The sequence below is a fragment of the Collimonas sp. OK307 genome (genome assembly GCF_900113705.1).
In the GTDB taxonomy this organism is placed as follows: Bacteria; Pseudomonadota; Gammaproteobacteria; order Burkholderiales; family Burkholderiaceae_D; genus Collimonas.
Map to the genome: position 1 here is coordinate 168,143 of NZ_FOQI01000008.1, position 57,671 is coordinate 225,813.

Sequence of the window (57,671 nt, forward strand, 5' to 3'; positions counted from 1 at the left end):
TGCCTTTGGCCAACGGCCCGCTTAACATCAGCGGCGGCGCTTCCTCATGCATGGAATGCAGGTCCAGCAGAAAATCGACGCTGTCGATAATCGGCCGCAATGCGCGCGCCCGGCGCAGTTCCTGCGAGTCGTCGCTGCTATCCAGTCGCGCCTCGGACCAGACGCGGTTCATGTCTTCATCAATGAAGCGGCTTGCATCCGGGTTGCTGCTATCGAAACGGCGATAGGCATCTACATTTGCGAAACCGAGCGTGAGACGGCCTTTAACCGGCCGCACGCCCGATCGCAGGAACCTGTCCACGGTGATGGCGCCGCTGACTTCGTTGCCGTGGGTTAGCGCCAGGATCATGGCATGCGGGCCGGCTACACCGCTGTCGAAAGTATGGATGTAATCGACACCCGTGTTACCGGTTTGCCATTCCGTGATATCGGGGAAAGTCACCTCGATCGGATATTCCTGCAACTTTGCACGAATCTGTTCCAGGGTTTTCATTAACGTTGCTCCTGTTCGAAAAGCTAAATAGATTTAATGAATTGAAAGGGAGGAGTTTCAGACCGGACCGCGGCGCGCCATCCGGCGGCCGAGCACCAGCACTGCCACAATACTGATCAAAGCCGTTGCCATCACATAAAAACTAGGCGCCAGCTTGCTTCCGCTGAAGGCGATCATCCAGGTCACGATCAACGGCGCAAAGCCGCCAAACAAGGTGACCGAAAAGTTATAGCTGAGGGCGAGTCCGGTGCCGCGGGTGCTGGTCGGGAAGATGTCCGACAACATCGCAGGGATCGGTCCGAGGCATGCCGCAATCAGCAGGCCGACCAGGCCCTGGACCAGCATCAAGGTGCCGACCGACGGCCAGGTTATCAATAACAGGAACAAGGGATAGGAAGTACAAGCTATCGTCAGCATCGCAATCGACAGCACACGGAAACGGCCGTAGCGATCCGATAGCGCACCAAATGCCGGCGCGCTGACCATCAGGACAAGCCCGGTCACCATCGCACTGAGAAATGAAGAGGTCGCCGGGATATGCAATTGTTTCAGTGCATAGGTCGGCATGTACAATTTGTGTACGTAGTTGAACGCGGTCGCGCCCGAAACCACGCCTATGCCCAGCAGCAGGTTGATACGGTCACGCACCAGCACAACTTTCAACGGCGACTTCTCAGGCTTGACTGCAGCAATTTTCTTGAACTCCGGGGTCTCGTCGATCTGGCTGCGTATATACATACCAACCGGTCCGATCAGCAAACCGATGCCGAACGCGATCCGCCAGCCCCAGTCATTGACTTGACTATCTGTCAGCGTGTAGCTTAGAAGCGCACTGACGCCGGCGGCAAATACGGTTGCCAGACCCTGTGTCGATAACTGCCAGCTGGCAAAGAAACCCCTTCGTTTGGCATCGGCATGTTCGACCATGAATGCGGTCGCTGCGCCGAATTCGCCGCCGGTGGAAAAGCCTTGCAGCATGCGGGCCACGATCACGATCAGCGGCGATGCAATACCGATTTGTGCATAGGTCGGTGCAAAGACAATCATTGCCGTGCCGATCATCATGATGAAGATTGAGGCTGTCAGCGATGCTTTGCGTCCGGCCCGGTCGGCATACGAGCCAAGGATGATAGCGCCGAGCGGACGCATGATGAATGAAATCCCGAAGGTGCCTACGCTCAGCAGCAAGGAAGTGGTTTCGTTCGCCGCCGGGAAGAACGTCTTGCCGATCACAATCGCGAAATAGCCGTAGATCAGCAAATCGTAAAATTCGAGTGCGTTGCCGATGCTGGCGGCGCAAATTTCTTTCCAGGGATTACGCGGTTTGCTGATCGGCAAGCTGCGTGCTCCCGATGTTCGTGGTTGTGATGACATGCGATAGCTCCAGAATTATAGTTATTGCGCTTCGTCGGTTGCAAAAATTGCACGACGGAGCGCTATTTTGATTTTCAAAACTGGCTGGAGAGGAGGCTGTCACTGCTCTGCGAGCAACACCTGCAGTGTGTTTCGTGTCGGACCCTGTCCATAATTTTTGAAAATTTGTGGAAGTATAGGGAGCCCATCGCAACGCCAATTGCCGTTTCGGCACAGGTTTGTGCTTTTTATTTTGATTGCGGTATTTTGCTTGCGGTCATTGTTGCAGCATCGGGCGCCAGGCACCGTTTGCTATTGGTCATCGATGACATCTGCAGAAACACCTTCCCAGATCGCGTTGACCAGCGCATTGGTGTTGCCCCGCATGCGATAGAGCGAAATATCGAAACTGACGCGCATGTCGGCATCGCCAACCAACAACAAGTTGCCCTGCTTCAAATCTTCCTGCACCAACCGTTGCGGCAGCCAGGCCAGGCCGGTGCCACGCTTGGCCATTTCCAGAATCGATTCGTAGGAATCGGCCTGGTAGACTATGCGTAGCGATAATTTTTGCGGCAAGCTGGCCAGGTGCTTGGCAAGTACGCCGCGTAGCGTTAGCGACTGGGAAAATGCCAGCCAGGGAATAGGTGTCGTCGTGTCGACGGCCGGCAACCGGAATTTAGGAAATCCCTTGGCATCCGACGCACTGACCGGCAATAGCACCTCGCGCGCCAGCGTGACGGATTCGTAACGTTGGGGATCGATCAACAAGCGCGTGGTCGGGCTGGAATAGATCACCAGCAAATCGACGTCGCCGCTCGACAAGCGCAAGATGACCTCTTGCGCGCCGCCGGTGCTGACTGAGACCGGGAAGGGGCCGAAGCGGTGGTTGATCGCTTCGTACCAACCCGGGAAGAAGGTTCGCGCCAGGGTACGGCCGGTGGCGACGCGCAGCACTTCGTCGGGATGCTGGGTTGTATCTTGCAATTGTGCCCGGACTGCATGCAAGACATCGATCGTATGCGTTGCGGCATCGAGAAACAGCAAGCCGGCCGGTGTCAGGGATAGTGGTTGGGTGCGCGCGACCAGTTCCGCGCCAACCCATTGTTCCAGTGCGTGGATGCGACGGCCGAAAGCCGGATGGGTAACAAAGCGGTTTTCCGCAGCGCGGGAAAAACTGCGGGTCCGAGCTAACTCGACAAAATCTTCAAGCCAGGTCAATTGCATGTTTACCCTGCCGATTTAATTGATGTAAGTAGTTGTGGGCGCATTGTGACACTTGCCGGGCCATTCGCGCTATCGAAGCGCGGCAGAGAAATTATCTGAACATCAACATTTACATGAGTTTATATATGAGTTTATATAACTAAGCTTATGCAACAAAATTAGTTGACCAGATTATCTGTATTGAATATAGTGACAGTATGAAGTCCAGTCGATTTGCCGTGGCGGCACACATTTTAGTCAGCGTTGAATACGCTACCAGGGGTGGGGAAGTGTATTTCCCGTCCACCGCCATTGCTGCCAGCGTCAATACTAATCCGGTTTTTGTGCGAGAGCTGTTGCGTAAGTTGAGCAAGGCCGGCCTGGTGGTGACCAAGGAGGGAAAGGGCGGCGGTGTGCAGCTGGCGCGGCCGGCTTCGGCAATCAACCTGGCCGAGATCTATCAGGCAGTGGAGGAGGGGCCGGTGCTGAAGCACAATACCCGCACGAAAGACCTTTGCTGTCCGGTTAGCTGCGGCATGGATATGGTGCTGGATCCGGTAGTATCCGAAGTAGAGGACGCCATGCTGGAGATTTTGAAGGGCCGGAAACTGTGCGAACTGGTCAACAAGATTGCAGACAAGACTAAAGTCATGGCTCAGGCTGGAATGTAGTGGTTTTTTTATAGTTAACTGTATGAATATTAAATACAGTTAATCGGGTAGAGGGATCGGTTTTGATCCCGTTTTTATATTTTAAACTGTAGTTAAAAATAATACAGTTTAATCAGGGCCAGACAACAAACAGGAGTTTCACATGGAAAAAAATCTAGCGGCGATCAGCGCGCAAAACGACAGCCGTCTCGATCTGCCTCTGCCGGATCAGCGCATCCATACCGACGGCACGCCATCGCCGTTGCGGTCCTGGTTGTCGGTGGTGGCGGTGGCGATAGGCGCTTTCGCTTTTGTGACGACAGAATTCCTGCCGGTCGGCCTGCTGCCGCAAATTGCCCGCGACCTTGGTGTCTCGCCCGGCACGGCGGGTTTGATGGTGACCACGCCCGGGGTTATCGCAGCGATATCGGCCCCCGCCCTGATGTTGGGAGCAGGGCGCATCAACCGCCGTTTGATCTTGCTGGCTTTGTCGGTCTTGCTGCTGGCTTCCAATCTGGTGTCGGCGATGGCTCCCGGCTTCGGCACGATGTTGCTGGGCCGGGCGCTGCTGGGCGCGGCACTTGGCGGTTTCTGGACGCTGGCGCTGGCGACTTCGGCGCGGCTGGTGCAGGAGCAGCACGCGGCCAAGGCAACCGCGATGATACTGACCGGGGTTACCTTCGCCACGGTAATAGGCGTGCCGCTTGGTACTTTTATCAGCACCATGGCTTCCTGGCGCGCATCGTTTATTGCCACCGGCGTGCTAGCCGCCGTGGCGCTGGCTGCACAAGCATTGCTGTTGCCTTCGTTGCCGTCGAAAGCAGCGATACGCTTGAGCGATCTGCGCGCTTTGTTGAGCCGTGCCAATACCCGTAAAAGCTTGCTGATGGTGGCGCTGGTGTTTGGCGCTCACTTTTCGGCCTACACCTATGTCACGCCGTTCCTGGTGCAAAGCGCCGGATTCAGCCTGCCTGCGATTACTTCGGTATTGCTGGGTTTCGGTTTTGTCGGTTTCGTGTCGAATTTTGTGATCTCGACTACCGTCAGCCGCAATTTGCAGCTTTCCTTGTTTGCCGTGGTGGCGATACTGATGGTGTCCTTGCTGGCGCTACCGTCGTTGCATGCGTCCCAAGCCGGGGTAGTGGTGATGATATTGGCGTGGGGTGTAGCGTTCGGCGCTATTCCATTGTGCCTTAGCATCTGGCTGCAATTGTCTTCACCGGATCTGCCGGAAGCCGGTTCTGCATTGTTCGTCAGCATTGTGCAGGTAGCGATCGCCGTGGGCTCATCCACCGGTGGCGTGGTGGTCGATTCGCTCGGCATCCCGTCGACCTTGTGGCTGGGCGGCGCCCTGGCGCTGGCCGGTCTGGCGGTGATCTCCAGTTTCGGCTTCAATAACAAGAAGCTGGGCGAGATATTGAGTCAATAACTTGCTGTTCGTAGGGTAGGCACAAAGGCGTGCCCACCCTACAACACAGGCGAAAAAAAACGCTGCCGATTATCGGCAGCGTTTTTTGTAAGCGGAAGGGTAAGCACCCCCGGTATTAACCGCGCTTCTTGAACTCGTTGGTACGTGTGTCGATTTCGATCAAGTCGTCGGAGCTGACAAACAACGGCACCATGACGATGTGTTGATTTGCTTCGATCGCGTTTTCGATCTTGGCTTCTTTCAGGACATTGCCCGAAGTGTTACCTTTAACCGCTGGCTCCGAGTAAACAACCTGGCGCACGATAGTGGTTGGCAGTTCGACCGAAATTGCTTTGCCGTCGTAAAACACAGCTTCGCATTCCATGCCGTCTTTCAAGTAGTGCAATGCATCGCCCAGGTTTTCTTCTTCGATTTCATACTGTTCGTAGTCTGCGTCCATGAACACGAACAACGGATCGGCGAAATACGAATAGGTAACAGGCTTCTTGTCGAGCACAACTACGTCAAACTTGTCGTCGCCACGGAAAACGTTTTCCTGTGGGCTGTTTGTCAGAAGATTCTTCATCTTCCACTTGTAGGTGAAGCCCGTGCGGCTCGAACCGTTGACATCAGAGCGCAAAACGATCATTGGCTTACTGTCAACCATAATGATATTGCCGACACGAATTTCTTTTGCTGGTTTCATAGCGAATATAGGTAAAAAAGTAGGTTACATAAAAATCATCTGTAGCCCACTGGCAAAAAGCGCCGCAAGCCCACGTATGATTGAATTTTTAAATGCGTCAAAAATTAGCCGTATATTTTAACCTATTTTTGAACGTCTCTTACTGAACTGTTTCGGCAAACTTCAGCAAATTGCTGGTCAAGTCGCCATTTCCCCCCATTTGACGTTGCCAATCTGTAGACATGATGGCAATTTTTTGCATGTCGGCTTCAAATAGCGCCCATAGTGAAGTCCAGTTCACCGTTTTTTTTGTGGCTTCATTCCAGCTCAAGGAGAATTCGCGCAGGTTCTCTGTCGTGGCCGTGTAGCGGCCCAGGAATGCATTCAATTTAACGTGATGCAAGTCTTCGTCTTGCGGGTATATATGCCAGATAAAAGGCTTGTCGGCCCATTGAGCACGGACGAAGGAATCTTCGCCTCGTACAAAATTGAGGTCGCATGCCCACAATAGCCTGTCGTAGTCGGGTTGGGGAACGAAAGGCAGTACTCGCACAGTCAGTGCGCCGTGGCTGGCGGTTGCTCCGGCGTGCGCAGTTCGCCCCAGGAATTTTTCGATGGCGTCGACGGCAACGCCTTCCGGCACCAGGCAGGTAATTGCTTTTCCATTGCTTTGCCAAGCATCGAATAGCGCAGAAACCGGCGCTTGTGGATAACAAAACAGGGAGACCTTCAGGGAAGCCATCTCTGCCGGTGTGACGCCGAACTGGCTGAGAAAAGCCGCCATCGCAGCGGCGTCTTGTTGAAATGCCTGACGCTGTTGCTCTAGCCCGGATTCACGCAGCAGGCCGCCGGTTTTCCCGGTGAAGCCGGGAAAGAAGAAATATTTTGTCAAAGATCGCGACTGGGGCGACGGCAGCGCATGGCAACCTTCAACCCATTCTTCGGCGCTAAGGCCTTCCAGATTCAGCCACACCGGATGCGGTGCGCGCTCGGCCATCGCCGCGATATAAGCAGGCGGTATGTCGCAAGCAAAAAACTCGATCACGATGTCGGCGACGTCGGCGGCCGTGAATACGCCGTCTACGCCGTCTTGGTCGCGCCAATGGCGTACCGTCACGGTGCCAATCTGTTGTACGTCGCGATCAACCGCGACATCCGGACAAATTCGGTGGAAGCTACGCAAATCGTCCACCCACAAAGTCACGGCGATGCCATGTTCCTGTTCCAGTTGACGTGCCAGGCGCCAGCAGATGCCTATGTCGCCAAAGTTGTCGACGACCTTGCAAAACAATGCCAGTGATGTTTGTGTTTTGTGATGATTCAAGATTCAAATTCCAACAGTAATGATTTTTTTATGGTGCAACGGTTTTGCATTCGGCCCTGTAATGTAATAATGCCGTCCCCGTATGATACTGGACCTTGAACGATGACTAATGAGCGCGACCTGATTGCCAATCTGACGCTGGCGGTAATCGATCTGGCCGGAGCTGTGGCGCAAATAGCGGAAACCATGCCCCAGCACACCATGGCGCAGGTCAATGATTCGCTGAATGTGGCGGTTACCAAGCTGGAGCAGGTGGTCATCGCCATCGGCGCCGGTGATGGCGAAGATGGCAATGGGGACGGGATAGTGGCGGAAGTTGAATCCGCAAGTGAAGCGCAAAGCGCCTAAACGGCCTGGTCGAATTTGGCGTGTTCTAGCAAGTGGCGCGTTATCACCCGGTGAAAAGGCATGATCGTCGCCAGATAGGTTCTTCCCAAAAGATTATTGGTCTTGACCACCGTGGTGACTGTCACCTCCGTAGCGGTTTCACCGTCTGGAGCAACCGTTATGCTGACCCTGAAATCCAGATGCTTATCGTCGAATCCCAGCACCACTTCCTGCGGCGATTGCGCGACGACAGGAAAGCCGCCAACTGTGCGCTGCGCGCCACGCGGATCATCTACCCCCATTTCAACGGTTTTCAATTGAAACAGCCTGACCACCCGGTTGCGCGTCGCCATCAATTGCTTGATCCAGCCGGGTGGATTTTTGATGATGGCGTCGGTAGCCCGTCGCGCGTCCAGGCCGGCAATGTCGGCCCGGACCTGATACGCGTCGACAAAATCATGGCCGGGCAATAACGCGTGGCAGCTGGCGCCCGGCATCACGGCAATCGCTGCGGTGTTCATTTCTTGCTGGCCCTGGCTTCATGCTCGGCCGCGGCGCTTTCAAAGCGCTCGCGGGTGGTTTCTTCATCGCGGCTGCCGAAAGCGTAATTCGCCTCCAGCCACATGACGTTGATGATGCCGAAAGCCAGGGCCAGGCCGACTCCCAATATCCATGCGAAATACCACATAATTTTCTCCTGTTCTGCGAATGCGCAGGTTAGTAAGCAGTGTGCTCGTTGTCTTCAATGTGCTTCAAGGTGACCTTGCCGCGCATGACCCGGTACACCCAGGTGGTGTACAGCATGATGATCGGCAGCATGATGACCACTACCCAGAACATGATGCCCAGCGTCTTGTGGCTCGATACCGCATCCCAGATAGTGAGGCTGCTGTTGGGGTCGAGCGAGGAGGGCATGATGAACGGGAACAGGGAGGCGCCCGCAGTCAGGATGATGCCGGTCACGCTGAAGCCGCTGGACAGGAATGCTGCCATTGCCTTGTCAGCGACGCTGAATACCACGCACAGCAATGCCCCGGCGACGGCAATGACCGGCAAGGCCCAGGTGGCGGGCCAGTGCGCGTAGTTGTCGAACCAGGCGCCGTTGACGGTAGCGACGGTTTTGACGATCGGCATGAAAGCGCTGTTCGGGTCCGGCATGCCGGTGATGCGGTAACCGTTGATGCCGAACGCAACCCAGAAGCCGCCAGCCACGAACAGCAGTATCGTCACCAGGCCCGCGACTTTAGCCACGCTGCGGGCGCGTTGGGCGATCAGCGCATCGGTCTTGACTTGCAGGTAAGCGGCGCCATGCATCAGCAACATGGCAACGCTGAGCAAACCGGCCAGCAGCCCGAACGGATTCAACAGTTGGAAAAAGTTGCCGGTATATTCAACCCGCATGGTGTCGTCATAATGAAACGGCACACCGAGGAACAGGTTGCCGAACGCCACGCCGAAAATCAGCGGCGGCACGAAACCGCCGGCGAACAGGCCCCAGTCCCAGGCATTGCGCCAGCGGGTATCGGCCACCTTGCTGCGGTAATCGAAGCCGACCGGGCGGAAGAACAGTGAGAACAGCAGCAGCATCAGCGCCACATAAAAGCCCGAAAACGCGGCGCCATACACTAGCGGCCACGCGGCAAAAATCGCGCCGCCGGCAGTGATGAACCAGGTTTGATTGCCTTCCCAGGTGCTGCCTATCGAATTGATGATGACGCGGCGCTCACCGTCGGTCTTGCCGATGAAAGGCAGCAGCATGCCGACCCCGAAATCGAAGCCGTCTGTCAGTGCGAATCCGATCAGCAGCACGCCGACGAAGCCCCACCAGATTATTTTTAATGTTTCGTAGTCAAAGATCATGGTGTTCTCCTTATGCCTTGGCTGTGCTGTCGTGGCTGATGCCCGTACTTGGCTGATCCGCTTGCTCCCAGTGATACTTGCCGGTATGCAGGCTGCTTGGGCCGCGCCGGGCGTACTTCACCATCAATATCATTTCAATCACGAACAGGAAGGTGTAGAAGCCGAGGAATCCGGCCAGGCTGAAATACAAGCTGCCTGGCTGCAACGTTGATGCCGATAAATGGGTCGGCAGCACGCCCGAGATGGTCCATGGCTGACGGCCATATTCAGCCAGCACCCAGCCCAGCTCGATCGCTACCCATGGCAACGGAATGCTGTACACGGCAAGGCGCAGCAGCCAGCGTTGCTTCGCCAGTTGCTTGCGGATCAGGAAGTAGAACGAGCAAGAGAATATGAACAGGAACAGGATCCCCAGCCCGACCATCAGCCGGAACGACCAGAACATCGGCGCTATTTTCGGGAAGGTGTCATTGACCGCCATCGCAATTTGTTCGGGCGTGGCGTCGACCACCTTCGGCGTGTATTTCTTCAGCAGCAGCCCGTAGCCGAGATCGTGTTTCAGCTTGTCGAAATCGGCAATCGCTTCCGGCGATTTGTCGCCGCCTTTGAGGCGGGTCAGGGCGGCATACGCCAGCATGCCGTTGCGAATACGCACTTCATGCTCTTTTTTCAGGTCGTGGATGCCGGTGATCTGCTTGTCCACCGAGCGGGTGCCGATCAAGCCCAGCACGTAGGGAATCTTGAACGCGTAATCGGTGCGTTGTTCCTTCTCGTTCGGCCAGCCGAACACGGTGATGCCGGCCGGCGCTGCCTCGGTATGCCATTCGGCTTCCATCGCTGCCATCTTGACCTTGTTGACTTCGCCTGCGGTATAACCGGATTCGTCGCCGAGCACGATGACCGACAAGGTCGACGCCAGGCCGAAGCCGGCGGCAATCGCAAATGACCGCAAGGCAAATGCGGTGTCGCGACCTTTCAACAGGTAGTAGGCGGAGATGCCGAGCACGAACATCGAGGCGGCGACGTAGCCGGCTGACAAAGTGTGGACGAACTTGACCTGGGCCACCGGATTGAAGATGACATCGACGATGCTGGTCAGCTCCATGCGCATGGTTTCATAGTTGAACTCGGCGCCGACCGGATTGTTCATCCAGCCGTTGGCGATCAGGATCCACAGCGCAGACAGGCTGGAGCCGAGCGCCACCAGGAACGTAATCAGCAAATGCTGGACCCGCGACAAGCGATCCCAGCCAAAGAAGAACAGGCCGACGAAAGTCGATTCGAGGAAGAACGCCATCATCCCCTCGATCGCCAGCGGCGTGCCAAAGATATCGCCGACATAGTGCGAGTAGTAAGACCAGTTGGTGCCGAACTGGAATTCCAGCGTGATGCCAGTGGCGATCCCCATCGCGAAGTTAATCCCGAACAATTTGCCCCAGAAGCGGGTCATGTCTTTGTAGATCGGGCTGCCGGTCATCACATAGACCGACTCCATGATCACCAGGATCCATGCCAGTCCGAGCGTGAGCGGTACAAACAGGAAGTGGAACATCGCGGTCGCGGCGAACTGCAGGCGAGATAAGGCGACGACTTCATCAATAGGAATCATTGGCGGGTCTCCGAAGAGGAAGGGTGGAAGGAGCTAGAAGGGGTGGAAAGCGATGCGGCTGGCGGCTGGCTCAGGAAATGTTGCTCGACCAGTTCGGTCGGCATACGCATTTTCTTGGTTTGCGGTTCAGAGAAGAAGGCTTTCCACAGCAGCGTCAACAGGGCGATCTTGACGATCAGGATCAGCGTGATCTCGACCGCCAGCGGCAAGCGCGTGAATCTTTTTTTTGCGGAGAAAGACTGCATGCGTCTAATCCTTTAACTGGACCGTCAGTTGCACGTCAGGGTGATCGCCATGGGTTTTGCTGCTGCTCGATGTGCCACGGAATTTGTCGCGCACGTCCAGCAATTTCTTGACCTTGGATCCCATCTTCATCAGAGATGCCAGGGTTTCCGGAGACAAGCGTTGCACATCGTCGAACCAGGAACTGGATAATTCGATCAGATTGTACATCTCGCGCATCCGTTGTTGTGCTTGTTTATCAATATCGTTGGCGGGATTCTCCAGCAAAGCATCCCGCAGCATCGACAAAGTCGGCTCAATCTCACGCCGGCGGCGCTCTTCCAGCAGGGTCTTGAAAATATCCCAGATATCCTTTGGCGGTTCGAAGTATTCACGGCGGTCGCCCGGCTGGTGCAATAGCTTGACCAGTCGCCAGGATTGCAATTCTTTCAAGCCCATGCTGACGTTCGAGCGCGAAAAAGTCAGGTAATCGGCAATCTGGTCGGCGTTCAAGGGCTGGCCAAGCACATACAGCAAGGCATAGATCTGGCCGACCGTGCGATTGATGCCCCAGCGGCTACCCATTTCGCCGAAGTGCGAGATGAAGCGCTGGGTTAGCGGTGTGAGAGGAGTGAGCGGGGTGCTTGCGCCCGGGGAATTGGTGGCTTGGGTAGTTGGCATGATGTTTTGAATTTTCAGTAATTACTGAAATATAAGTTAAAACAGGAATGTGTGCAAGGTTGTTGCTTTATGATTACTCATTTGCGCGGATTGATGGTGATGCTACAAGGAAGTGGCAACTTAGCTGCAACTAAGTCGATGTTGCATCGCACGATAGGGCATTGAGCCGTTATAATTTCAGGTTAAGAGGTTTTGTAGCGATTTTTTTAATTATTGACGAGAGCACACCATGAGTCTGAATCAAGTATCGGCCGGGCGCGATTTGCCAAACGATTTCAACGTCATCATCGAAATCCCGATGAATGCCGATCCGATCAAGTACGAAGTCGACAAGGAGTCCGGCGCGATTTTTGTTGATCGCTTCATGGGTACTGCAATGCATTACCCTTGCAACTACGGCTATATCCCGCAAACCCTGTCGGAAGACGGCGATCCGGTCGACGTGCTGGTGATCACTCCGTTCCCGCTGTTCCCAGGCGTGGTTGTACGTTGCCGCCCGGTCGGTGTGTTGAAGATGTCGGACGAAGCCGGCCAGGACGCCAAGTTGCTGGCGGTGCCGGTCGACAAGGTGCTGAGCATCTATACCCACTGGCAGAAACCGGAAGACATGAATGAACTGCGCTTGAAGCAGATCCAGCATTTCTTCGAGCACTACAAGGATCTGGAAAAGGGCAAATGGGTCAAGATCGACGGTTGGTTCGGTCCGGATGAAGCGCGCAAGGAAATCCTGGCGGGTGTTGAGGCTTACAAAAAATCCATCGCGTAATTAGTACCGTTGGACAGGTTTGTCAAAAAGCGCACTTCGGTGCGTTTTTTATTGCCTGCTCGTTTTTACTAGCAACATCAACCGCCCACCAAACAAATTCAAAGCAAGCCCACCCAACACCAGCAACCCCGCAACGATTTTCCACCACTCCAGCGATTCACCCAGCACGATGGCGGCGCTCAGCATGCCTACCAGTGGCACCAGCAACGAGAACGGCGCCACCGTGGCCGCCGGGTATTTGCGCATCAGGATGGTCCAGATGCCATAGCCGACGATGGTGTTGGGGTAGGACTGATAAAACACGGCAGCCACCGAAACCCAGCCAAAGTGCGTAAACGCGTTGTGCCAGGCGGCAGGGCCTTCAAACACGGCTGAGGCCAACAGCAACGGCGGCGATGCAATCAACGAACCCCAGGCCATCAGCGCCAGTGGATTGACTTTGCCGATTCTCTTGGTGACGATATTGGCGCTGGCCCAGCTGAGACCGGCGCCGATGACCAGCAGGAAGCCGATCACAGTGGCTTTCGCTTCCAGATGAGCGGCGACCAGCACAATCCCGGCCAGCGCCACCAGCGCGCCAAGTAATTGCGTCACCAGTGGCCGTTCACCAAGCAGCAGCACCGCCAGGCCGATAGTGAAAAACGCTTGCAGCTGAATCACCAGCGAAGCCAGGCCGGCGCCGATACCCATCTGCATGCCCGAGAACAGCAAGGAAAACTGTAGTGCGAACTGGAATAGGCCGAAACCGATCAGGTAACGCCAGGGAATCGCCGGCCTTTTGATGAAAAACACCAGCGGCAGTGCGGCAAACACGAAACGCAGCGCCGAAAACAGCAGTGGTGGCAAACCTGCCAGGCCAATCTTGATCACGACAAAATTCAACCCCCAGATCGTGACGGTCAGCAAGGCTAGCAAGATATGGGTGGGTTGCATGGCGGTTCTTTGTGTGAGGTCGGGCCGGATGCGTGGCCGACAATGGTATTTGTATAGGTCTGATACAGCAAGTGCCAATGCCGCTGCTATCGATAGATGTTTAAATAAGCAACTTATAGGATGACGTATGACTTGGTGGGCTGATCCCCAGTACAATTGAACGGGGCTAGCAATTTAGCATCCGCGCCAGGCGTGCAGTGCGAGCATTGCCATGGAAAGTCGATATTGCTTTGTTTTTTTAGGAATATTTCCAAACAGATCTTGCGGGTCGATATTTTTACTTGTACGATGACAGACATCAAATAAGATTAAATGCAGTAGGAAATTTCCGCTTTTCTCAATCTTTCATCAACGACCATCATGTTCACACCACAAGACCTGAAACAAATCCTCTCTTCCGGCTTGCTTTCTTTCCCGATTACCGACTTTGACGCTGACGGCAATTTTGTCTCCAGGCCCTACGCAGATCGTCTGGAATGGCTGGCGCCGTATGGTGCGACCGCGCTATTTGTTGCCGGTGGAACAGGCGAATTTTTCTCCCTGACGCCAGAGGATTACACGAAAGTTGTAAAGGTCGCAGTTGAAACCTGTCGCGGCAAGGTGCCTATCCTGGCCGGAGCAGGCGGCCCGACCCGTACTGCAATTGCTTACGCGCAAGAGGCGGAAAAGCTAGGTGCCCATGGCGTGTTGCTAATGCCGCATTATCTGACCGAAGCCAGCCAGGATGGCCTGGTAGCGCATATCGAAGCAGTCTGCAAATCCGTCAAATTCGGTGTGGTTGTGTACAACCGCAACGTATGCCGCCTGGATGCCGATTCGCTGCTGAAACTGGCTGACCGTTGTCCGAACCTGATCGGTTTTAAAGACGGTATCGGTGAAATCGAATTGATGGTCACGATCCGGCGCAAGCTGGGCGACCGCTTTACTTACCTGGGCGGTTTGCCTACTGCGGAAGTGTATGCCTCCGCCTATAAAGCACTGGGCGTGCCGGTATATTCTTCGGCAGTGTTCAATTTCATCCCGAAAACGGCAATTGATTTCTACGAAGCGGTGCGCACCGATGATTTCGCGACGACTAACCGCCTCATCGACGATTTCTTCTTACCTTACCTGGCGATCAGAAACCGGAAGCAAGGTTATGCCGTCAGTATCGTGAAAGCCGGCGCAACCTTGGTCGGCCACACTGCGGGCCCGGTGCGGACGCCATTGACGGATATGACGCCGCAAGAATGCGAACGGCTTGATGTGTTGATCAAATCCCTTGGTCCGCAGTAGGTCTCTTTAATACATATCGAATAGGCGCACAAGTTCAGCGCCAGGATTAATACTAAGTTTTGGAACTGGAGACAACCATGTCGAACACAAACAATCCTTTACCTGCCAATGACACGCCGCGTATCGTGTCCTTGCAGGTGATACCCGTCGCAGGCCGGGACAGTATGCTGCTTAACCTGAGCGGCGCTCACGGCCCTTACTTCACGCGCAATATCGTCATCCTGACCGACAGTTCCGGCGAGACGGGCGTTGGCGAAGTTCCTGGCGGCGAGAAAATCAGGCAGGCACTGGAAGATGCAAGACAGCTGGTTGTCGGCCAGTCTATCGGCGATTACAACAATATCCTTAACCAGGCACGCCAGGCTTTTCAGGGCAGAGATGCCGGCGGTCGCGGCTTGCAGACTTTCGACTTGCGTATTGCGGTACACGCGGTCACGGCGCTGGAAGCAGCGCTGCTTGACCTGTTGGGCAAGTTCTTGAAGGTACCTGTAGCAGCCCTGCTGGGCGAGGGGCAACAGCGCGATGCAGTAGAAATGCTCGGCTACCTGTTCTATATCGGCGATCGCAAAAACACGGACTTGCCGTATGCCTCAGCCGACGACGAACCTGATGACTGGCTACGCCTGCGTCATGAGGCCGCTATGACGACCGAGGCCATTGTCGAGTTGGCGCGCGCCGCCCATGACCGATACGGTTTCAACGACTTCAAGCTGAAAGGCGGCGTGTTGCGCGGTGAAGATGAAATGGAAGCCGTGACCGCTCTGTCGGAGGAGTTCGCTGAAGCCCGCATTACGCTGGATCCGAATGGCGGCTGGCTGCTTAAAGATGCAATCCGCCTGTGCCGTGACAAGCGCGACGTGCTGGCCTATGCGGAAGATCCATGTGGAGCGGAAAACGGCTATTCCGGGCGCGAAGTAATGGCGGAGTTCCGCCGCGCCACCGGCCTGCTGACTGCGACAAACATGATCGCCACCGACTGGCGTGAGATGCGCCATGCGATTCAGTTGCAGTCGGTCGACATACCCTTGGCCGATCCGCATTTCTGGACCATGCAAGGTTCTGTGCGCGTAGCGCAAATGTGCAATGAATGGGATCTCACTTGGGGCTCTCATTCGAATAACCACTTCGATATTTCCCTGGCGATGTTCACCCATGTCGCTGCTGCAGCACCTGGAAAAATTACCGCGATTGACACCCACTGGATCTGGCAGGACGGCCAGCGGCTGACAAAAGAGCCGTTGAAGATAGAAGGTGGATTGGTTCAGGTGCCTAAAAAACCTGGCTTGGGAATCGAGGTCGACATGGCTGAAATCGAGGCGGCTCATCAACTCTATCGCAACATGGGACTAGGTGCGCGAGACGATGCGATAGCAATGCAATATCTCATCCCTGGATGGAAATTCAATAACAAAATGCCTTGCCTGGTCCGCTAAAAAAATAACAGGTCTGGCAAATAAAATTCAAGGAGACAGCAGCATGGGTACACTTCTAACAACGGGCGCTGAAGGTGGCGCCGCAACTAACAGCAATGCCCAAAGCATATTGGACGTTGCGATCAGTAAAGTGAAATGGCGGATATTGCCTTTATTCGTCGTCATGTTCATCGCAAACTACATCGATCGCGTCAATATCGGCTTCGTCCGTTCCCATCTGCAAACCGACCTCGGCATAGGCGCCGCGGCATTCGGACTTGGAGCCGGCCTGTTTTTTGTGGCCTACGCGGTATTTGAAGTGCCTTCGAATATCTTGCAGCAGCGTTTTGGGGCCAAGGCCTGGCTGACCCGCATCATGTTCACATGGGGAGTCGTGGCTACGGGCATGGCATTCATTACCGGTGAAACATCGTTCTATGTAATGCGCCTGTTGTTGGGAGTAGCCGAAGCCGGCTTCTTTCCAGGTGTCGTGTATTACTTTACCCAGTGGCTGCCGAATAGCGAACGCGGCAAAGCAATGGCGATTTTCCTCAGCGGATCTGCACTCGCATCCGTGATTTCCGGTCCTCTCTCAGGCGCGCTGCTGCAGATCGAAGGCGGTGGATTCCACGGCTGGCAATGGATGTTTATTATCGAAGGTCTCGCATCGATCGTCTTGTGTGTTGTCGTCTGGTTCCGGCTGGATTCCCATCCACGTGACGCGAAATGGCTGACCGACGCCGAGCGCAACGCTTTAGCGGAGGTTATCGACGCCGAACAAAAAGAGCGCGAAGCCAACCGGCCAAAACATGTGAGTTCATTTACATTGCTGAAAGATAGCCGCATCGCGCTTTTCTGTTTCATCTATTTCGCGATCCAGCTGACTATCTACGGCGCCACGTTCTGGCTCCCAAGCATCATCAAGAAAATGGGCCATTTCAGCGAATTCCAGGTTGGCTTGTTCAACTCCATACCTTGGCTGATCTCTATCGTTGCAATGTATATTTTCGCCTCTCTGGCGACGCGCTTCAAGCATCAGCAAATGTGGGTGGCCATAGCGCTTGTTGTCGCAGCCTGCGGGATGTTCATGTCTACCACCAGCGGCCCGGTCTTTGCATTTGTGGCGATCTGCTTTGCCGCGATAGGATTCAAGGCAGCCTCCTCACTTTTTTGGCCTATTCCCCAAGGCTACCTGGATGCCCGGATCGCGGCTGGCGTTATCGCACTGATTAATTCAATCGGGAATTTAGGCGGCTTCTTTGCACCTGCAACCTTTGGCTACCTGGAGCAAAAAACCGGGTCGATCCAGGGCGGGCTGTATGGTCTGGCCATCGCGTCGATAGTTGCAGCGGCGTTGGTCTTCTGGACTAAAAAATCGGCAACGGTAAAGTTGCCAGGTCGATCCTGATCTTCGAGGATGCCGGCAGGTTGCATGACTGCCGGCTGTCTGACAGGGGCATCTAATGGCAACTGCTTGCTAAAGCGGCGTCGATCGGAACGGATTGCGATCGTTCAATTCGTCCATATAACTATCGATGCCGTCAGCCTCGCGCGCCAGGAAATTGGCTACCGCGTCGGCGAAGGCCGGACGTGCCAGCCAGTGCGCCGACCAGGTTTTTTGCGGTAAAAAGCCGCGCGCCATCTTGTGTTCGCCTTGGGCGCCACCTTCAAAGCAGGCGATTTTCTGTTCGATACAGAATTCCAGGGGCTGGTAGTAGGCGGTCTCAAAGTGCAGGCACGGGACGAATTCCAGTGCGCCCCAATAACGGCCGTATAAAGTTTGATCGGTATAGATCAACAACGACGATGCAATCGGCCGCCCGTTGCGTTCGGCCACGATCAGCAGGATGTTGTGCGGCATGCTGGCGCCGATCCTGAGGAAAAAATCCAGGTTCAGGTAGGGTGTGGAGCGATGCTCCGCATAGGTTTGCGCATAGCAGCGGTTGAAAAATATCCAATCAGCCTCAGTCGCATCTTGCCCGCGCACCCGGCGCAGGCGCACCCCGGCATCGGCTACCTTGCGCCGTTCGGCGACGATATTCTTGCGCTTCTTGCGTTCCAGCGTATCGAGAAATTCGGTGAAATTACGATAACCAGGGTTCAGCCAATGAAACTGGACGCCGCTGCGCAGCAGGAAACCTGCTTGCTGCAGGGCCTCGGCTTGCGCGGCCGGCGGATACAGGATGTGGGTGGAGGAAGTCTGCGTATCTTTGCGTAATGACTTCAACACATCGATCAGCGCCGCCCGCGCCTGGTCGTCACGCGCCAGCAGGCGGCCGCCGGTGACGGGTGTAAACGGAATCGCCGACAGCAGTTTCGGATAATATTCCAGGCCATTGCGCTCATAGGCGTCGGCCCAGGCCCAGTCGAACACGTACTCACCGTACGAGTGAAATTTCACATACAAAGGCAGGGCGGCAATCAGGCGCGGCTGGCCGTCAACTTCATCCCACAGTGTCACGTATTGCGGTTGCCAGCCTGATTTTTCCGAGGCGCTGCCGCTTTCGTGCAAGGCATGCAGAAAAGCAAATGAGAGGAAGGGATTAGCATCGGCCTGAAAACCTAGCAGTTCGTCCCATGCTGTCTGGCCGACCTCGCTCAGGGATGAAATGATGCGCGTGGTGGGCTTGCTCGTGGTCTGGGTTGTTGTCCGGGTTGTAGTCTTGATAATCAAGGAGTTGGCGAGCCGTCAATGGGGGATAAAGTGTGGAGTTTAGCATCGCTGCCAACGCTCTGCCGCCCGCTCTCAAGGGTAAGGCATTAGCATGCGATAATTAGCCTATCAAGCAGAGCGCAGGAAGAATGATGACAACCAATAAGTTTCTGAACCTTTACTCCCATGATTTTGCGCGTGTCGCGGTCGCCATCCCGAATTGCCGGATAGCGGACCCGGCTTTTAACGCCGCCGAAACTATCGCGCTCGCCAGACAGGCAGAGCAGCAGGGCGCTGTGCTGGTGGCGTTTCCGGAGCTGGGTTTGTCTGCCTACACCTGCGACGACCTGTTTCACCAACGTGCTTTGCTGGATGCCTGTGAAGCTGCCTTGGCCACAATAGTGGAGGCTTCGGCCACGCTGGCGCCGGCCATGATCGTCGGCTTGCCTTTACGCGTCGAGCATCAACTGTTCAATTGCGCCGTGGTGATTGCCGGCGGCCGGATCCAGGGCATCGTACCCAAGAGCTATCTGCCAAACTACGGCGAGTTTTATGAGATGCGCCAATTCAGCCCCGCTGAAAATACCGCAACCCGCCAAATCCGATTGTTTGGCGCCAGCATTCCATTCGGTACCGGCTTGCTGTTCGAGGTGAGCAACCTGCCGCTCCTGAGATTCCATGTCGAGATTTGCGAAGACGTTTGGGTGCCTATTCCACCCTCATCGTTTGCGGCGCTGGCCGGCGCCAGTGTCCTGGTCAATCTTTCCGCCTCGAATGTGGTGGTGGGGAAAGCCGGTTATCGCCATCAACTGGTGGCACAACAATCCGCGCGCTGCCTGTCGGCGTATTTGTATACCTCGGCCGGCAAGGGCGAGTCGTCGACTGACCTGGCCTGGGACGGGCAGGGTCTGATTTACGAGAACGGCGAACTGCTGGCAGAATCCGAGCGATTCCTGGACAATTCGCATGTCATCTTTGCCGATGTCGATCTCGAACGGTTGTCGCGCGAACGGATGCGTCAGACCACTTTCGGGCAGTCGGTCCGGCGTCATGCCGATGAGGTGGCCAAATTCGAGGTGCTGCGCTTCGAACTGGCGCTACCTTTGGACACGGCCCTGCCGTTGGCGCGCAAGGTCGAGCGTTTCCCCTATGTCCCGGCCGATACCAAGCGCCGCGATGAACGTTGCACCGAGGTCTACAACATCCAGGTCCAAGCGTTGGTGCAGCGCCTGTCGGCCAGCAAGATATCCAAAGTGGTGATCGGCGTTTCCGGCGGACTGGATTCAACCCATGCGTTGCTGGTCTGCGCTAAGGCGATGGACCGCCTGAACCTGCCGCGTTCGAATATCCTGGCTTACACCATGCCTGGTTTTGCCACCAGCGACCGCACCTTGCTGCAGGCCAGGCAGCTGATGCAGCTGGTTGGCTGCACGGCGGCGGAAATCGACATTCGCCCGAGCTGCCTGCAAATGTTGAAAGATCTGGGCCATCCTTATGCTGCGGGCCAGGACCAGTTCGACATCACTTTCGAAAACGTTCAGGCCGGCGAGCGCACCAATCATCTGTTCCGGCTGGCGAACTTCAATCACGCGATTGTCATCGGTACCGGCGACCTGAGCGAGCTGGCCCTGGGCTGGTGTACTTACGGCGTCGGCGATCACATGTCGCATTACAACGTCAACGCCAGCGTGCCGAAGACCTTGATCAGCCATCTGGTGCGCTGGGTGGCCGAGACTGGCGCCATCGGCGGCCAGGGTTCCGATGTGCTGCTGAATGTGCTGAGTACCGAGATCAGTCCGGAACTGGTGCCAGGCAAGGCTAGCGGAAAGCCAGAGCAGATTACGGAAGACGTCATCGGCCCGTATGAGTTGCAGGACTTTAACTTGTACTACATCCTGCGCTACGGCTTTGCGCCGTCGAAAGTCGCTTTCCTGGCGCTTTCAGCCTGGCAAGACAAGACTAAAGGCAGCTGGCCCCATAATGAGAAGATAGTACGGAACCAGTACGATCTGGCGGCGATCAAGCGCAACCTGGCGATCTTCCTCGACCGCTTTTTCAGGACCAGCCAGTTCAAGCGTTCCTGCGTGCCAAACGCGCCTAAAGTCGGAAGCGGCGGCTCGTTATCGCCACGCGGCGATTGGCGTGCGCCTAGCGATTCTGACGCGACCGTGTGGCTGAACGATCTGGCGAATATTCCCGACTGATCGTTTCCCTGCCCAAAAATAGGGAGAAAGCGGGTTGTTATCGCCGTTGTTGTAGATTTTGTCGCAGATATTGATTTACGGTTATAGACAAACCGAGTTTTTCCTATACTCTTACAGGTTGAGCTTTAACCATGCTGTGCCGTCATTTTAGGCACAGCGCTGCAAAGATTTATGTTTAATGCCTAAAGGAGTTGTCATGAAGCAAATTACCGCCGTTATCAAACCCTTCAAGCTGGACGAGGTGCGTGAAGCCCTTGCCGAAGTTGGCGTCACCGGCCTGACCGTGACTGAAGTAAAAGGCTTCGGCCGTCAGAAAGGCCATACCGAGCTGTACCGCGGCGCCGAATACGTGGTCGATTTCCTGCCAAAAGTGAAAGTCGAACTGGTGATCGACGATGCCCTGACTGAACGTGCAGTCGACGCCATCATCAAGGCGGCGCGCACCGGCAAGATCGGCGACGGCAAGATTTTCGTGCGTAATATCGAACAAGTGATCCGTATCCGTACCGGCGAAACCGGTCCTGACGCAGTCTGATGCAGTTTTTGTAGCGCGCTGACGTTACTGCCTTCCCTTCCGCAATTCTCTATCTTGGCCGCGGTCCTTCGATGTAATGGATGACTGACCGCGGCGCCAGGTTCACCCCGACCGGTTTTCGGGTATCTCCGACCTATCCGTATCGATGCTTATAAACGTTGCTTATAAAGAGCCGTAAAGCATTTTCCGCATAATCTCGGACGTTTTTCTTATTGGACGCAGCTTGCCCCCGCACGCTATCGTTTCTTCCTTCGCAATGGATTGCAATCACGAGTTGCAATCTGGCGCGCCACAGAAGAGGTGATTCATGTCGTCTATCGCGACAGCAGCAATTGAGGCAAGCCCGGTCGACCTGTTACCCCGGGTCGTTCCGGCGCATCGCATCGGCAGCGACCAGGAAGCATTGGATGTAGCACGTGCACTAGCGGCCGAATTCCGTACCGGCGCCAGTGAACGTGACCGCGACCGGCGTTTGCCGTGGGCGGAAATTGAAAAATTCTCAGCCAGCGGCCTGGGGGGCATCAGCGTTCCAAAAGCATTTGGCGGTGCCGAGGTTTCCTACCGCACGCTGGCCGAAGTATTCCGTGTATTGTGTTCAGCCGATCCGGCCTTGGGGCAAATCCCGCAAAACCATTTCGGCATTCTCGGTGTGGTTGCGCAGAGCGCCGACGCTGCGCAAAAAGCCCGCATCTACGTCGATGTCCTGGCCGGTCAGCGGATTGGCAACGCCGGGCCGGAACGCGGCACCAGGAATATATTGGAGATGAAAGCGCGTTTGCTGGAAACACCCGGCGGCTATCGCCTGAGCGGCAAGAAATTCTATTCGACCGGTGCCTTGTTTGCCCATTGGGTGCCGGTAAAAGCGCTGGATGAACAAGGCCGCGTGGTGTTGGTGTTCGTCAAGCGCGGCACGCCCGGCCTGACTATCGTCGACGACTGGTCGGGGTTTGGCCAACGCACCACTGCCAGCGGCACGGTGTTGCTGGATAACCTGCCAGTGGCCATTGAAAATGTGCTGCCGCTGCATAAGCAGGCCGGGCAGGCCGGCATCCAGGGGCCGGTTTCGCAATTGATACAGGCTGCGATCGACGCCGGCATCGCTGAAGCTGCGATCGATGATGCGATCAATTTCGTCCGTACCCGTTCGCGCCCCTGGGCCGATAGCGGCGTCGAACGTGCCAGCGACGATCCCTATATCATCCGCGATATCGGCGATCTGAAGATCCGGCTGCACGCGGCTAACGCGTTGCTGGCCAAGGCTGCCGGCGTACTCGACCAGATCGCCACGGTCGCAATCGATGCCGAAGCATCCGCCCGCGCCTCGATTGCGGTTGCTAAAGCCAAAGTCCTGACCACTGAAATTGCTCTGCACGCCAGTGAAAAACTATTTGAACTGGCCGGTTCTGCCGCGACCCTGGCGGAACATAATCTTGATCGCCACTGGCGCAATGCGCGCACCCACACCTTGCACGATCCGGTGCGCTGGAAGCTGCATGCCATCGGTAATTATCTGCTGAACGGTATCGCACCGGCGCGCCACTCCTGGAACTGACATCATGACTACCCAAATTAATGCCGCCGAAGGCCCGGTGGTGCGTATCCTCGACGACATCCAGGCGTTGGCCGCGGCGCGGGCGCTGGCGGCGGCATTTACCAAAGAAGCCAGCCAGCGTGACCGTGAACGGCGACTGCCGCTGAACGAACTTGAACAATTTTCCCGCTCCGGCTTGTGGGGAATCTCCGTGCCGCGCGCATATGGCGGCGCCGGCGTATCGTATGGCACCTTGGCTGAAGTGATCGCCACCATTGCCGCAGCTGACGGCTCGCTGGGGCAGATCCCGCAGAACCACTTTTACGCGGTCGAGATTCTGCGGGTGAACGGCAGCGATGCGCAAAAGCGTTTTTACTTTGAACGGATCCTGGCCGGCGAACGGTTCGGCAACGCCCTGGCAGAGCTTGGCACGCGTACCTCACAGGAGCGGCGTACCCGCCTGAGCAAGGATGGCGAGGGATTCCGTATCAATGGCCGCAAATTCTATGCGACCGGCGCGCTATACGCACATCGGATTCCGGTGTCGGTGATCGATGACGACGGCGTGCAGCAATTGGCCATCGTCAAGCGTGACGCGGCCGGGGTGGAGGTGATCGACGACTGGTCCGGTTTTGGTCAGCGTACTACCGGCAGCGGTTCGGTAGTGCTGGACAATGTGCGGGTCGAGGCGGATGAAGTGCTGCCGTTCCAGAGCGCCTTCGAGCGTCCCACCACATTGGGGCCGGTGGCGCAATTGCTGCACGCTGCAATCGACGTCGGCATCGCCCGCGCCGCACTGCACGATGCGGCTGTATTCGTGCGTACCCGTTCGCGCGCCTGGATCGATAGCAAGGTGGAACGTGCCATCGACGATCCCCTGACGGTGCGTGAATTTGGCGATCTGGCGGTGCGTCTGGCTGGCGCCGAAGCGCTGCTTGAAGTAGCGGGGGAAACGGTGGGCCGCGCCGCATCGGCGCCAACTGTCGAAAGCGTCGCCGCCGCCTCGATCGCGGTGGCCGAAGCCCGCGTCCTGACTACGGAAGTATCGCTGGCGGCCGGTAGCAAACTGTTTGAACTGGCCGGTACACAAGCCACTTTGTCCGAGCATAATCTGGACCGGCACTGGCGTAATGCCCGCACCCACACGCTGCACGATCCGGTGCGCTGGAAATACCACGCGGTCGGTAACTACTACCTAAACCACAAAAATCCACCGCGGCACGGTGCGATCTGACAATGGCGAAGAAGCAAATCCGCCTCAACGCTTTTGACATGAATTGCGTCGGGCATATCAACCATGGCCTGTGGACGCATCCGCGCGATCGTTCCACCGAATACACCAGCATTGAATACTGGACGGAGCAAGCCAAACTGCTGGAGCGAGGCAAGTTCGACGGCTTGTTCCTGGCAGATATCGTCGGCGTCTACGATGTCTATCAAGGTTCAGCCGACCTGACTTTACGCGAATCGATCCAGCTGCCTGTCAACGATCCGTTGTTGCTGGTGTCGGCGATGGCCGCAGTTACGCAGCATCTGGGTTTCGGCGTCACCGTCAATCTTACTTATGAAGCGCCGTATCTGTTCGCGCGCCGCATGTCGACCCTGGATCACCTGACGCGCGGCAGGATCGGCTGGAATATCGTCACAGGTTATCTGGACAGCGCGGCGCGCGCCATGGGTTTGAGCGAGCAACCGGAACACGATGCGCGATACGAGCGCGCCGAAGAATTCATGCAGGTGCTGTACAAGTTGTGGGAAGGCAGCTGGGAGGAGGGCGCTGTGCTGCGCGACCGCCAACGCAGGATCTTCGCCGATCCTGCCAAGGTGCATCGCATAAATCATCGCGGTCCGCATTATCAGGTCGACGGCTACCACCTGAGCGAGCCATCGCCGCAACGCACGCCGGTGCTGTATCAGGCCGGTGCTTCAGACCGCGGCCAGCAATTCGCGGCTGCCCATGCCGAGTGCGTATTCATTTCCAGCCAGAAGCCAGAGGCAGCGCGCAAGCTGGTCGCCGACTTGCGCGACCAGGCGCAACTGGCCGGCCGCCATCGGCATGACCTGAAAATTTTCATGGGCATCTCGGTCGTCGTGGCGCCGACCGCCGCCGAAGCTCGCGAGAAATATGCCGAATACTGCCGCTATGCCAACCCGGAAGCCGGCCTGGCGCACTTTGCCAGCGGCACCGGATTTGATTTCTCCACCTATGGCATCGACGAACCTATCAAGCCGGCCAGCAGTAATGCCATCCAGTCCTCCGCCAAGGCGGTGACGGCAGCCGATGCCGGCTGGACCGTGCGCAAGCTGCTGGATCAACTGGCGCTGGGCGGGCGTTACGTAACCATAGTCGGTTCGCCGCAGCAAGTGGCGGACCAGCTGGAAGCGTGGGTCAGGGACACCGATATCGACGGTTTCAACCTGGCGCGGACAGTGGCGCCGGAAAGCTTTGAGGATTTTATCAACCTGGTGATCCCTGAATTGCAGGCGCGCGGTTCTTACAAGCTGGAATATGAAGAGGGTACCTTGCGCGAGAAATTGTTCGACGGCGGGCAACCGAACTTGCCTGGCAGGCATCCGGCCGCGGGTTATCGGCGGGTCGGCCAACCATAGTTTAGCGCCGCCGGCGGCGCTGATACATATCCATCAGCGGCGTCGAGGAAATGCCATGCATCACGATCGACATCGCTACCACCGTCAACACCATGGAACTGATGGTCGGCGCCAACGCCGTCGATCGATAACCGGCGGGCGCCAGCCATCGATATTGCAACGCAAACACCAGGTAATACAGCGAACCGATGCCCTTGATGCCAAACCACGCCATCAGGCGCCGCTGCAGAGGCGAGACTCTGGCGCCTGTCAATGCGAACGCAACCGAGAGTGGCCGAATCACGAAAAACAGCAGTAATGCAAGCAATGCTCCCGCCGCGGAAAAGCCGATATGCGATAACAGGATGCCGGTCAGGGTCACCATCACGAATTCGGCAAACTGTTCCAGCTGCTGATTAAACCCGAGTACGGTTTCTGTCATATATGCCGATGCTTTGGCCGGATGGGTCGCCACTTTTTCTTTGTGGCTGGCAGAAGCGATATGCACTACGGTCCGCTGCTGGTCCGGATCCACCTCTTGCAGACCGCTATTGGTTGACTCGATGCGACGTATCGCCAGTCCGGCCGCAAACACTGCCAGAAAACCAATGCCATGGATCGCCTCCGTGACACCGTAGGCTAGCGCGATCAAGCCGATGCCGAGGAACTCTTCCATGCCCAGCGCCAGGCGAAAACGCAGCCGCAAACCAACCACCAGGCGTCCCACCAGCCAGCCGATGAGCCAGCCGCCGACTAGTCCGGCCGCTATGCCCCAGGCCACATGCAGTATCGCGTAAGTATTGATATAGGCGGTTGCCGACGGCACGCCGAGCAAGGACAGGCCGAGCATCACAAAGGGAAAGGCGGTACCGTCGTTCAAGCCACCTTCGCCAGTCAGGCTATAGCGAATCCGATCGCGGTCGGTGACATCTTTTATCTGCACGTCGGATGCCAGTACCGGATCGGTAGGCGCCAGGATCCCACCCAGCAGAATCGCTGCGCCCAGCGGCAAGTTGAACATGTACATGCCAGCCAGCGTCACCAGCGGAATCGTGACGAGCATCGCCAGCACGCCCAACCGTAGCGGCAGGCGCCAGATGGGGTCGCGAAACGGCAGGCGCAACTTCAGGCCGACCGTGAACAACGATAGCAGTAATGCCATCTTGGCCAGCGTCGTCAGTAGTTCTGCATGCTGGACGAGCGAGACATTGATCAAGCCGCTCACCGCCGGCCCCAGGATATAGCCGACGGGCAGATAGAACATGGCGGGACTGATCGGCAGGCGATCCAGCAACGACGCCATCAAGCACATGGAAAGCAGCAGGGCGCCGACGATCAGATACCAGATGGTTGATTGGTCGATGGCAATACCTCCCCGCACGAAATGATGGAGAAAGGTCAGGTGGCGTGCATTTTTACCCACGCAACATAACTATCCACAGTGTCGCATGGCGCAAGCCGCGACGTCAGTGCGTTATCGAACCTAGTGTTTGAATGATAAGCAATTAACAAAAAATCGGAGTGTTGCAACTTAATGCTTTTTTTTGCGAGATGTAGATATTTAATTGCAATATGAAAACATTTTAAATAAAATTGCAAAAAAGAAAATTTCCAAAAGAAAACATTTCGTAAAACCGCAGATCGTAGTTCGTATGGCAGCTATAGGCATCTATAACTGCGCTGTTGTCGACAAACAGTAGGCATAAGTATCAGGCACAGGGTAGAGATCGCATCGGAAGTGTAGAAAATTCCGAAAAATTGTTTTGCAGCTTGTTTAGAAAGTTGAGAGGGTCTCATGGGTTTTTTACGCCGCATTGAAAAGCGTAAATCGCTTTTCGCTGGAATTCTGTTTGTAGCGTGCAGTTCCTTATGGAGCGGAACGGTATTTTCCCAAGTCACCGGCGTCAACAAGTCGTTCAACCCGGTGCAGATACAAGACCGGGCGCCGTTCAATGTCAGTCACCTGAGCATCGTGATTGCCAACCAGACCCCGGGCCAGACTCTCACCAACTTCAATCTGACTGACAACCTGCCCCCGGGCGTTACCGTTGCCGCAAATCCGAATATACAGAATGCCTGCGGTGCGACGCTGTCGGCAACGCCAGGTGCAACGTTAGTTACCGTGGCGGGCGGCCAGGCGCAATTCGGCGATATCTGTACTTTCCAGGTGGACGTGGTGGCAAGCACCGCCGGCATTTATACCAATACCATTCCTGCCGGCGTGGCTCTGGCCGATGGCCAGACAGTGCCGCAAGCAGCCAGCGCGTCACTTACCGTGATCCGGCGCGATACCGGTTTGCCGCAGGTAAGTGCCAAGGCCTTTTCGCCAAACAGTATCTTGTCGGGCCAAACGTCGACGATGACGATCACGCTCAATAACACCAACATCCTGCCTCTGACCAACACCAATCTGAACGATACCTTCCCTGCCGGGATGACGATTGCCAATGCAGGCGCCACAACGACTTGCGGCGGCACATTGAATGCCGCACCCGGTGATGGGCAGTTTTCATTGGTCGGGGGCACCATCCCGGCGGGTGGTACTTGCACCGTCACGATGCAGGTGGTGGGCGATATCGGCATCGCAACCGGCACAGTTAATCTGTCAAACACTATCAAGGCCGGCGATCTGACTTCCCTCAACGGCCAGGTCACGCCGCCGCTCGCCAATGCCGGCGCTACTACTGGCACGTTGGCAGTGACTGCGCGCCCGGCGGACCGTTTGACGAAATCCTTTTCTGTCGCCAGCGCCTTTGTCGGCCAGGCCTTTTCCATGACCTGGACCATCTATAACGACACAGGAACCGCATGGACCGGTCTTGGCGTTACCGACACATTGCCGGCGGGTCTCGCGCTCTACACAAACCCGACCGCATTATCGACAACCTGTGCCGGCGGCGCAGTTACTTCGCAGCCGGGTAATAATGTCAGGCTGGCCGGCGGCTCGTTGCCCGCCGGTCAAAGCTGTACCGTTACCGCCAAGGTCGTCGGCACAACAGCGGGAGCGCCGGTCAACACGATTCCCGCCAATGCGATACAAACGACGCAAGGCATAAGCAATCCCTTGCCCGCCAGCGCAACTGTAACGTTGAACCCGACATCACCGGGACAAAATCCAACGCTGCAAGTAGGGAAAAGTTTTACGCAACTCATCACCGAGGCAGCGCTGGATCCGGCAGGAGCGTTAGCGGGGGGGCATGCACCTGGCACGGTGACGGGCGGATTGATCGACATGAGCGTGACGCTCACTAAAGTCATTCCTGCAGGGGGCGTGAATATTGACCTGCAACCCCTGACTTTTGCGGACAACTGGGCCGGGACAGCGCCTAATCTGCGTGTCTTTTCCACCGTTAGCAATAGCTGCGGCGGTACCCTTGTCGCCACGGCCGGATCACAGGCCATGACGCTGACCAATGGCGTTGTGCCACAAGCATCGACCAATTGCGTGGTCAGGTTGCGCTTAAAAGCAGATACGGCGCTCTTGCCGCCAACCCAGGGCACACCGCAAAGCAACACGGTGAATGCATGTACCGGCGCCGGTCCATGTTCCCCAGGTAGCCCGAGCGCCATCGCGAATGCGTTGATTGTCGGTAGCCCGCCGCTGTTCCCGGCGAAATCGTTTAACCCAACCACGTTGCCGCTAAACGGCACAACCAAAGCCACCATTACCATTCAGAACCCGGCCTCGACCACGCGCTTTAACCTGAAAACGGTGGATACCTTGCCCGCCGGACTGATGTTCGCGACGCCGCTTGCTGCGGCAGTCAGCTGTACAAGTAATCCCGGTGTGACCCCAACCTTTCAGACTTCCGGTAAAACACTGACATTCCTGGTTTCGCAGCTGAGTGGTTTCAATAATTCTGCAGCGCCCCCGTCATGTACCATCACCTTCAATGTGGCTGCGGACACTTCCAGCCCGCTTGCGGTGCCAGGTGCAACGGCTACCAACAGCATTCTGGCCAATGCCGTGACCGCCACCGATTCTTCCGGCACGCCCGATCCAAGCGCCACCAATATCAAGCCTGCCGACGCAAATGTCCAGTTTGTTGCCACCGTACAGGCGCCGCAAGTCTCCAAGGGATTCAATCCGATTGTGATTTTCCAGGAAAACGGTAACGGCAAGATAGACAGCAATATTCAGGGGACCGGAGTTGGTGAGCTCACTACCTTGACCTTGCAAATCATCAACCCTAATTCCCCGGGCGGGCCTAATTTGACCGGCGTAAACATGTCGGATACGTTGCCGGCTGGTTTGGTATTTGCATTCGTTCCCAATGTGACGAGAAGCAGTTGCGGTGCGCCCACCATCACTGCGCCGGCGGGAGGACAAACCATCTCGATCACCAACGCCACGGTGCCGGCGGGGACGAGTTGCGTTGTTACCGTGGATGTCATCGGCAATGCGAAGGGTAACCTGATCAACACGGTTCCTGCCAATGCGGTGCAGACAGCGCAAGGTGTAACCAATGCATCGCCGGCGAGTGCAACATTGACTGTGCTGGGTACTACGCCGATCTCGTCACTGTTCAAGGATGTCACCCAAACCGGCAGCGCCACATCGATACAAGGCGTAGCGATTGTTCCCGGGGAATTGCTGACTTATAACCTGAAACTGTCCAATCCCGGTTATCTGCCGCTGACGCTGGCAACGGACGTCAGGCAAGTGTCGGACGTCATCCCGGCCGGAACCACATTCGTCTCGGCCGGCGGGGCGGTGCCGGGTGTCCTCAGTGCCGGCAAAGTCACCTGGGACCTGACTTCTTCGCCGACGGTGCTGGCGCGTTCCCAGTTCATCACATTGACATTGAATGTGAGAGTCAACACGCCTGCGACGGCTTCAATCATCAACGTCGCAACGACGCCAACCCAGTCCAGCTGCGGACCGTATGACGGCGCGGCGTGTACTTTCACGCCACCTGTGCCGAACTGCCAGATACCGGCTGACCCGCTTAAGCCGACGCCGGCAGAATTGGCTAACCCTGCGTTCTGCCATCCGGTGGTCAACCCGATCGCCAAGCCTAGTCTGCAGGTGTTCAAATCCCATAGCGGTAATTTCACTGCCGGCGCAATTGGCAGCTACACGCTTACAGTCAGCAATATCGGTGGTACGCCTACCACCGGCGCAATCCATCTTAGTGATCTGCTACCGGCAGGCATGAGCCTGGCGGCAGGTTCCGTTGCCAGCAGCAGCGGCACTATCACTAATATCGTCAGCAATGGCCAGGCGCTGGCTTTTGATTTCACACCGACCACGCCAATAGCTGCGGCCGGCAGCGTGACAGTGACCTTCAACGTGAATGTCGCGGCTACCGCAACTGGAACATTGACGAATTACGCCGGCATTACCGGCGGTGGCGATCCGGCCGCACCGGTCACCCCGGGTGCGGCTTGTAATGACAGCACGCATTGCAGCAGCGATCCAACCGTAATTAATCCTGTTCCCTTCCTCAAGTTGAGCAAAGCGCATAGCGGCAGCTTTGCGGCCGGTTCCACCGGCAACTACACGCTGACAATCACCAATACAGGTGGCACTCCCACTACTGGCGCACTCAGTATCAGCGATCGGCTGCCGACCGGAATTAGCCTGGTTAACGGTTCCGTCACCAGTGGTGGCGGCAGTGTCAGTAACGTCGCCATCAACGGCCAGACTGTCACTTTCAACCTGACGCCAACTGCACCGATACCTGCCGCCGGCAGTATCACCGTGACCTATGCAGTGAATGTGGCGGCGGCCTCCAGTGGCACGTTGATTAACTACGCCGCAGTGTCCGGCGGCGGCGATCCGACCCCGCCGCCCACACCCGGTGCATCATGCAGCGACACGAATCATTGCGCCAACGATTCAACTGCAATTACCCCTTTGCCACTACTCAAAATAGTCAAGACCCACACAGGCAGCCTGACTAACGGCTCCAGCACCACTTATAACCTTGCGATCAGCAATATCGGCGGCGCACCTACCGCCGGTGCTATCAAGATCAGCGATCTGTTGCCAACCGGAGTGACGGTGATTGCCGGCGCAGTCACCAGTAGCGGCGGCGGTATCAGCAACGTTGCGATTAGCGGGCAGAACATGAGCTTTAGCCTGACGCCAACAGCGCCGCTGGCGCCCGGCGCCAGCATTACCGTGAGCTACCTGGCAAATATCGCTGCGACAGCGAAGGGGAACCTGATAAATTACGTTAGCGTCGCGGGCGGCGGCGACCCGACCCCGCCAACAACGCCTGGCGTCTCATGCAACGACGCCAATCATTGCGGCAACGATGCCGCAGCGATCACCGTCGCACCAGATCTCAAACTGCAAAAAACGCACAGCGGCAATTTTACCGCGGGCTCTAGCGGCAGCTATACCGTTACCATCAGTAACAACGGCCAGAATCCGACTAGCGGTGCGATCCACGTCGCCGATCTGCTGCCTGCAGGCATGAGCCTGGTGAGCGGCTCTGTTGCCAGCGGCAATGGCAGCATCGGCAATATAGTCAGCAGTGGGCAAGGCGTGACTTTCGATCTCACGCCAGCCACGCCGCTTGCCGCCGGCGCCAGCATCGCCGTCACTTACAGCGTAAATATCGCCGCAACAATAAGCGGAACCTTGACCAACTACGCCAGCGTAAGCGGTGGCGGCGATCCGACGCCGGCTATCCCGCCGGGCGCATCCTGCGCTGACGCCACGCATTGCAGCAATGACCAGACGACGATTATCGCCGTACCTGCGCTGTCGATAGTCAAGGCGCATACCGGTAGTTTCACGGCAGGGTCAAGTGCCAGCTACACCCTTACCATCAGCAATACCAAGGGTGGCCCAACCACCAGTGCGATTCATGTCAATGATCTGCTGCCAAACGGCATGACACTGATCACCGGCTCGCTCGCCAGCAGCGCAGGCAGCATCAGCAATGTGGTGAGCAACGCTCAGAACGTGACCTTCGACTTCACGCCGGCTACACCTATCGTGGCGGGCGCCAGTGTCATGCTGACTTATGGTGTCGATGTAGCGCCAACTGCCAGCGGGACGCTGACAAATTACGTATCGGTAGCGGGCGGCGGCGATCCTGCTTCGCTATTAATGCCTGGCGCCGCATGTAATGATTCGATTCGTTGCAGCAGCGATGCCACGCAGATCGCTAATGCGAGTCTGCTGGTATTAACCAAAGCCGCCAGTGTGCAAGAAGCGGAACTGGGCGACATGGTGACGTACACCGTCACCGTCACCAATACGGGTGCCGCAGCGGTGGTGCAACCGAATATCATCGACCGGCTGCCACCTGGTTTCCGGTTGATTAACAACAGCACGCATGTCAGCGGTGCGACGCTGGTACGGCAGGACGGCGCGCCCGGGCCGGTCCTGACAACGGTTCTGGATATCATTAACCCGCACAGCAGCGTGACGATGACATATCGCGTACGGCTGGGTGTCGGCTCGATGAATGGCGACGGCATCAATCGTGTCACCGCGACGTGCCCGCGCAACAGCAACGTCAACTGCGGCAATGAGGCCAGAGCCAAGGTGCGCGTCACCGGCGGCGTATTTACCAATGATGCCTGTTTCGCCGGCATGATTTTTGTCGACTGTAATGGCAACCAGATCAAGGACAAGGAAGAACTGGGGATTCCCGGCGTGCGCCTGTATGTGGAAGACGGCACGTTCCTGGTCAGCGATGTGGAAGGCAAGTACAGTTTTTGCGGCCTGCCGCCCAAGACTCATGTGTTGAAAGTCGACCAGACTACGCTGCCGCGCGGCAGCCGGCTGGTAGTCAGCAGCAACCGCAATGTGGGGGATGCCGGCAGTCTGTTCCTGGATCTGAAAAACGGTGAATTACAGCGTGCCGACTTCATTGAAGGTTCCTGCTCCAATCCGGTGCTGGAGCAAGTCAAGGCACGCCGCACCCAAGGCGAAATCAGTGCGCCTCAGATCGATAAAAAACGCGGCCCTGGATTCAAATTCGAAGGCAAGGCGCCGGATTATCCGCAACAAGGTACCGACAGCGCCAACCAGACTATCGTCAAGCCACGCATCAAGGATGCCGCGAGCATGCCGCCGGTGCCGGACACCAACAGTGAACGCGACACACCGCTGCAGGATTTGGAAATGAACCAAGGAGCCAGCCATGCGCAATAAACTGGCAACGGCTGCGGCCCGCAAGACATTCGGCCATACCGGCCGCAACACCACACTGGCTCTGACATTGATGAGCATCTGGCCGGCCTGGGGACAGGATGCGGGAGGCGCGCGCCATGATTTTGGCCCGCCTGCCGCACAATTCAACACGGACAGCGGGTTTTATCAAAACGGTTTGACGCTGCCGGCGCTGAATGGCGGCAACAGTAATCTGACCACCGGGCCGCAGGTGTATCCGGATCAGATTGAAGGTGCTCGCTATGGCCAGAATCGCCAGGTCGGCATGATCCGGGTAGAAGTCGATCAGGACAGTTTGCCGGCGGATGGACAGACCCCGGCACATCTCAGCATCAGCGTGCTCGATTACAAGGGCCAGCCGGTCAAAGGCGAAACCGTGATTACGGTGGCAGCATCCGGCGGCCGCATCCAGCTGCCAGGCGCCGCTACTGACGAGTTCGGCCCGGGCCGCAAGGACCGCGACCGGATTACTCCCGGGACCCAGGTCAAGGTAGTGGACGGCAAGGCCGATGTGCTGTTGCTGGCGCCGTATCAACCACAAGATGTGACGGTGCGGATTACCGCCGGCCGCGCCCAGGCGCAGGGCGTCATCAGTTTTGTGCCAGAGTTGCGCGAGATGCTGGCGGTTGGCCTGGTGGAAGGGATTATTCATTTTGACGGCAAGTCGCCATTCCAGCTCTCCGGCGCACAGCGTGGCGACGGTTTCGAGCAAGAGATCAACAGCTGGGCCCGCAGCAGCGGCAATGGCAAGCTGTATGGCGCAGTTCGTTCAGCGTTTTTCCTGAAAGGAAAAATCAAGGGCGACGCACTGCTGACGATGGCCTACGATTCCGACAAGGATACCTCGGCCAGGCTGTTCCGCGATGTCCGGCCGGATGCTTACTACCCGGTCTATGGCGATGCCTCGATCAAGGGTTTCGATGCGCAGTCGGTGTCCAAGCTGTATGTCCGGATCGACAAGGATAAATCGTATCTGCTGTATGGCGACTTCAACACCGGCGACGGTTTCAGCCAGCAAACCGGCGGCGGCAGCGTAGCCAATCTGCGCAAGCGCGACCTCGGCAATTACAGCCGCAGTATCAACGGCGCCCGTGGCCATTACGATAAAGACGGCATCCTGGTCAATGCCTTCGTCACCAAAGATACGCTGGTACAGCTGGTGCAGGAATTCGCGGCCCAGGGTACCTCGGGACCGTTCGCAGTATCCAAGGCGAACGCCGTGGTGGGCTCGGAAAAGGTCGAAATCGTTACCCGCGACCGCTACCAGCCGGCGGTGATCCTCACCGTGCAATCGCTGCAGCGTTATTCGGACTATACGTTCGAGCCGTTTTCCGGCCGCATCCTGCTCAACCAGCCGGTGCCCTCGGTGGACGCCAACGGCAATCCCAATTCGTTGCGGATTACCTATGAAGTCGATGCCGGCGGCGAGACCTTCTGGGTCTATGGCCTGGATGGCCAGTTCAAGCTTGGCAAGATGCTGGAAGTTGGCGGCAGCTACGTCAAAGACAAGAATCCGTACACCCCTTACACCTTGATGAGCGGTAACGCCACCGTCAAGCTGGGCGAAAATACCGCGATCGTGGCCGAGTATGCACGCAGCAAGAGCGTGCTGGGCAGCGATGTCGGGTCCAGCCTGTTGGGCAATCCATTCAGCCTGCAACCGACTGCCGGCCAGCCCGGCGCGGCCGCCGGCGGTCTGTTGCAAGACGTTACCGGCAACGCCTGGCGGGTCGAAGCCTTGCACCAGACGGAAGACTTGCAGGCGCGTGCCTACTACGGCCGCAGCGACCCTTATTTCAACAACCCTTCGGCTTCGCTGGCGCAAGGACGAGAAGAAGGCGCGCTCAAGGTCACCAAGAAAATCGACGAGCGCTGGAGTGTCTATGCCGAAGGCACGCATAGCAAGGACCGCGTGGCCGATGCCCAGCGCGATGCCGGCGCCGCCGGTGTAAAGTATGCCGTGACGCCTAAACTGGACGTCGATCTCGGCCTGACTCATACGCGTGAGGATGCAGGCAGCTACATCAATACGCCAATCGGCTTCGGCAGTGGTTTGCTGGTTAGTCCGCAATCGACTTTCGGTTCCGGCTACAGCGTGCTGAATCCTAATACCGGCTATGGCCTCAACGGCGGCAATTTCGGCCTGGCCGGCGTCAGTTACGAAAGCACCGGCCTGCGTTTGCGCGGTACTTACAAAATGACGGAAAAGGTCGATCTCACCGGTGAATATGAAAACGGCATCGCCGGTAACAACTATCATCGCGCCTCGCTGGGTACCGCCTATCATTTCTCCGAGGCGGGACGCTTGTATGCGAAATACGAATGGCTGACCGGGCTGTCATCACCGCAAGCGACCGACGGCGTCTATAACAGCAACGCTTTTGTATTCGGCATCGATAACGAATACATGAAAAACCAGAGCGTGTTTTCCGAATACCGCATGCGCGATGCAATCGACGGCAACCAGCTGCAATGGGCTAACGGCCTGCGCAACGCCTGGAACATCAGCGATACGCTCAAGGTATCCACCTCGGCCGAATACCTGAACGCCATGCGCGGCCAGACCCAAAGCGCGTACGCCTTGACCGGCGGCGTCGAATGGCGGCCTACCGAGCTGTGGCTGCTGGGCGGCAGGCTGGAATGGCGGCGCACGCAGGATCTGACCTACACCATGGTCAATACCGCGAATACCCAAGTGGCGCCGACTACCTCCTTCCTGGCCGGTAACGATACCTATCTGTCGACCTTGACTGCGGCGCGCAAGATCAGCCGCGACTGGACTTTCCTCGGCCGCAATTATTTCCTCTACACCGATAACCGCGGCCACACCGGCAACCTGTGGGAAAACCGCTTGCAGACCGGTATCGCCTTCCGCGATACCGACACCAATCGCCTGAATGTGCTGGGGCGTTACGAATACTGGCTACAGCGTGACAAGAGCGGCTTGAACCAGTATGTGCCACAGAACACTACCGACCTCGGCGGCATCGACAGCAGCGATCCGAGCGCCAGCCAGGGCTTCGATAAACACATCATTTCGATGCATGCCGACTATCATCCGAGCCGGCCATGGTGGATCGATGGCCGCGCCGCGGCAGAATGGCGGCGCGATTATTTCGACGGCACCAACAGCACCTACCAAGCCTATCTGCTGAGTGGTCGGGTGACTTACGACATCAGCAAGCGCTGGGATATCAGCGCCCTGAGCTCGGTGCTGTATAGCCCGCAGGGCAGCAGCAAGCAGTATGCGCAGGGCTTCGAGGCGGGTTACCAGCTGCAGGATAATTTGTGGCTGTCTGCCGGCTTCAACTGGCGCGGTTTCAGCGCCACCGACCTGACCGGGTCCGACTACACCAATCGCGGCGTTTACATACGGATTCGCTTCAAGTTTGACGAGGACCTTTTCGGCGGCAGCAAATCCTCCGTCAATCCAGCCCTGAGCAGAGATAAATCATGAAGACAATAGTGCAAGAAAATAGCGCGAATAGCGCGAATACCAGCCCGAACCAGAAAGGGAAGACCATGAAGTTGTCGAATATTTCAATTCCATGCCGTTCTGCCGGGGCTGCTTTGATCATGTTGGCGCTGGGCGCTTGCGCGCAGCCGAACGTTCCCGCAGACGGCAAGCTGGCTGCGCAGCAAGACCGCATCGGCGACGCTGTGATTCATCGCGACTACGGTGTATATCGCGAGACGCAGCAACGTATCAAGGCACTCAACGACGGCGGCCGGCGGGTTGCGGATTATCAGCTATCCAAGGCCCAATGCTGGCTGGACGTCTCCTTTCATGAATACAGCCGCAATGACCGCGGCGGTTTTCCGCAAGCAGCCTTGAGCGAAAGCCAGCGAATTATCGGCGCGCTCGAAAGCGGCAAGGATGCCGGCTGGGAGACGCCGCTGGTGAACCATGCGGAGAAACTGCGTCCTGACTTGTGGGCGCGTTATGACGCACTGAAACAATCGCCAGGATTTTCCTGCGCCGCGCAGCAGACCGCGTGCGGCGAAGTCGAGCTGGTCCATGCCGGCAATGAGATCCATGACGCTGGCTGGCGTCATGCCAAACCTTATGTCCAGATTGCCGAAGACTTGACTGGTGGCGCCGAAAAATCGGCAGCAGGCTGCATGCCGCCAGTGAAACCGGTTGCAACAGTAGAGAAAATCACCTTGTCGGCAGATGCCTTGTTCCGTTTTGATAAATCGGGCGATAAGGATTTGCTGCCGAAGGGACGGGCAGAACTGGATGCGCTGGCGCAGAAACTGGCGGCCGGCCAGGTCACAGTGCAGTCTATGACAGTCACCGGCTACACGGACAGGCTTGGCAGCGCAGCCTACAATCTGCGCTTGAGCCAGGCACGCGCCAACACGGTCAAGCAATATCTGCAAACGCACGGAGTGACGGCGCCGATTGCAGCTGAAGGGCGGGGTTTACAGGATCAGGTCGAGGCCTGTACCGGCGTCAAGCCGCAGACAGCGTTGATTGCGTGCTTGCAGCCGAACCGGCGGGTGGAAGTGTCGATCAGCGGAGTAAAATGATTCAGGGTACAAAACACTGAATCTAGCCATTGACTCGGGGGCATCGCAATGGATCACGTTAATTTGACCGAATTGACCGAAGTCATGCTGCAGAAAGAGAATTGCAACGGTGTCGTGACGTTACGCATGAACCGGCCATTGCAGTTCAATGCCTTGTCCGAGGTGTTGCTCGATGCCTTGCAGCATGAGCTGGATCTGATTGCCGGCGATCCCGGCGTTCGTTGCGTGGTCCTGGCTGGCGCTGGCAAGGCGTTCTGCGCCGGCCATGATTTGCGCGAAATGCGCAGCCATCCTGACCTGGCCTACTACAAAACCTTGTTTATCCGCTGCAGCCGGTTAATGCAGAGTATCCAGGCGCTGCCGGTTCCGGTGATTGCACGGGTGCATGGCATCGCCACTGCCGCAGGCTGCCAACTGGTTGCCAGCTGCGATTTGGCGATTGCCTCGGACACTGCGCGGTTTGCCGTCTCCGGAATCAACGTCGGCTTGTTTTGTGCTACGCCGGCGGTCGCCTTGTCCCGCAATATTTCATCGAAACGCGCCTTCGACATGTTGATCACAGGACGCTTCATCGACGCTGAAACAGCCAAGGAATGGGGCCTGATCAATGACGCGGTTGCGGAAGACCAGCTTGACGCGGCGATAGCCGGTAAAGTGGCTGAAATCATGGCAAAAAGCCCGGCCGCGGTGCGTCACGGAAAATCGATGTTCTACCGGCAGCAGCAGATGACCGTGAGCGATGCCTACGATTACGCCAGCGACGTCATGGCCCGCAACATGATGGAGCACGATGCGGGTGAGGGGATCGATGCCTTTCTGGAGAAGCGCCAGCCGGTATGGGCGTTTTGACGATAGCGCCGCCACAGGTTTTTCCACGAAGATCAACTGCGCACTTTGTCGGAACGACGGCTAAAACGCTGTTCGATAACCGTTGTTCCCCAATGTGACCCTGCTGCTTCGTCTGTCAGTTTGAAGCCCGACGATTCGTACAGGTGACGCGCTGCGTCGAGGCCCTTGAAGGTCCACAGGTATGTCTCGTCGAACCGTTCATCGACAAAATCCATCGCCAGCGAGAGCAGGCGGCGTCCGACGCCGGATCCGCGCAATGCATCGTCCACGATGAACCAGCGCAGGTGAGCGATGCCGGTGGTCTGGTCGCCATCGATCGCGATCGAACCTAATGTCTTGCCGTTTTCCACATAGAGCCAGAGCGCCTTGCTCCTGGAAGGCAAGGCCAGGGTGAATTCGGCCAGTTCCGTGGCCACTCTTCTTTCGAAGAAGACGCCGAAACCCGATGCTTGCGAATAGTAGCGTGCATGCAAGCTTGCAATATCGCCTATGCATCCGGGTTGATAGCCTTGCAGGATCTGCTGGTCTGGCGATCCCTCTGGTTGCAGCGCTTTGCCGGCGTTGTTCTGGGTCAGTGCATCCGTGTACAAAGCGAAGGACCGAACCAAGGTCTGCTGTTCGGTGGAAGTCAGCTGTCGCAGTGCGTTGGATACCTGGTCCGTTGCAAATCGATCGATTTTTTCGCGTAGTTTTTGACCCGCTTCGGTCAGGTAGAGCCTGAAAGAACGTCCGTCTTCGTCCGTGCTCTCGCGGGTTACCAGGCCGAGCGCTTCAAGTTTGGCCACCTGCCTGCTAGTATTCGACTTGTCCAGCCGCAGTACGATAGCCAGGTTCCTCGCCTGGATACCCGGCACAAGGCCGATTTCGATGATTGCATGCACCGCCGATGGTGCGAGATCGCTATCTGCCAAAGACGGCCGCATGAAACCGAGTTCGCGCACCAGCTTCCGAGAGAATTCGCGTAATTCGAGAATCGTATGTTCTCTAGGTTTGACCGGGAAATTGAAATAGCCCATGCCGCCCTCAATATGATTACTAATAAGAGATTGCGTATCGCAACTAATAATATCAATATACTTGCGAATCGCAACCAGATCAAGGCGGAATTCAAATCTGTTCAGGTGTTTAAGTTGGGTACGCTCAGACTTTATTAATCAGGGGCGTTGATTATGTTTTCGATATCGTTTTATGTTTTTCGCAAAAATGATTAGCCAGCTGGAAAGAAGGGACCAGTTCCGATAGCTGTAGATCGAAGCGCTGATCCAGTTTCCGGGCGCGATTGAGCGCCGCTGGCCGAAATATGCCTGGATCATTTCCTTTGACGAAAAAGGCGACATAGTTGTGGCTGTCATCGGTCCGGCACCACCATATACGCCAATCCGTATCTAGCGTCGCGTGGACAATGGCAGGAGCCAGGGAAGTTGGATGGTCCCATAAATTGGATACCAGGACGCCTTGCGGAGCGAGGCTGCGCAGGCAGGCGGCATAGAAATCGCTGGTGCTCAATTCAGGGGCCGCGCCATCGGCAGAAAAACCATCCAGCATGATGACATCAGCGATATTTTCCTGCCGGGCTTGCATATATGCCGCGGCGTCTGCGTGGATGATTTGCAGGCGCAGGTCATCGGCTGGAATCATGAATTCGTCGCGCAGCGCAATGACTTCGGCGTTCAGCTCCAGCACGGTGATGCGGGTTGACGGTAAGTATCGATAACAATATTTGACCAGCGATCCACCGCCCAACCCGACCATCAAGATGTGTTTTGGCTCCGACTGAAATAACAGGAAGCCCATCATCGCCCGCGTATAACTCAGCAACAGCTTGTCCGGCGCAGAAATCGACATTGCGCTTTGTATGTATTTTTCGTCGAAATGCAGCGTGCGCATATCGTCGTTGTCGAAGACGAAGGGCTTTCCTCCACTTTGATGGAGCAGCAATTCGAAGAGATTGGGATTAGGGTTAGTCATGTGGTGTCGCAACCTGGCATCCTGCTGCTTAGTCTCCGCGCAGTTGTTCAGCGGAGCGGCGTAGCGCTGCGATCAATTTATCATTTCTGCGCTGCCGCAATATGTCTTGTGCGGTCATGCGCAGCATTAGCGCATGGCGAGGCTCCAGATCTTTCAGTTTGTTCATGACGGCTTGATCCGGCATGTCCAGCAGTTGCCCTTTGCATGCAAATACAATCATGTTGTTGGATTCCAGGGCGTCGACTGCTATCGCTGCGCCGTCGAAGCTGCGTTGGATGCGGTCGAGGTAGTGCGTCATGTCTACGCTGCTGCCCAGCAAGTTGACAACCATGATGCCTTCCGGCGCCAGCGCCTGATAACAATCGTCGTAGAAGGCCTGGCTGCATAACTGGGGCGGTTGTCCCGTGTGGTCGAATCCATCCACCAGCAGGATATCGTAATCGCCATCGGCATGCCGTACCAGGTCGCGTCCATCCTGGCAACGAATCTGCAATCGATGGTCATTTTCAGGAATGTGGAAATGATCTTTTAACGCGATTACTTCAGGGCTGTTCTCGGCGACTACGATCGACGCTTGCGGCAGATTGCGATAACAATATTTGACGAGAGAGCCGCCGCCCAACCCGATCATGGCGATCGTCCCGGGGCTTTGCTTGAATAGCAGAAACCCCATCATCGTCACCGTGTAGCCTAGCAAAAGTACATCAGGTTCCGTCACATACATCTCGCTTTGCACTGCGGTGTTGTCGAATTGCAGGGAGACAGAGTGCGCGTTTTTATAGATGTAAGGTTTGCCGTTACCGGAAAACGCTGAAAGTTCGCGGATGTTATTTAAAAGCATGGTTGTATCTTCAACGTCATCGGGTAAAAGCAGGGGTTTCAAACCAGTACGTGGCGGACTTGCTCGAAATAGCGGTAGACCCGTTCTTCAATAACGGGAGCGATCATTACCTCGGGCCGCTTGCCATTCGGGCAAGCCAGCCTGGGCGTCGTTCCGAACAGCCGGCAAATCAGCGGGCGCTCCTCGTATACCTGGCAGCCATCAGGCCCCAGATGCGGGCAGCCTAATGCGGCAAGCGCAGCTTCCTGCTCTTGTTGGTTCTTGCGCGGTAGTCTTGCCATTTCGACGGTGGACGCCAACACAGGGCCGCAGCAGTCGTGACAACCTGGAACGCAGGCAAATGCAGGGATGCGTTCCCTGAAGAATTTGATTGTCTGGACGTGTTTGTCCAGTTCGTTCAATTTATCCAGTTTATCCATTGGCTACTCATTACTCATTACTCGCTATTCGCATTTGCAGAATTTCAGGCATCGCATTTATGATAATTTGATTGTCATACTATGATTACATATGATCATAGCATACGCATATGGTGTAAATTGGAGCCGGGTAATCCATACACGATTAAACATGATTCGCGGTGATCTGTGATTAATATCCTGGAAGCGCGCAAGGCAGGCCTCTTTGCACGTGACAAACTGCTGCCCAATGTGATTGCCGGCGCGATCGTCGGCGTGGTGGCGCTGCCATTGTCGATGGCTTTTGCGATTGCGTCAGGCGCCCGGCCCGAACAAGGGCTGTACACGGCAATCGTCGCCGGTTTCCTGGTCTCGATGTTTGGCGGCAGCCGAACCCAGATCGCCGGACCTACCGGTGCCTTTATCGTCATCCTGGCCGGCATTACGGCCAAATACGGCATCTCCGGTCTACAGATAGCGACCCTGATGGCTGGCGCGATATTGTTGTTCATGGGTATCGCAAAAATGGGTAGCGTCATTAAATTTATCCCGGCGCCGGTAATCGTCGGCTTTACCACGGGTATCGCCGTGATCATCTGGGTCGGGCAATGGAAGGATTTTTTCGGTCTGCCTGCGATTCCTGCCGGGCATTTCCATGAAAAACTATGGCATCTCATTGAAGCCTTGCCGCAATTGCATCCGGCAACGACTGCCATTGCGTTGCTCAGCTTAGGCTTGGCAACTTGCTCGTCCAGGCTCGGCCGTTTGAAACGCATTCCCGGACCGTTGCTGGCATTGGTCGGGGCCACCGTGTTGCAGTCGATTTTCCATTTCAACGGCGTAGCCACCATTGGCACCGCTTTCGGCGAGATCCCGCAACATTTGCCGTCGCTCTCCATGCCGGCTATTAGCATGTCGCAGATCGTCGAATTGACAGGCCCGGCGTTTACGATTGCCATGCTGGGCGCGATCGAGTCGCTCTTGTCGGCGGTGGTGGCCGACGGCATGGTCGGCAGCAAACATGATTCGAATCAGGAGTTGATCGGCCAGGGGCTGGCCAATCTGGTGACGCCGCTGTTCGGCGGCTTTGCCGCAACCGGAGCCATAGCGCGGACGGCAACTAGCATCCGTAATGGCGGCAGCAGCCCGTTAGCCGGCATTATCCACGCCATCATGCTGGTCCTGGTAATTGTATTCCTGGCGCCGCTGGCGACGAATGTTCCGCTGGCGGCGTTTGCTGCGATCCTGTTCGTGGTTGCTTACAACATGAGCGAATGGCGGCATTTCGCCAAAATGCTGCGTCGTGCCCCGCGCGCCGATGTCATCATTTTGCTGGTGACCTTTTTGTTGACAGTGCTGACGGATTTGGTAGTAGCAGTCAATATAGGTGTCATCCTGGCGATCATGCAGTTCATGCGCAGGATGGCGTCAGCGGTCGAGGTGCAGCATTTTTCCGAGCTTGAATTGAAAGCAGAACTGGCTCAGCAAGGCTGGACAACATTGCCACCCGGCGTGCTGGTCTACGCGATCGAAGGGCCGGTTTTCTTCGGCGCCGTCGAGAATTTTGAACGGGTGCTGATTCATACCCACACTGATCCCCGGATACTGATACTGCGTTTGCGTTGGGTGCCGTTCGTGGATATGACGGGGCTGTTAACCTTGGAAGAAGTGGTGCTGAACATGCAGAAGCGCGGGGTTCGGATGATATTGTGCGAGGCTAATCTCAAAGTGAAAACAAAGCTGGCGCGGGCCGGGCTGCTGGAGTTGATCGGCGCCGCCAATTATCACGAGGATTTTGCATTGGCCTTAAGCCGCAGCCGAGAGTTGACGGAGCACGATATTCACGCTCGGCACATACCAGCAAAAATAGGCGTCTATGCGGAAAATCTGATCAAAACCAGCAAAGACTTTTTTTTGGGCGGGAAAGACTGATCTGGCAAATGGATGTTTCGCCTGCCGACAGCAAGGTTATTTTTTGCCCGGCTTGGGCGTCTTGATGACGGCTTTCGTCGCGTAGTCTACGTCATGCCTCTCAAGGTACTCGCGGATCATCTGGCGGATCACCTGGGATGGCGTCAAGTCTTGCGCAAGACATAGCTCATCGAACGCTTTCTTCTTGACCGGATCGATCAGGATTGTAAGTCGCGCAGTTTTTGATTCCATGGGATGAATAAGTATTAATGATAATTTGATTATCATTATACACAGCTCGCCTGGCACATCCGAGCGATCCGATTGCCTATTTCATAGACCCAAAAAGGAGTTGATGGCTTATTGTTGCAAACTGCAAAATTTGCAGTAATATACTGTATATACATACAGTAATTGGCGGCATGATGTCAGAATTCCAAAAGAAACCTTTACCCCAGGTGATCCAGTTTCAGGCGCCAGGCGCAGCGCGCAAAGGCCGTGGCGCGACCAACAACATGCAAGGTCGCTATGAAGTCGCCCAGCGCGAGGATTTTGATGATGGCTGGACCGTCGAGGACGGGCAGCTTGAGCCGGCAGCGGTGCGGACTGTTGTCACCGAGGAACAAGCAAAGAGCGTCCTTAGCCGTAATGCATCGCCGGATTTGCCATTCAATGTGTCACTGAACCCATATCGCGGATGTGAACATGGGTGCATTTACTGCTTCGCCCGGCCATCCCATAGCTACCTGGGTTTGTCGCCCGGACTGGATTTCGAGAGCCGGATTTTTGCCAAGGTCAACGCGCCTGAAGTATTACTCAGGGAGCTGGCCAAACCTTCCTATATCCCGGAATCGATTGCGCTGGGCATCAATACCGACGCCTATCAGCCATGCGAGCGTGAATTGAAACTGACCCGGCGCATCTTGCAAGTGCTGCACGATTGCGAACATCCGCTCGCCTTGATTACCAAGTCATCCCTGATAGAGCGCGATATCGACCTGCTGGCCGGCATGGCGGCTAAACGGCAAGCGGTGGTGGCCGTCACCATCACCACGCTTGATCCAGCCATCGCTCGTACCCTGGAGCCGCGTGCCGCCGCGCCGGCGCGGCGTTTGCGCACCATCCGTACGCTGGCCGAGGCGGGTATTCCGGTCAGCGTCAGCATTGCCCCGATGATTCCGTTTATCACCGAACCTGATCTGGAACGGGTGATAGAGGCAGCGGCCGAAGCCGGTGCGGTGCGCGCAAGTTACATCGTGTTGCGCTTGCCGTGGGAGGTGAATCCGTTGTTCAAGAACTGGCTGGATGCGCATTTTCCTGAGCGCGCCAATCGCGTGATGAATCGCATCCGCGAGATGCGTGGCGGCGCCGATTACGATGCCGATTTTGCTACCCGCATGCGCGGCGAGGGTGTATGGGCGGATCTGTTGCGGCAGCGCTTTGAAAAGGCCTTGATCCGGTTCGGCATGGCGCAGCGCGGATCGTTTGCGACGCTGGATGCAAGCCGCTTCCGGCGGCCGTATGTGCCACCGGAAAAAGACCTGCTGTCAGGTCAGTTGGGTTTGTTTTAACGAGAGGCGGCAGAAGGGCGTCATGAGGCGGGCTGGCCCTTGAGCAGCACCAGCAAGGCGCCGGAACCGCCTTCCGCGGCAGTGGCCTGGCAGAAGGCCAGTACTTCTTCCTTCTGCACCAGCCAGTTGCGGACTTTGGATTTCAACACCGGTTCCTTGTTGACCGAGCCGAGTCCCTTGCCGTGGATGATGCGGACGCAGCGCCAGCCGCGCTTGGCAGCCAGGCGCAGGAATTCGGCCAGGGCTTCGCGTGCTTCTTCGCGCCGCAAGCCGTGCAGGTCGAGCTGTTGCTGGATGGTCCAGTGGCCGCGCCGCAGCTTGCGCATGACATCGGGGCCGATGCCATTGCGGGCAAAGCTGAGCGATTCGTCGCTGTGCAGCAGGGTTTCGATGGTGAAATCGTCCGACAGCGACTCTTGCAGCGCTGCTTGTTCGTCCGCCAGATGCTGGCGCGCGATCGGCAGCGGGCGCGGCACGCTGGGAGTGAATTTGGGTGGTACGGTCAGTGGCTTGACGTTGCCTATGCTGCTGCGAAAGATATCGGCGTCGCGTAGTGCTTCCTGTTCGCGGCGCAGGCGTTCGGCGGCAGCGGCCTGACGTGCTTCGTCCTGCGCCTTGAGTTCCTTGCGCATCGACTTGAGAGCGTTGAAGTCCTTGATCGGGCCGGCCATGATGTGTGGTTCTACGAGTTTTGCAGGACTGCTAACCGGAGTCGGAATCGTGGAATCGAAAGAATAAAAATCCCGATCCCGGTTAACAGTGTAACGCTTTAGTCTTCCAGGAAGCGCTGTGCATCCAGCGCCGCCATACAGCCGGTGCCGGCGCTGGTGATGGCTTGGCGATAGATGTGGTCCTGGACGTCGCCGGCGGCAAACACGCCTGGCACGCTGGTGGCGGTGGCCATGCCTTCGAGACCGGTTTTGGTCTTGATGTAGCCATTGTGCATTACCAGCTGGCCGTCGAAAATCTCGGTGTTCGGTTTGTGGCCGATGGCGATGAAGACGCCGTGCAGCGTGATCGGCGTGATGCTGCCGTCGGCGGTCGACTTGATGTTGATGCCGGTGACGCCGCTGGCGTCGCCGGTGACTTCATCCAGCGTGTGGTTGTACTTGATGACGATCTTGCCCTCGGCCACTTTAGCATTGAGGCGGTCGACCAGGATCGGCTCGGCGCGGAACTTGTCGCGGCGATGGATCAGGGTGACCTTGCTGGCGATGTTGGACAGGTACAGCGCTTCTTCGACCGCGGTATTGCCGCCGCCGACCACGGCGACTTCCTGGCCGCGGTAGAAGAATCCGTCGCAGGTGGCGCAGGCGGACACGCCTTTGCCCATGAAGGCTTCTTCCGACGGCAAGCCGAGGTATTGTGCCGAGGCGCCGGTGGCGATGATCAGGGCGTCGCAGGTGTACTCACCGGAGTCGCCGATCAGGCGAAATGGTTTTTCCGATAATTTGGTGGTGTGGATATGATCAAAAATGATTTCTGTCTTGAATTCTTCTGCGTGTTTGAGCAGGCGTTGCATGAGTTCCGGACCTTGCACGCCGTGCGGATCGCCGGGCCAGTTCTCGACGTCGGTAGTGGTCATCAGTTGTCCGCCTTGCTCGACGCCGGTAATCAGCACCGGGTTCAGGTTGGCGCGGGCGGCGTAGACAGCGGCGCTGTAGCCGGCAGGTCCGGAGCCGAGAATCAAGACATGGGCGTGCTTGGCGGGTTTGGTAGTGGTCATGTGTGCCCTCAGGTAACAGATATCAGGTAACTGATCATGACAGCGGATTTATCGCGGGTAGCGGATAAATATTGTCAAGATCATCAAATTGGGTGCAAAAACTCGGTAAGATTATAGTCTACACGTGTGCGGTGCATCAAAATTCCATGCCCGCCGATCCTGCTCTTTTGTCTATGTTTCAATTGGAAACATCAAACACTGGTTATATATATAGGTATTGGGTGCATAATTTCAACTTACGGTTACATGCTGAGCAGCAATCTGTAACCATCGAGCAGTAATTGTCGAGCAGTAACTGTCAAGATATAACAACGTAGCAACAACGTAGCAACACTCACCGGATTTATGACTAGAACAAGCCAAGCCTATACCCGCAACACCAAACCGCAGGAAGCGCAGCCGCTGCCGAGCCGTCTGGTCCGGCTTTTGTATGAAGCGCGCTGGATCGCTTATGCAGTCGTCACAGCCTATCTGATCATCATTTTCGCCAGTTACTCGAAATCCGATCCCGGCTGGTCGCACGCCAATGTGGTGCCGCATCTGCACAATTGGGGCGGCCGTGTCGGCGCCTGGCTGTCCGATCTCATGTTGTTCGTGTTCGGCGCTTCCGCATGGTGGTGGTGCGCGCTGCTGTTGCGCACCTTGTGGCAAGGCTACAAGCGCATTTCGCAGCGTTTCCTGGTCGATAAAAAAGGGGAGCCGGAACATCATCAGGAAGGATTGATCCGCGGCGCCGGCTTCGTCTTGATCTTGATCGGCAGCATGGGCATCGAATACACCCGCATGTCGACGCTGCACATGCAGCTGCCGCGTGCGCCAGGCGGGGTCCTGGGCCAATTGATCGGCAGCGGCGCGCAAACCGCCCTGGGTTTCACCGGTTCCACTTTATTTTTGCTATTGCTGATTGCGCTGGGCATCAGCCTGTTTTTCCATGTCTCATGGCTGACAGTGGCGGAGCGCATCGGCGCCGGCATTGAAAATGGCGTGCTGTGGCTGAAGGATTTGTATGTGGCCCGCGAAGACCGCAAGGTAGGGCAGGTTGCTGCCGTCAAGCGTGAAGAGGTGGTAGTCCAGGAACGCGCCAAGATAGTGGTGGCGCCGCCGATCAGGATAGAGCCGCAAATCGTCGCGGTACCGAAATCGGAACGGGTCGAGAAAGAAAAACAAAGCGCCTTGTTCACGGATCTGCCGGACACCAACCTGCCGCCGCTGTCGCTGCTGGATGAAGCGCCGCCGCAGCAGCAGACAGTGAGCGTCGAAACGCTGGAATTCACCAGCCGCCTGATCGAGAAGAAGCTTTCCGATTTCGGGGTGCAGGTCAAGGTAGTGGCTGCTTATCCCGGACCGGTGATTACCCGCTACGAAATCGAGCCGGCAACCGGAGTCAAGGGCAGCCAGATTGTCGGCCTGGCGCGCGATCTGGCGCGCTCGCTGTCGCTGACTTCGATCCGCGTGGTGGAAGTGATTCCCGGCAAGATGTTCATGGGCCTGGAGTTGCCTAACCCTAAACGTCAAATTGTGCGTCTGACCGAGATTCTCGGTTCCAAGGTGTATAACGACGGCGTCTCCAGCCTCACCATCGCGCTCGGCAAGGATATCGCCGGCCATCCGGTGGTGGCGGATCTGGCCAAGATGCCGCACTTGCTGGTGGCTGGTACTACCGGTTCGGGTAAATCGGTGGGCATCAACGCCACCATCCTGTCCTTGCTCTACAAATCAGATCCGAACCAGGTGCGCCTGATCCTGATCGATCCGAAAATGCTGGAACTGTCGATTTACGAAGGCATTCCGCATTTGCTGGCGCCGGTGGTGACCGACATGCGCCAGGCCGGCCATGCGCTGAACTGGGCGGTCAACGAGATGGAGCGCCGTTACAAGCTGATGTCGAAAATGGGTGTGCGTAACCTGACCGGTTACAACCAGAAGATCACCGAAGCCGACAAGCGCGAAGAGAAAATACCGAACCCGTTCAGCCTGACGCCGGACGCGCCGGAACCGCTGGAAAAATTGCCGACCATCGTGGTCATCATCGACGAGCTGGCCGACCTGATGATGGTCGTCGGCAAGAAGGTGGAAGAACTGATCGCGCGTATTGCCCAAAAAGCACGCGCCGCCGGCATCCACTTGATTCTGGCGACGCAGCGCCCATCTGTAGACGTAATCACCGGCCTGATCAAGGCCAACGTGCCGACCCGGATCGCGTTCCAGGTCAGCAGCAAGATCGACTCGCGTACGATTCTCGACCAGATGGGGGCGGAAGCGCTGCTCGGCATGGGCGACATGCTGTACATGCCGCCGGGCACAGGTTTGCCGATCCGCGTGCATGGCGCGTTTGTTTCGGATGAGGAAGTGCATCGGGTAGTTGATTACCTGAAGGAGCAAGGCGAGCCGAATTACATCGAAGGGATACTCGAAGGCGGCGTGCTGGAAGATGGCGGCGACGGCGCGATCGGCGGCGCAGCTGCCGGCGGCACCGAAGGCGACGAACTGTATGACCAGGCGGTGGCGGTGGTGCTGAAGAACCGGCGTGCTTCGATTTCGCTGGTACAGCGCCATTTGCGCATCGGCTACAACCGTGCGGCGCGCTTGCTGGAACAAATGGAAACAAGCGGGCTGGTCTCAACCATGCAATCCAATGGCAACCGGGAAATCCTGGTGCCGGCTGGTAATAGCAATACGGAGTAATACGGAGCAAAAATATGCAAAAGAAAATTACCGCCAGTATCATCGGCAGCAAGAAAAGCAACATGTTTGCGAAATTCAAATCGGGGCGTTTGATCGTCGGCTTGTCGTTGACCATGGCCATGCTGCCGTCGCTGGCCAACGCCAGTGCGCTGGAACAGTTCAAGTCCTTCGTCAGCAGCACGCAATCGGCCAAGGGCGAGTTCTCGCAGCAACTGGTGAAAATCGACGCCGGCAAGGCGCCGAAGGTGACCAGTACTTCCAGTGGCATTTTTATCTTCGCCCGGCCGGGCAAGTTCATCTGGACTTACCAAAAGCCGTACGAACAGGTGTTGCAAGCCGACGGCGACAAGCTGTATATCTACGACAAGGATCTGAACCAGGTCACCACCAAGAGCCTGGGCAATGCGTTAGGTTCGTCGCCGGCGGCGATTCTGTTCGGCAGTAACGACCTGGAGAAAAATTTCGTGCTGAAAGAAGGCCAGGTCAAGGATGGCATGGAATGGCTGGAGGCGACGCCCAAAGCCAAGGACACTACCTTCGATCATATTGGCATCGGCTTGAAGGATGGTTTGCCGCAGGCGATGGAATTGCGCGATTCATTTGGCCAGGTTTCGCTGCTGACGTTCAAGAACTTCGTCAAGAATCCGTCACTGTCTCCCGGGCAGTTCAAGTTCGTCGTGCCTAAGGGCGCGGACGTATTGAATCAATAATGTAGTTGAGTAGGGTGGGCACGCATTTGTGCCCACGTTACGCCAGTTTAAGGAATTCCAGCTTATTGGCGACTTCGCGCCAGGTTTCATGGTCAGGCAGCGGCGCTTGTGAGCGGGTGATCGGTTTCCAGTCCGGATGAGTGGCCAGGCGGGCGTTGATTTCGATGAAATGGCGTTGCTCGTCGGGCAGGTCGATTTCGTTATAGATCGCGCCGACCGGACATTCCGGCACGCACATCGAGCAGTCGATACAGTTGTCCGGAACGATCACCAGGAAATTCGGCCCTTGTCGAAAGCAGTCCATAGGGCAGACATCGACGCAGTCGGTGTATTTGCAACGGATGCAGGAATCGGTGACGACAAAAGGCATGGAGTGGCGGAAATTGGTTTCTGGACAAAATCGACAGCGATTCTCTCATAATCGCCATTTTTGCGCCGAAGACCCCGGTTAGTGGACCACGGAGCAGAAGCAGTAAAACACAAAGAAACAAACCGGCGATAAGTGACTTGCCTTTCTCCGAAGCCGTGATGTGGGGTCAGAGTCAAGTTTCGCGATAAAGCCCGCGAAAGTTGACTCTGACCCCAGATCACTATGTCGTCGATGCGCATCCGCATCCAAACAACGAACATTTTTCACCGAATCATCCCTATGTCCGATCTCTTCAAAGTAGAACCCACTCCACCATTGGCCGAAGCGCTGCGTCCGGCGACCCTGGACGAGGTGATTGGGCAGAGCCATTTGCTGGGTGCAGGTAAGCCGCTGCGGCTGGCGTTTGAATCGGGCAAACCGCATTCCATGATTTTGTGGGGGCCGCCCGGTGTCGGCAAGACCACGCTGGCGCGCCTGACTGCGAATGCCTTCGACTGTGAATTCATCCCGTTGTCGGCAGTGTTTTCGGGCGTCAAGGATATCCGGGCTGCGATGGAGCAGGCGCAGCAATACCTGGCGCAGGGCAAACATACAATCTTGTTCGTCGATGAAATTCATCGTTTCAATAAATCGCAGCAGGATGCCTTGCTGCCGTATGCAGAATCGGGCCTGGTAACCTTCATTGGCGCCACTACCGAAAACCCTTCGTTTGAAGTCAACTCCGCTTTGCTGTCGCGGGCGCAAGTGTATGTACTGCAGGCGCTGAGCGAGGATGAGCTGAAACAGTTGCTGGCACGCGCGCAGGAGCGGGTGTTGTCGCATCTGCAGTTTGACGACGCCGCCGTCGATACCCTGATCGGCTATGCCGACGGTGATGCACGTCGATTACTCAATTTGCTGGAGCAGAGCGGCAGCGCGATCAAGGCTTCGGGCGTGACACAAGTGACCGCAGAATTCCTGCAAAATGCGCTTACCCTGAATGCGCGCCGTTTCGACAAGGGCGGCGACAATTTCTACGATCAGATCTCGGCCTTGCACAAATCGGTGCGCGGTTCCAGTCCTGACGGTGCGCTGTATTGGTTGTGCCGCATGCTGGACGGCGGCGCCGACCCCAAATACCTGTCGCGCCGGATCATCCGCATGGCCTGGGAAGACATCGGCCTGGCCGATCCGCGCGCGATGCAGATTGCGACCGATGCAGCGGCAACTTATGAGCGGTTAGGCTCGCCGGAGGGGGAATTGGCGCTGGGCCAGGCGGTGATTTATCTGGCTGTGGCAGCCAAAAGCAATGCCGGTTACAACGCCTTCAATCAAGCTATGGCGTTTGTCAGGAATGACAAATCGAGAGAGGTGCCGGTGCACCTGAGAAATGCGCCGACCAAGCTGATGAAGGAACTCGGTTACGGTCACGAGTATCGCTATGCGCACACTGAGCCGCATGCCTATGCGGCTGGCGAAACCTATCTGCCCGATGGCATCGGCGATCCGGGCTGGTACCAGCCGGTGCCGCGCGGCGTGGAATCCAAGATTGCCGAGAAAATGCAATTCTTGCGAAGTCTCGACGATGACGCCAATAGCGGCAAGTGATCGTTAAAAAGTGATCGCTAAACACAGCCGCTAAAAACGACAAGATATCAGCCCGCACGCACGGGCGAGAACAACTTGGCGAAATCGACTTCCTTGGGCTGATCCGTCTCGGTCAGCAGTTCGGAGGCGTATTCGCCGAGATGGTGTTCCATTAACCTGGCGGCGCGTTCCGCGTCGCCTTGCTCGATCGCATCCAGTATCCCAGTGTGTTCGTCGGCTGAGCAGCTATTGCGCTTCGGCGTTTCATACAAACCTATCAGCAAGGAAGTGCGGGCAATCAGGGTGCGCAGGTAGCCGCTCACGATATTGTTTTGATTGGCTTCGCTAAGCTTGATATGGAACTCGCCTGAGAGGCGGATCCAGTCTCCCCAATTGCCTTGTTCGCGCAGCGCGTGTTCTTTTTTTACCAGCGCGCGCAGCTCCGGCAATGTCTTGTGCTTGGCGGCCAGGCTTTTTACCGAGCCGCTTTCGAGGATGCCGCGCGCTTCAAACACTTCACGTGCTTCCTTGACGTCATGCATGGCGATCACGGCACCGCGATTCGGCTGCAAATCGATCACGCGCTCATGCGCCAATTTCACGAAAACCCGTCTTAACGTACCGCGCGTGACGCCGAATGCTTCGCATAGCGGCGCTTCGACCAAGCGTGTTCCGGGTGGTAATTGATGGTCGAGGATGGCGTTGATGATGGAGAGGTGGATGCGGGCATCGACTTCATCGTTGCTCAATTCGTCTTGCCGGATCCTGGAAACGGCGCTCATGCCACGGCCTCCATCAGTCGGTTCGGCAGTAATTCAGAATGATTTGAATTCGATATTGTGCACAATTTATACATAAATCGCCGGATCTTTTTCGAGGTGTTGCTACAGTATAAATCTTAAGTCCCAGTTCTGCACGACAGGTATTTTTTGCCGAATATCACACTTCTTCCGCTTTGCCTGACACCTCAAAAAAATGCGCCATTGCGAGGCATTCGCACAAAAATGGCTGCTTTCGCACGCAATTTGTGCGTCGTATAGGTATCAGGATCGCCAAATTAGTGGTGCGTTCATGCGTCCCATAATAGTCTGGTTTACCTATGGTCCATTCCTCCAAAGCATTGTGATGGGATCTCTTGGCACGGTTCTAGCTTATTGCCAATTCAGGATTGTGCACAATCATTAATCTGATTGTGAAAACTTTCCAGGCCTTTGGCCGACAGGGGGAACTGGCGTCTTGCAGCGATCAATCTGGTCGTGCCTGCCGGATGGCAGTAGCGGATTGGCAACCATACAAATACAGATAAGGATAGAGATGAACCCTTTATGCAAGCTGGGAGCAGCAATTGGTTTGTTGAGCATGACGGCAGGCGTTTTTGCGCAGACCAGCGTGACAGTGTCCGGCGTGATCGATACCGGGATTTCTTATGCGCGCAATGCCGGCAATGGCGCACAGAGCAAGGTGGGCGAAGCGGACAGCATTCTTGGCGTCTCTAATGTCGGCTTTAGCGGCAAGGAAGACTTGGGCGGAGGTCTGAAGGCTATTTTCAACTTGCAGGCCGGCTTCAATCCGGGCAACGGCGCGCAATCTGCCAGCGGGCAGCTGTTTTCCCGCAATTCATTAGTCGGACTTGCAAGTTCGGCCGGCACCTTGACCGTTGGTAAGCAATGGAATTTCAACGATGACTGGCTGGTAGGGAGCATTTTCAAAGGCGGCTATAACTCGGGTTCGATTTTCAAATTTTCTGAATTCGACGCCGTCAGTGAAATTTACAACAACACCGTCAAGTACGTGTCGCCGGCGATGAGTGGCTTCCAGGGCGGCGCAATGCTTGGATTTGGTGAAGCTGCGGGCAGCCTCCGCACCGGTCAGGTGTACAACCTTGCAGCCAGGTACCAGCAAGGGCCGTTACTGCTGGCTGCGACCTACGATCACGAACAGGGCGCAGGCGTTGTCGGCAGTGCCAGTGCTGACAGTACCTACAAGTTGACGACACTCGGCGCCAGCTATGGTTTCGGCGCGGTCACTACGCGGCTGGGCTACGCGCACAGCGATATTTCCGGTCCCGGCCTATTCCAGTCGATCCCGTCAATGACAGCCAGGAAGGCCTATGCGGTCGAGGCTGGCCTGGATTATGCATTCACGCCTGTGTTCACCGGTTCGGCTGACGTCATCTATCGCAAGAATACAACGCTCTCGAATGACAGCAAGGTCTACCGCTTGCTGGGCATCTACAGCTTGTCGAAACGTACCAGCCTGATCGCCAATATTGCCTATCTCAGCAATGCCGGCGGCGCTTCCGAATCACTGGTCGGCACAGACTCCACCGCGATCGGCGGTGGCTTCGCCAATCAAAGCCAGGCCGCGCTCGCGCTTGGCATCCGCCATTTGTTTTGATCGTTTGTCATGTTCACGTCATAGACTAATCAGGAGTCACGATGGAAAAGCACAATGCAGTTATCAAGCCTTCGTATGACGACAGGCTGACCAATGAAGACCTGGCGCCGTTGAAAAAACAAACCTGGGGCAGCTACAATATTTTTGCATTCTGGATGTCGGACGTGCACAGCGTGGGCGGTTACGTAACCGCCGGCAGCTTGTTCGCGCTCGGCTTGGGTAGTTGGCAAGTGCTGGCGTCGCTTCTGATCGGCATCATGATCGTGCAATTCTTCGCCAACCTGGTGGCCAAGCCTAGCCAGGTGACAAGTGCTCCCTATCCGGTCATCTGCCGTACCACTTTCGGCGTGTTGGGGGCGAATATCCCGGCCATTATCCGTGGACTGATTGCGGTGGCCTGGTACGGCATCCAGACCTATCTTGCATCCGGCGCATTCCTGCTGATCGTGCTCAAGTTTTCCCCCGAGATGGCAGTCTATGCCGACGTCAGGCAATACGGCTTTGTCGGCCTGTCTTACCTCGGATGGCTTGGTTTCATGGTGATGTGGGTGTTGCAAGCTATCGTATTCTGGACCGGCATGGACGCGATCCGCAAATTCATCGACTGGGCCGGCCCCGCAGTGTATGCGGTGATGTTCTTGCTGGCGATCTGGCTGATCAGCAAAGCCGGCTGGAGCAATATCGACCTGAACCTGGGCGGCATCAAATACAGCGGCACGGCAGCCATTCCGATCATGATTAATGCCATTGCGCTGGTTGTGTCGTATTTCTCCGGACCGATGCTTAACTTTGGCGATTTCTCGCGTTACGGCAAGGATTTCAAATCGGTAAAGATGGGGAATTTCTGGGGCTTGCCGGTCAACTTCCTCGGGTTTTCCCTGCTGACCGTAGTCTGCATCGCCGCCACCTTGCCGCTGTATGGCAAGTTGATCACCGATCCGGTCGAAATGGTCGGCCATATCGACAGCACCTTCGCGGTGGTATTGGGCGGCCTGACTTTCATGATTGCTACGGTCGGCATCAACATCGTCGCCAACTTTGTTTCGCCGGCATTCGATTTTTCCAATGTGGCGCCAAAACGGATCAGCTGGCGCATGGGCGGCATGATCGCCGCAGTCGCCTCGATATTCATCACGCCATGGAATTTGTTCAACAACCCGCAAGTGATTCATTACACGCTCGATATCCTGGGTTCTTTCATCGGCCCGTTGTTCGGGATTCTGATTGCCGATTTCTACCTGGTGAAGAAACAGCGCGTAATCGTCGATGACCTGTACACAATGGACCCGAAGGGCGCCTATTGGTATCGCAACGGCTACAACCCAAAAGCCATCGTGGCGTTGATTCCTTCGGCTGTGATTCCAATTCTGTGCGTATTGCTGCCTTCCCTTGGCAGCCTGGCCAATTTCACCTGGTTCATCGGCATGGGTTGCGGACTGGTGATTTATTGGACCATCAGCGTCAAGCAAGGAGTACCTGCGGCGGGGGTGACAGGTGCGGGAACGGCGGGTGTCTGATTTTGAAAATTAAAATCATCAATCCCAACACAACGTGGAGCATGACCGAGAAAATCGGTCTATGCGCGCGCCGAGTGGCCGCTGCGGGTACTGAAATTGTAGCGGTCAGCCCCGGCATGGGGCCGGCATCGATTGAAAGCCATTACGATGAGGCGTTGAGCGTGCCGGGCATCCTGGATGAAATCAGGAAAGGCGAAGCGGATGCTGTCGATGCCTATGTGATCGCCTGCTTCGGCGATCCCGGTTTGTATGCCGCGCGTGAAGCAGCGCGTGGCCCGGTGATCGGCATCGCCGAAGCGGCGATGCACGCAGCGAGCCTGATCGGCAACAGTTTCAGCGTGGTCACCACGCTTGAGCGAACCTGCGGCATCGCCTGGCATCTGGCCGAGATGTATGGCATGCAGCGCTTTTGTCGCAAAGTGCGTGCCTGCGCATTGAATGTGCTGGATCTGGAACAACCCGGTTCAGATGCTTACCGCATCATCCTCGCAGAATGTCGCCAGGCGATGCTGCAAGATAAGGTTGACAGCATCGTGCTGGGTTGCGCAGGCATGACCGATCTTTGCAAAAAGATTGAAAGCGAACTTGGCATCGCTGTGATCGATGGCGTGACAGTTGCGGTAAAACTGGCGGAAAGCCTGGTGCAGCTTGGCCTTAAGACGGGCAAGCGGCGCGACCTGGCTTTTCCTTTGCCGAAACCCTACACCGGTCTCCTGGAAAATTTTTCCAGGAATCAGGTGTTGTAAAAATCACAGATAGCCGTGTGAAAAACCAGG

48 protein-coding genes (2 of these 48 running past the window's edge) are annotated in these 57,671 nt (G+C 56.5%); 24 read left to right on the forward strand and 24 right to left on the reverse strand.

Annotated features, from left to right (window positions below; translation table 11 throughout):
- From BM205_RS12650 to BM205_RS12660, 3 genes are all read right to left on the reverse strand, one after another.
- A protein-coding gene (locus BM205_RS12650; RefSeq protein ID WP_092414961.1) for a M14 family metallopeptidase crosses the window boundary here: on the reverse strand, positions 1–493 show its 5' end (the start). Its footprint begins 494 nt before the window's first position; 493 of the gene's 987 nt are visible here — the first part of the coding sequence; its start codon is at positions 491–493; its stop codon lies off the left edge, out of view.
- A gap of 57 nt (positions 494–550) precedes the next feature.
- Positions 551–1,867, reverse strand: coding sequence for an MFS transporter (locus BM205_RS12655; protein WP_092414963.1), 1,317 nt, complete (start codon positions 1,865–1,867; stop codon positions 551–553).
- 291 nt (positions 1,868–2,158) lie between these two features.
- Positions 2,159–3,073 (reverse strand): LysR family transcriptional regulator, encoded by a 915-nt coding sequence (locus BM205_RS12660; protein ID WP_092414965.1) that lies wholly within the window; start codon positions 3,071–3,073, stop codon positions 2,159–2,161.
- Between the two features lie 197 nt (positions 3,074–3,270).
- Between BM205_RS12660 and BM205_RS12665 the strand changes: the two genes are divergently transcribed.
- Both BM205_RS12665 and BM205_RS12670 read left to right on the forward strand, forming a co-directional pair.
- The gene (locus tag BM205_RS12665) at positions 3,271–3,723 is read left to right on the forward strand and encodes an Rrf2 family transcriptional regulator (RefSeq protein ID WP_092414967.1); all 453 of its coding nucleotides are present in this window, start codon (positions 3,271–3,273) and stop codon (positions 3,721–3,723) included.
- 142 nt (positions 3,724–3,865) lie between these two features.
- Positions 3,866–5,131, forward strand: coding sequence for an MFS transporter (locus tag BM205_RS12670; RefSeq protein ID WP_254783870.1), 1,266 nt, complete (start codon positions 3,866–3,868; stop codon positions 5,129–5,131).
- A gap of 115 nt (positions 5,132–5,246) precedes the next feature.
- On the opposite strand, the gene BM205_RS12675 is transcribed toward BM205_RS12670, so the two are convergent.
- Both BM205_RS12675 and earP read right to left on the reverse strand, forming a co-directional pair.
- On the reverse strand, positions 5,247–5,816 hold the full coding sequence (locus tag BM205_RS12675; RefSeq protein WP_092356481.1) for an elongation factor P: 570 nt from the start codon (positions 5,814–5,816) through the stop codon (positions 5,247–5,249).
- Between the two features lie 139 nt (positions 5,817–5,955).
- A complete protein-coding gene (gene earP / locus BM205_RS12680; protein ID WP_092414969.1) occupies positions 5,956–7,119 on the reverse strand; it encodes an elongation factor P maturation arginine rhamnosyltransferase EarP in 1,164 nt (387 codons plus the stop codon).
- 102 nt (positions 7,120–7,221) lie between these two features.
- Between earP and BM205_RS12685 the strand changes: the two genes are divergently transcribed.
- Positions 7,222–7,467, forward strand: coding sequence for a hypothetical protein (locus BM205_RS12685; RefSeq protein WP_092414971.1), 246 nt, complete (start codon positions 7,222–7,224; stop codon positions 7,465–7,467).
- On the opposite strand, the gene BM205_RS12690 is transcribed toward BM205_RS12685, so the two are convergent.
- The 6 genes from BM205_RS12690 to BM205_RS12715 are packed head-to-tail and all read right to left on the reverse strand — an operon-like array spanning position 7,464 to position 11,818.
- A complete protein-coding gene (locus BM205_RS12690; protein WP_217646043.1) occupies positions 7,464–7,967 on the reverse strand; it encodes a DUF2867 domain-containing protein in 504 nt (167 codons plus the stop codon). The genes BM205_RS12685 and BM205_RS12690 overlap by 4 nt on opposite strands.
- A complete protein-coding gene (gene cydX, locus BM205_RS12695) occupies positions 7,964–8,134 on the reverse strand; it encodes a cytochrome bd-I oxidase subunit CydX (protein ID WP_092414973.1) in 171 nt (56 codons plus the stop codon). The genes BM205_RS12690 and cydX overlap by 4 nt, the downstream gene beginning before the upstream one ends.
- 29 nt (positions 8,135–8,163) lie before the next feature.
- The gene (cydB, locus tag BM205_RS12700) at positions 8,164–9,306 is read right to left on the reverse strand and encodes a cytochrome d ubiquinol oxidase subunit II (RefSeq protein WP_092414975.1); all 1,143 of its coding nucleotides are present in this window, start codon (positions 9,304–9,306) and stop codon (positions 8,164–8,166) included.
- Positions 9,307–9,316: 10 nt separating this feature from the next.
- Positions 9,317–10,915 (reverse strand): cytochrome ubiquinol oxidase subunit I, encoded by a 1,599-nt coding sequence (locus tag BM205_RS12705; RefSeq protein ID WP_092414977.1) that lies wholly within the window; start codon positions 10,913–10,915, stop codon positions 9,317–9,319.
- Complete coding sequence (cydP, locus tag BM205_RS12710; protein ID WP_092414979.1) at positions 10,912–11,160, reverse strand: cytochrome oxidase putative small subunit CydP; 249 nt, start codon at positions 11,158–11,160, stop codon at positions 10,912–10,914. Before cydP ends, BM205_RS12705 begins: the two co-directional genes overlap by 4 nt.
- A gap of 4 nt (positions 11,161–11,164) precedes the next feature.
- Positions 11,165–11,818: a GbsR/MarR family transcriptional regulator gene (locus BM205_RS12715; protein WP_092414981.1), complete on the reverse strand. Its 654-nt coding sequence runs from the start codon at positions 11,816–11,818 to the stop codon at positions 11,165–11,167.
- Positions 11,819–12,047: 229 nt separating this feature from the next.
- Between BM205_RS12715 and ppa the strand changes: the two genes are divergently transcribed.
- Positions 12,048–12,584 (forward strand): inorganic diphosphatase, encoded by a 537-nt coding sequence (gene ppa / locus BM205_RS12720; protein WP_092414983.1) that lies wholly within the window; start codon positions 12,048–12,050, stop codon positions 12,582–12,584.
- Between the two features lie 48 nt (positions 12,585–12,632).
- Here ppa and BM205_RS12725 read toward each other — a convergent pair whose 3' ends face one another.
- On the reverse strand, positions 12,633–13,517 hold the full coding sequence (locus tag BM205_RS12725) for an EamA family transporter (RefSeq protein WP_092414985.1): 885 nt from the start codon (positions 13,515–13,517) through the stop codon (positions 12,633–12,635).
- A gap of 360 nt (positions 13,518–13,877) precedes the next feature.
- Between BM205_RS12725 and kdgD the strand changes: the two genes are divergently transcribed.
- From kdgD to BM205_RS12740, 3 genes are all read left to right on the forward strand, one after another.
- Positions 13,878–14,792 carry a 5-dehydro-4-deoxyglucarate dehydratase gene (kdgD, locus tag BM205_RS12730; protein ID WP_092414987.1) on the forward strand — a complete coding sequence of 305 codons (915 nt, stop codon included), beginning with the start codon at positions 13,878–13,880 and terminating at the stop codon, positions 14,790–14,792.
- A gap of 77 nt (positions 14,793–14,869) precedes the next feature.
- Positions 14,870–16,225: a glucarate dehydratase gene (gene gudD / locus BM205_RS12735; protein WP_092414989.1), complete on the forward strand. Its 1,356-nt coding sequence runs from the start codon at positions 14,870–14,872 to the stop codon at positions 16,223–16,225.
- A 43-nt stretch (positions 16,226–16,268) separates the two neighbouring features.
- Positions 16,269–17,612 (forward strand): MFS transporter, encoded by a 1,344-nt coding sequence (locus BM205_RS12740; protein WP_092414991.1) that lies wholly within the window; start codon positions 16,269–16,271, stop codon positions 17,610–17,612.
- 69 nt (positions 17,613–17,681) lie between these two features.
- Here the strand turns inward: BM205_RS12740 and BM205_RS12745 are convergent, their stop codons facing one another.
- Positions 17,682–18,878 carry a GNAT family N-acetyltransferase gene (locus BM205_RS12745; RefSeq protein WP_254783871.1) on the reverse strand — a complete coding sequence of 399 codons (1,197 nt, stop codon included), beginning with the start codon at positions 18,876–18,878 and terminating at the stop codon, positions 17,682–17,684.
- 131 nt (positions 18,879–19,009) lie between these two features.
- Between BM205_RS12745 and BM205_RS12750 the strand changes: the two genes are divergently transcribed.
- The 5 genes from BM205_RS12750 to BM205_RS12770 all read left to right on the forward strand — a co-directional run bounded on the left by BM205_RS12750 (position 19,010) and on the right by BM205_RS12770 (position 25,737).
- On the forward strand, positions 19,010–21,061 hold the full coding sequence (locus BM205_RS12750) for an NAD(+) synthase (protein WP_371326485.1): 2,052 nt from the start codon (positions 19,010–19,012) through the stop codon (positions 21,059–21,061).
- Positions 21,062–21,257: 196 nt separating this feature from the next.
- Complete coding sequence (locus tag BM205_RS12755) at positions 21,258–21,596, forward strand: P-II family nitrogen regulator (protein WP_038487829.1); 339 nt, start codon at positions 21,258–21,260, stop codon at positions 21,594–21,596.
- A gap of 307 nt (positions 21,597–21,903) precedes the next feature.
- Positions 21,904–23,148, forward strand: coding sequence for an SfnB family sulfur acquisition oxidoreductase (locus BM205_RS12760; protein ID WP_092414995.1), 1,245 nt, complete (start codon positions 21,904–21,906; stop codon positions 23,146–23,148).
- 4 nt (positions 23,149–23,152) lie between these two features.
- Positions 23,153–24,361, forward strand: coding sequence for an SfnB family sulfur acquisition oxidoreductase (locus BM205_RS12765; RefSeq protein ID WP_092414996.1), 1,209 nt, complete (start codon positions 23,153–23,155; stop codon positions 24,359–24,361).
- 2 nt (positions 24,362–24,363) lie between these two features.
- Positions 24,364–25,737, forward strand: coding sequence for an LLM class flavin-dependent oxidoreductase (locus tag BM205_RS12770; protein ID WP_092414998.1), 1,374 nt, complete (start codon positions 24,364–24,366; stop codon positions 25,735–25,737).
- Position 25,738: 1 nt separating this feature from the next.
- Here the strand turns inward: BM205_RS12770 and BM205_RS12775 are convergent, their stop codons facing one another.
- Positions 25,739–27,139: a cation:proton antiporter gene (locus BM205_RS12775; RefSeq protein WP_254783872.1), complete on the reverse strand. Its 1,401-nt coding sequence runs from the start codon at positions 27,137–27,139 to the stop codon at positions 25,739–25,741.
- A 372-nt stretch (positions 27,140–27,511) separates the two neighbouring features.
- Between BM205_RS12775 and BM205_RS12780 the strand changes: the two genes are divergently transcribed.
- From BM205_RS12780 to BM205_RS12795, 4 genes are read left to right on the forward strand one after another with little or no spacing between them, the layout of a single operon-like run.
- Positions 27,512–33,835 carry a DUF7933 domain-containing protein gene (locus tag BM205_RS12780; protein WP_092415000.1) on the forward strand — a complete coding sequence of 2,108 codons (6,324 nt, stop codon included), beginning with the start codon at positions 27,512–27,514 and terminating at the stop codon, positions 33,833–33,835.
- Entirely contained in the window at positions 33,825–37,310 is a 3,486-nt protein-coding gene (locus BM205_RS12785) for a hypothetical protein (RefSeq protein ID WP_092415002.1), read from the forward strand. Before BM205_RS12780 ends, BM205_RS12785 begins: the two co-directional genes overlap by 11 nt.
- Positions 37,307–38,386 carry an OmpA family protein gene (locus BM205_RS12790; protein ID WP_092415004.1) on the forward strand — a complete coding sequence of 360 codons (1,080 nt, stop codon included), beginning with the start codon at positions 37,307–37,309 and terminating at the stop codon, positions 38,384–38,386. The genes BM205_RS12785 and BM205_RS12790 overlap by 4 nt, the downstream gene beginning before the upstream one ends.
- A 48-nt stretch (positions 38,387–38,434) precedes the next feature.
- A complete protein-coding gene (locus BM205_RS12795) occupies positions 38,435–39,235 on the forward strand; it encodes an enoyl-CoA hydratase (protein WP_175511258.1) in 801 nt (266 codons plus the stop codon).
- A 32-nt stretch (positions 39,236–39,267) separates the two neighbouring features.
- On the opposite strand, the gene BM205_RS12800 is transcribed toward BM205_RS12795, so the two are convergent.
- The 4 genes from BM205_RS12800 to BM205_RS12815 all read right to left on the reverse strand — a co-directional run bounded on the left by BM205_RS12800 (position 39,268) and on the right by BM205_RS12815 (position 42,436).
- The gene (locus BM205_RS12800) at positions 39,268–40,251 is read right to left on the reverse strand and encodes a bifunctional helix-turn-helix transcriptional regulator/GNAT family N-acetyltransferase (RefSeq protein ID WP_092415006.1); all 984 of its coding nucleotides are present in this window, start codon (positions 40,249–40,251) and stop codon (positions 39,268–39,270) included.
- 151 nt (positions 40,252–40,402) lie between these two features.
- Positions 40,403–41,203, reverse strand: coding sequence for a fused MFS/spermidine synthase (locus BM205_RS12805; RefSeq protein WP_254783873.1), 801 nt, complete (start codon positions 41,201–41,203; stop codon positions 40,403–40,405).
- A gap of 28 nt (positions 41,204–41,231) precedes the next feature.
- Positions 41,232–42,044, reverse strand: coding sequence for a fused MFS/spermidine synthase (locus tag BM205_RS12810; RefSeq protein WP_092415010.1), 813 nt, complete (start codon positions 42,042–42,044; stop codon positions 41,232–41,234).
- A gap of 38 nt (positions 42,045–42,082) precedes the next feature.
- Positions 42,083–42,436: a YkgJ family cysteine cluster protein gene (locus BM205_RS12815; protein WP_371326489.1), complete on the reverse strand. Its 354-nt coding sequence runs from the start codon at positions 42,434–42,436 to the stop codon at positions 42,083–42,085.
- Positions 42,437–42,631: 195 nt separating this feature from the next.
- Between BM205_RS12815 and BM205_RS12820 the strand changes: the two genes are divergently transcribed.
- On the forward strand, positions 42,632–44,374 hold the full coding sequence (locus BM205_RS12820; RefSeq protein WP_092415014.1) for a SulP family inorganic anion transporter: 1,743 nt from the start codon (positions 42,632–42,634) through the stop codon (positions 44,372–44,374).
- A 36-nt stretch (positions 44,375–44,410) separates the two neighbouring features.
- On the opposite strand, the gene BM205_RS12825 is transcribed toward BM205_RS12820, so the two are convergent.
- Positions 44,411–44,605: a ribbon-helix-helix protein, CopG family gene (locus tag BM205_RS12825; RefSeq protein WP_092415087.1), complete on the reverse strand. Its 195-nt coding sequence runs from the start codon at positions 44,603–44,605 to the stop codon at positions 44,411–44,413.
- 173 nt (positions 44,606–44,778) lie between these two features.
- On the opposite strand from BM205_RS12825, the gene BM205_RS12830 reads away from it, so the two are divergent.
- On the forward strand, positions 44,779–45,924 hold the full coding sequence (locus BM205_RS12830; protein ID WP_175511260.1) for a PA0069 family radical SAM protein: 1,146 nt from the start codon (positions 44,779–44,781) through the stop codon (positions 45,922–45,924).
- Positions 45,925–45,944: 20 nt separating this feature from the next.
- Here the strand turns inward: BM205_RS12830 and BM205_RS12835 are convergent, their stop codons facing one another.
- Together BM205_RS12835 and trxB are read right to left on the reverse strand one after the other, a co-directional pair.
- Positions 45,945–46,595, reverse strand: coding sequence for a Smr/MutS family protein (locus BM205_RS12835; RefSeq protein WP_092415018.1), 651 nt, complete (start codon positions 46,593–46,595; stop codon positions 45,945–45,947).
- A gap of 98 nt (positions 46,596–46,693) precedes the next feature.
- Positions 46,694–47,650, reverse strand: coding sequence for a thioredoxin-disulfide reductase (gene trxB / locus BM205_RS12840; RefSeq protein ID WP_092415019.1), 957 nt, complete (start codon positions 47,648–47,650; stop codon positions 46,694–46,696).
- A gap of 345 nt (positions 47,651–47,995) precedes the next feature.
- On the opposite strand from trxB, the gene BM205_RS12845 reads away from it, so the two are divergent.
- Together BM205_RS12845 and lolA are read left to right on the forward strand one after the other, a co-directional pair.
- The gene (locus BM205_RS12845; RefSeq protein WP_092415021.1) at positions 47,996–50,335 is read left to right on the forward strand and encodes a DNA translocase FtsK; all 2,340 of its coding nucleotides are present in this window, start codon (positions 47,996–47,998) and stop codon (positions 50,333–50,335) included.
- 14 nt (positions 50,336–50,349) lie between these two features.
- Positions 50,350–51,045 (forward strand): outer membrane lipoprotein chaperone LolA, encoded by a 696-nt coding sequence (lolA, locus tag BM205_RS12850; protein ID WP_092415023.1) that lies wholly within the window; start codon positions 50,350–50,352, stop codon positions 51,043–51,045.
- Positions 51,046–51,082: 37 nt separating this feature from the next.
- Here the strand turns inward: lolA and fdxA are convergent, their stop codons facing one another.
- Positions 51,083–51,415 carry a ferredoxin FdxA gene (fdxA, locus tag BM205_RS12855; RefSeq protein ID WP_092415025.1) on the reverse strand — a complete coding sequence of 111 codons (333 nt, stop codon included), beginning with the start codon at positions 51,413–51,415 and terminating at the stop codon, positions 51,083–51,085.
- Positions 51,416–51,694: 279 nt separating this feature from the next.
- Between fdxA and BM205_RS12860 the strand changes: the two genes are divergently transcribed.
- Positions 51,695–53,002, forward strand: coding sequence for a replication-associated recombination protein A (locus BM205_RS12860; protein WP_092415027.1), 1,308 nt, complete (start codon positions 51,695–51,697; stop codon positions 53,000–53,002).
- Between the two features lie 47 nt (positions 53,003–53,049).
- On the opposite strand, the gene BM205_RS12865 is transcribed toward BM205_RS12860, so the two are convergent.
- Positions 53,050–53,763, reverse strand: a complete 714-nt coding sequence (locus tag BM205_RS12865; protein ID WP_092415029.1) for a GntR family transcriptional regulator — start codon at positions 53,761–53,763, stop codon at positions 53,050–53,052.
- A gap of 532 nt (positions 53,764–54,295) precedes the next feature.
- Between BM205_RS12865 and BM205_RS12870 the strand changes: the two genes are divergently transcribed.
- The 3 genes from BM205_RS12870 to BM205_RS12880 are packed head-to-tail and all read left to right on the forward strand — an operon-like array spanning position 54,296 to position 57,641.
- Positions 54,296–55,378 (forward strand): porin, encoded by a 1,083-nt coding sequence (locus tag BM205_RS12870; RefSeq protein WP_217646044.1) that lies wholly within the window; start codon positions 54,296–54,298, stop codon positions 55,376–55,378.
- Between the two features lie 41 nt (positions 55,379–55,419).
- A complete protein-coding gene (locus tag BM205_RS12875; RefSeq protein WP_092415031.1) occupies positions 55,420–56,895 on the forward strand; it encodes an NCS1 family nucleobase:cation symporter-1 in 1,476 nt (491 codons plus the stop codon).
- Between the two features lie 2 nt (positions 56,896–56,897).
- Positions 56,898–57,641 carry an aspartate/glutamate racemase family protein gene (locus BM205_RS12880; protein WP_092415033.1) on the forward strand — a complete coding sequence of 248 codons (744 nt, stop codon included), beginning with the start codon at positions 56,898–56,900 and terminating at the stop codon, positions 57,639–57,641.
- A gap of 3 nt (positions 57,642–57,644) precedes the next feature.
- On the opposite strand, the gene BM205_RS12885 is transcribed toward BM205_RS12880, so the two are convergent.
- A protein-coding gene (locus tag BM205_RS12885) for an aspartate/glutamate racemase family protein (protein WP_092415035.1) crosses the window boundary here: on the reverse strand, positions 57,645–57,671 show its final stretch. It continues 729 nt past the right edge of the window; 27 of the gene's 756 nt are visible here — the last part of the coding sequence; the start codon falls outside the window, past its right edge; its stop codon occupies positions 57,645–57,647.

Coding starts and splice junctions, on each gene's coding strand:
- BM205_RS12690 (WP_217646043.1), bottom strand. CDS start 7,967: ATGAACACCGCAGCGATTGCCGTGATGCCGGGCGCCAGCTGCCACGCG.
- BM205_RS12770 (WP_092414998.1), top strand. CDS start 24,364: ATGGCGAAGAAGCAAATCCGCCTCAACGCTTTTGACATGAATTGCGTC.
- BM205_RS12755 (WP_038487829.1), top strand. CDS start 21,258: ATGAAGCAAATTACCGCCGTTATCAAACCCTTCAAGCTGGACGAGGTG.
- BM205_RS12790 (WP_092415004.1), top strand. CDS start 37,307: ATGAAGACAATAGTGCAAGAAAATAGCGCGAATAGCGCGAATACCAGC.
- BM205_RS12665 (WP_092414967.1), top strand. CDS start 3,271: ATGAAGTCCAGTCGATTTGCCGTGGCGGCACACATTTTAGTCAGCGTT.
- BM205_RS12860 (WP_092415027.1), top strand. CDS start 51,695: ATGTCCGATCTCTTCAAAGTAGAACCCACTCCACCATTGGCCGAAGCG.
- BM205_RS12740 (WP_092414991.1), top strand. CDS start 16,269: ATGGGTACACTTCTAACAACGGGCGCTGAAGGTGGCGCCGCAACTAAC.
- BM205_RS12825 (WP_092415087.1), bottom strand. CDS start 44,605: ATGGAATCAAAAACTGCGCGACTTACAATCCTGATCGATCCGGTCAAG.
- BM205_RS12805 (WP_254783873.1), bottom strand. CDS start 41,203: ATGACTAACCCTAATCCCAATCTCTTCGAATTGCTGCTCCATCAAAGT.
- BM205_RS12835 (WP_092415018.1), bottom strand. CDS start 46,595: ATGGCCGGCCCGATCAAGGACTTCAACGCTCTCAAGTCGATGCGCAAG.
- BM205_RS12785 (WP_092415002.1), top strand. CDS start 33,825: ATGCGCAATAAACTGGCAACGGCTGCGGCCCGCAAGACATTCGGCCAT.
- ppa (WP_092414983.1), top strand. CDS start 12,048: ATGAGTCTGAATCAAGTATCGGCCGGGCGCGATTTGCCAAACGATTTC.
- lolA (WP_092415023.1), top strand. CDS start 50,350: ATGCAAAAGAAAATTACCGCCAGTATCATCGGCAGCAAGAAAAGCAAC.
- BM205_RS12780 (WP_092415000.1), top strand. CDS start 27,512: ATGGGTTTTTTACGCCGCATTGAAAAGCGTAAATCGCTTTTCGCTGGA.
- BM205_RS12725 (WP_092414985.1), bottom strand. CDS start 13,517: ATGCAACCCACCCATATCTTGCTAGCCTTGCTGACCGTCACGATCTGG.
- cydP (WP_092414979.1), bottom strand. CDS start 11,160: ATGCAGTCTTTCTCCGCAAAAAAAAGATTCACGCGCTTGCCGCTGGCG.
- BM205_RS12660 (WP_092414965.1), bottom strand. CDS start 3,073: ATGCAATTGACCTGGCTTGAAGATTTTGTCGAGTTAGCTCGGACCCGC.
- BM205_RS12810 (WP_092415010.1), bottom strand. CDS start 42,044: ATGCTTTTAAATAACATCCGCGAACTTTCAGCGTTTTCCGGTAACGGC.
- BM205_RS12675 (WP_092356481.1), bottom strand. CDS start 5,816: ATGAAACCAGCAAAAGAAATTCGTGTCGGCAATATCATTATGGTTGAC.
- BM205_RS12870 (WP_217646044.1), top strand. CDS start 54,296: ATGAACCCTTTATGCAAGCTGGGAGCAGCAATTGGTTTGTTGAGCATG.
- cydX (WP_092414973.1), bottom strand. CDS start 8,134: ATGTGGTATTTCGCATGGATATTGGGAGTCGGCCTGGCCCTGGCTTTC.
- BM205_RS12685 (WP_092414971.1), top strand. CDS start 7,222: ATGACTAATGAGCGCGACCTGATTGCCAATCTGACGCTGGCGGTAATC.
- BM205_RS12845 (WP_092415021.1), top strand. CDS start 47,996: ATGACTAGAACAAGCCAAGCCTATACCCGCAACACCAAACCGCAGGAA.
- cydB (WP_092414975.1), bottom strand. CDS start 9,306: ATGATCTTTGACTACGAAACATTAAAAATAATCTGGTGGGGCTTCGTC.
- BM205_RS12865 (WP_092415029.1), bottom strand. CDS start 53,763: ATGAGCGCCGTTTCCAGGATCCGGCAAGACGAATTGAGCAACGATGAA.
- BM205_RS12715 (WP_092414981.1), bottom strand. CDS start 11,818: ATGCCAACTACCCAAGCCACCAATTCCCCGGGCGCAAGCACCCCGCTC.
- BM205_RS12655 (WP_092414963.1), bottom strand. CDS start 1,867: ATGTCATCACAACCACGAACATCGGGAGCACGCAGCTTGCCGATCAGC.
- BM205_RS12760 (WP_092414995.1), top strand. CDS start 21,904: ATGTCGTCTATCGCGACAGCAGCAATTGAGGCAAGCCCGGTCGACCTG.
- BM205_RS12800 (WP_092415006.1), bottom strand. CDS start 40,251: ATGGGCTATTTCAATTTCCCGGTCAAACCTAGAGAACATACGATTCTC.
- BM205_RS12875 (WP_092415031.1), top strand. CDS start 55,420: ATGGAAAAGCACAATGCAGTTATCAAGCCTTCGTATGACGACAGGCTG.
- BM205_RS12830 (WP_175511260.1), top strand. CDS start 44,779: ATGTCAGAATTCCAAAAGAAACCTTTACCCCAGGTGATCCAGTTTCAG.
- gudD (WP_092414989.1), top strand. CDS start 14,870: ATGTCGAACACAAACAATCCTTTACCTGCCAATGACACGCCGCGTATC.
- BM205_RS12705 (WP_092414977.1), bottom strand. CDS start 10,915: ATGATTCCTATTGATGAAGTCGTCGCCTTATCTCGCCTGCAGTTCGCC.
- kdgD (WP_092414987.1), top strand. CDS start 13,878: ATGTTCACACCACAAGACCTGAAACAAATCCTCTCTTCCGGCTTGCTT.
- fdxA (WP_092415025.1), bottom strand. CDS start 51,415: ATGCCTTTTGTCGTCACCGATTCCTGCATCCGTTGCAAATACACCGAC.
- BM205_RS12765 (WP_092414996.1), top strand. CDS start 23,153: ATGACTACCCAAATTAATGCCGCCGAAGGCCCGGTGGTGCGTATCCTC.
- BM205_RS12795 (WP_175511258.1), top strand. CDS start 38,435: ATGGATCACGTTAATTTGACCGAATTGACCGAAGTCATGCTGCAGAAA.
- BM205_RS12670 (WP_254783870.1), top strand. CDS start 3,866: ATGGAAAAAAATCTAGCGGCGATCAGCGCGCAAAACGACAGCCGTCTC.
- BM205_RS12750 (WP_371326485.1), top strand. CDS start 19,010: ATGACAACCAATAAGTTTCTGAACCTTTACTCCCATGATTTTGCGCGT.
- trxB (WP_092415019.1), bottom strand. CDS start 47,650: ATGACCACTACCAAACCCGCCAAGCACGCCCATGTCTTGATTCTCGGC.